We start from the raw sequence: 57671 nt of genomic DNA on the forward strand, positions 1-57671 counted from the left end.
CCCTGGAATTCGAGTCGTGACAGCATTAAACTGAATCATACTGTCCAGGCAAAAGCCTTAAAAGTGATTTATGAAGAAATCTGGCCGGAGGACTGGTTTGCCGGTGGATTTTTATGGAAATGGCACCAGGATCCGGACTCCGGAGGTCTGGATAACAACCGCTTCACCCCGCAGAACAAACCTGCGCAGAAAGTGGTACAGGAATATTACAGGAAATTCACGAATTGATACGTTTATAATAATGAGAAGCAAGCTCCTCTGCGCCTGCACCAAATCTCCGTTTCCAGTAGATCTCCGCAAACAGCTTCTGGGTTTTCCAAATTCCCATCCTTTCGTATAACCTGGCAGAAGTGACAATAGGACTTTTGATCACGACAAACATCTTTTGATCATAAAGCCTTTTAATGATCTCGTTATCCTCATAGACCTGGTATCTTTCATCATAACCCCCTATTTTGAAGAACAGGTCCCTTTCCACAAATAACGACTGGTCTCCACCCCTGCAGGAAATATGGTTAAGCCTGGTGAACCAACCCATCAGATTGAGCCACCAGTGGTCCTTATCGAATTTCATTCGGAAACAACCGGCCTTATTGCCTTTTTTAAATTCCTGTATAATTAGCTGATCGAAATTTTCAGGAGGCAGGCTATCTGCATGTAAAAAATACAGCAACTCAGAAGTAGCCGTATCTGCCCCGGCATTTAATTGTACAGCGCGGCCTTTTTTTGATCGGATATAAGTAACTCCTGGAAAATTCTTGGCGACCTGTACGGTGCCATCTGTACTTCCTCCGTCAACAATGATGACCTGTGAAACTAGCCCTGCTGATTTTTTTTGCAGGTGATCAAGCAGCACCGGCAGCTGGTCTTCTTCGTTATATACCGGAATAATGATGCTGATCATATACTTTTTAATTCACCTCGTTCAGGTTCCAGTTATATTCCTTGAATTCGATACGCGCATCTGGAGCCAGCTTGACCTTGGAATATTGGTTCACATAGTCAATCAAACTTCCATTTTCGGTAAAATCTCCTTTATACCAGTCGAAGATAGCAGACAGTTGAGCTGAATCCTCACTGATCTCATTCTTACCGGAATTGATGAATTCTGAAGTCGCTTTCTCCAATTGTTGTTCGATCTTCCCTGCGGTAAATGCTTCGTTCATAAGCTTAGGACAGGAGATCGAAGCGCAATTGATGGCGAAATGTATCCTTGGCTCGTTCATCTTTCTAAGAATGCTATTTTCTAGGGCACCCAAAGAAATTTCGGTATCGCCTACCTGGATGAATTCTTTGGTCCATGGGCCACTGATATCCTTGATGCTTTTAAGCGGATAATTTCTAAGGATCAGGTCTACGGTATATGCATTATAGAGATTGATGTAATAACCCAGCAGTTCTGCGTTGGACCAGTTGTCATCAGGCTCCTGGGCAGAAAGCATTTGCAGGTATTTATCCAGTTCCTCGCGATCCTTCTGAAACCCCTTGTAATTGACCATACCATCCTCCTGCACGTGTTTTTTCAACAGTGCATCCCAGGCCGAATGATCCAGTTGAACACCGGAATTCGTATTTGCCGAAACCTCATCCTTCATATCGGGAGTTGGCAGGCCCTTGCTGTTAAAACCGGCGCTGGATATCAGGTTACAGGAAGCGAACGAAAAGCAGCCTGTGACCAGGATCAGGGAAATTAGAATGTACTTTTTCATAGGTTTTGTTTTGAATAGTTTAGCTCTCGACTCCGCTCAAATTGACAAAAATTAGGCTTCGACTCCGCTCAGCCTGAGAGATGCTGGTTCGTTTTAGCTTTTCAGCTACAGACGAATAATCCAGACAGCCGTAGCTTTCGACTCCGCTCAAGATGACACCGGAAGGCTTCGACTTCGCTCAGGCTGACAGATTCTCATTACTGCATTAAAGCCGTAGCTTTCGACTCCGCTCAAGCTGGCAATTGTTTTAGCAGCCGCGCACAACATCAAATGAGTCACTTCGAGTAAAGTCGGGAAGTGCTAACAGCAACCACCCCCATCATAATGCCAGGTAGATTCGCTGATGAAAATATCATCCCTTTCCAGACTGGCCAGTGCCCCGGCCGTCTTATCACAGATCGCCAAAGGCTGATTCTTTACCAGAATATGCCCCTTCCCATCATCAAAATGATCCTGGTCGCCGTAGTAGATAGCCGCTTTCCCGGTAAAGATACAGGGACCATCTTCAGGCATTGGATCTTTGATCGCCGCAACTTCAATGGATTCAATATAAATGAGTTCATCTGTTGGATAATTCTTTGGATCCAGGATACGATAAGGTTTCCTGGCCCTGATCTCGATAGTTCCAAAACCAGCATCGGTTAACGCCTTTACATATTCCGAAATAGGTAAACTTCCGCTCAAACACAGGGCACGAAGTCTTTCGTCATTACGCAACTCCTCGTTCATCTCCTGCTCGCAGGTAGGATCGCTCATCACCAGCCTGCCGTGAGGTTTCAGCACCCGGTACATTTCCTTTAAGGCCTGTGTAAGCTCATCGGTTTTGAAAATATTGAACAAACAATTCTGTGCGGCCACATCTATGGAGTTATCCTCAACCGGCAGATTAGTAGCATCTCCCTTTTTTAGATCCACAAAATCGGAACTAAACCATGGATTGAGTTCCTCGGCTTCCTTAAAATTCTTTCGCGAAGCTTCCAGCATTTCGTCTACCACGTCCACCCCGATCACTCCAGATCTCTGCCTGGAGAAATAAGCGAATTGCAGCAATTCCATTCCGCCGCCCACTCCAACATACAGCGTTCTTGGATTATTCACCAGATCGCGAGCATGAACCGTTGACCCACAACCATAATTCATTTCCTGCATGATCCTTGGGATCTTAAGGCCAGGCAGTTCCCAAACAGGATTGGTAGTGCAGCAAAGTCCCACATCGGGTGTCAGGGCTGCTTCGCGATATACATCTTTGGTAGTTTCTAGATAGCTCATTTAATTTCTATAATTTCTGAAGGAGGTTCTTAAATAATTTTACCATATCTGGCTCAGCCTTGGCAGCCATCGCCAGGATATCCTGGATATCTACCTTTTCAAGATTATCCGGGTCTCCCTGGTCGGTAATCACAGAAATAGCTGAAACAGGTATTCCCAAATGCCTGGCAACGATCACTTCGGGAACCGTGCTCATCCCAACCGCATCGGCGCCAATGATCTTCAGGTACCGGTATTCTGCGCGGGTTTCCAGTTGAGGTCCAAGTACCGAAGCATAGACTCCCTTGTGCAGTTTGATCCCGAGATCGGATGCTGCTTCCTGGAAAAGTTGATTCATTTCAGCATCATAGGGTTCGCTCATGTCCACAAAGCGTTCTCCCAGCCGTTCCACCCCATGCATGGCTAGCGGTGAACCTCCCAAAAGATTAATATGATCATCGATCAACATCAACTCTCCTTTCTTGAAATCGAGGTTTATGGCGCCGGAGGCATTGGAAACCAGCAGTCGCTCGATTCCGAGTCGTTTCATGACCCGCACCGGGTAGGTCACATCAAAAAGATTGTAACCCTCATATAGGTGAAATCTTCCCTGCATGACCACTACTTTCTTTCCTTCGAGTTTTCCGAAGATCAGTTTCCCTTTATGGAACTCTACGGTGGCTGTAGGAAAATATGGAATATGATTATAGCTGGTTTCTATCTCGATCTCTATGTGATCCAGCAACTGACCCAGGCCTGTCCCCAGAATGATTCCTACTTCTGGCTTTCCAAAACCTTTTGCTTTTAAAAAGTCTACAGATTCGTTAATTCTGTCTGTCATGATTCTATTAATCTTTTTAAGGCCGAATGATCATTAAGATCATCCAGCACGTCAATATCATTTTGTGTTCTTAAAATTTTTAATTTGAAATTTAGCAGGTCTTCCAGCGTATCATCCAGGACCGTGGAAGTACTCCAGTTTTTTTTCCTGAAAACCTTCGAATTTAGGGAATTCATTCCAAAAAGGTAATACCCCCCGTCTTTGGCAGGCCCAATCACGTAATCATGATCGTCTAAAGCAGAAAAGGCCATTTCTAAATCAGATGTTTTAAGGTCGAAAAGATCTGTTCCAATGATCACAATTTGTTTATATCCTTCAGCAAATCCCTTCTTAAAAGCTAATTCCATTCGCTCTCCCAGATCTGATCCCTCCTGAAGTCGTTTCGAAAAAAGCTCATTATCCCAAATATCATTTTCACTGATCTTATTGGAATACCATACCTGTTTATCAACAGCTAATTTTGAAGTGACCTTCCTGGAATGCTCGAGCAAAAATTTATAGATCTCCAGAGCCTTTTGATCCCCAATATCCTTTGCAAGTCGGGTTTTGACCTTCCCCCGTTCAGGGTTCTTTGTAAAAATGATCAATAATCTATTCTGCACCTAGTATATCTTTTCGCCCTGGTTTAACCACTGGGACCAGTTTTCGGAATACACATGCACCTTTTCGGTTTGCTCACCTTCATCATTCACAACCTCGTAGCCTTTATTTTTCCATTCAAAGATCCCTCCATACAGGTTCCTGACATTCCTGAAACCGGCTTTTTTCAATTTCCTGGCCGCTTTTTCTGAACGGATACCAAGGGAACAATAAACTATGATTTCAGTATCCTTATCTACATTGGAAAGACTATGGCTTTCATTCGATTCTTCGAATAGGCTAGCCTGCCTGATATGGCTAACCTCAAATTCTTCTGCTTTTCTTGCGTCCAACAGAACAAGCTTCTCCTTCTCTAATTTCATCTTTAATTCTTCAACCGAGATATAAGGAATATCCCCTCTATTATACCTGTCCAGAAGATGATCCAGGGTTTTCTGGGAATTTGCCGAAAATCCTATAAATATAAAGATGAAGCCAAAAATTACCTTTTTCAATACCATAGGATTTAAGCTACGCTACCCTGGCAACTGCTACCGGCACCAGCGGTACAACCGTAACAATGCTGGGAGATCACAATCTCACGATCGTTCAGCAGGTCCTCATTATATTCGCTTATATGCTTTACCTTGCTTTTTACTTTAAGCTCCAGCATCTGGTTGAAATCACAATCATATAACCAGCCATCCCAACTCACAGAGATCGTATTGGTACACATTAAATTATCTACCGCCGCAGGATTATAGGCCTCTACAAGGGCATACATATAATCCTCGTAATTTTCGGAGGCTATCAGGTATTCCAGAAACCTACTGATAGGAAGATTAGTGATCGCAAACAGGTTATTGAAATCGATGTCGAAATCTTCCTTTAAGGCAAGTTTAAAATCATTTTCCATAGCCGCCTGGTCGGTTGGTAAAAAGGCTCCGGAAGGATTGTAGACCAGGTCCAGCTTCAAATTAGAACCTTCCTGGGCATACCCGACTTTGTTAAGCATTTGAAGGGCTTTAATGGATTTATCAAAAACCCCGCTGCCTCTTTGTTTATCGGTCTTTTCCCTTTTATAAAAAGGCAGGGAGGAAACCACGTGAACATTATGCTTCTTAAAGAATTCCGGCAAATCATGGTATTTCTTATTTGCAAGGATAATGGTAAGATTTGACCTTACGATAAAATCCCTGATCCCGGCTTTAGATGCTTCTTCAACAAACCAACGGAAATCAGGATTCATTTCTGGTGCACCACCTGTAAGATCAAGGGTATGTGCTCCAGTGGTTTTAATTACATCCAGGCACTGATGCATGGTTTCCCTGGTCATGATTTCTTTCCTGTCTGGACCCGCATCAACATGACAATGCCCACAAACCTGGTTACACATATAACCCAGGTTGATCTGGAGAATCTCCAGTTTCTTAGGTTTTAGGGGGAAATGGCCAGTTTGGGCAATTTTGTCTTTAAAATAAGGTAATTCTTTCTCCTTAAAGATCCCGTTGCTTAAATATTCCAGCTGATTTGCCGGACTGGAAAGATCATCTTTCCGATACTTCAGGGATTTTAATTTCATACACGATTATTTGCATAGTTGGTCGAAAATAGACCTAACTACATACTTAATTTTTTGTACTTGTTCATCATTTGCACACCATGAACCAGGGTGGCCCCGCTCTCGATCGCTGCCCCGGCATGAACGGCTTCCATCATTTCTTCCTTGGTTATGCCTCGTTGAAGCCCGTCCTTGGTATAGGCATCAATACAATAGGGACATTTAACCACGTGCGATACCGCCAGTGCAATTAGGGATTTTTCCCTTGCGGAAAGTGCTCCTTCTTCAAAGACCTTCCCGTAATAGTCAAAGAATTTTTTTCCTAATTCTTCACTCCATTCGGTTATTTCGCCAAATTTCCTGAGATCTGAAGGATCGTAATAGGATTTAGACATAAAATTTCATGCTTTTAAAAATGTACGTAAAAAAGGAGCAGTTGGATTTACAATGTCACCACTCCCGTTATCGATAGAATAATAAGTAAAAATACAATAACGATAAGGATAACCACCCATAATTTTGAACCGGAATTCCCGGTGCGCGTTTCGGTAGATTGATTCCTGCTTTTTTCTGACTCTTTGTGATCGGTTGGTACAGGAGACGATCTGTCTTTTTTCGAATCCATAATTTTAAATTTTTATAGAAAATAAAGGAAAATCGGGCCTTTTAAAAGTATCTTTTGAGAATTAACAGAAGTTTTAGGATTGAGATTTTCCGCCATATCCCACACAGGGAGGCAATCGATAAGAGTCAAATAACGTTTTTCGCATTACAATTATCTCAAACAATGATAATATTGACAGGGATTCTTAATTTTTTCACACAAATTATAATTTTACCCGCCGCGATTTTTCGAATTATTTGTTAAAAAACCTGTAACTTTAAAAGACGCTTCGTCGCATGATCTTATGCATATGAGAATAGATGTAAAAACCTTACCGGTAAATGAGATTCTAGAAGACATGGCCAAAAGCCTGAATACCGAACTAATTAATAGGAGCGGTGAACTGAGTATTGAAATTCCGGAAGAATTTGGTGAAGGTTATATTAGAGGTTGCAGTTTTGATTCAGGTGTTGGCTATGTTACTTATTATTGCAAGTTTTACCGCGATGTAGAGATACATTTTTCAATAAGCACCGTGCATCCGCTCAAGTTCATTTTTTGTTCGGAAGGCAGTGTTGGGCATAGTTTTCAAAAGAGCGATAAGGTACATAAGATAGATACCTACCAGAACATCGTTGTAAGCAGCCATGGCTACGATGGGCATGTACTGTATTTTAAAAAGGACATTTTAACTCATGTAAGCAGCCTGGAGATCATTCGGTCTATATTCGCACACCGCTCCAACTACGACTTCAAAGACCTGGACCCTAATCTGAAGGAAGTCTTTATGGATGCGATTTCCAAGAAACAGTTCTTTTACCAGGGAAACTATAGCATCAAGGCGGCGGACCTGATGGAGGATATCAATAATAAGGATTATACAGGTTTTCTTAGAAACCTGTACCTGGAAGGAAAGGCTTTCGAGATGCTGGTCATACAGATCGCCCAATACCAGGATGATGCAAATGGTGATCATCTTCCGCAGATCCTGCGAAAATCAGATATCGAGAAAGTTGATTATATCGCCAAGAGGCTGCAGTCAGACATCAGCACCAATCCCACCGTTGAGTCGCTGGCCAAGGAAGCGGGTACCAACGTCAATAAATTACAGGAAGGCTTTAAACATGTTTACAATCTTACGGTTAACAAGTATATGCAGCACGTAAAACTTGAGGCCGCTAAAGAAATGCTTTCGCATTCAGAAAAGAATATCTCTGAAATTGTTACTTCTATAGGCCTTAATAACCGGAGTTATTTTTCGAAGATCTTCAAGGAAAAATACGGTGTGAGTCCTAAATACTTTCTAAAAGCCAGGACTAATAATAAGGAAGAAAAGGTCGAAGATTAACCAGTCTTCGTGCTCTTAATTTTCAGATAAATTGAATCTTTCCGGGATCACTTTAGGATCAAAATCCCATAAGACCGGCAGAGCGAAATAAACGATAAGGCTCAGGAGGATGATGGAAATGATATTCATCCAGATCCCCGTTCGAATCATATCAGGAATTCTCAAATGCCCCGAACCAAAAACCACGGCGTTGGGTGGAGTTGCAACCGGAAGCATAAAAGCACAGGAGGCGGCAAGCGTTGCTCCAACCATCAAATAATAAGGATGCAGGTTTAAAGCAACGGCCATGGAGGCCAGGATTGGTAGCAGCATGGCGGTGGTAGCCAGATTCGAGGTCACTTCGGTTAAGAAATTAACAGCCGCTATAAGGACCAGGACCAGCAGAAACAATGGCAGGTTTTCAAGATTCACCAATTGTTCACCAATCCAGATAGCCAATCCGGAATCGCTGAAACCTTTGGCCAGGGCCATTCCTCCACCAAATAACAGGATGATCCCCCATGGGATCTTAACCGCTTCATCCCAGGTGATCAAATTCCGTTTGGGTTTGCCCGATGGGATCACGAACAATAAGACGGCTGCCGTGATGGCGATTATGGTATCATCTATGAATGGCAGGAATGGCTGAATCAAATAGCTGCGGCTTATCCAGCAAAATGCCGTGAACCCAAAAACGATCAAAACTCTTTTTTCCTGCAAGCTCATTCTGCCTAATTCCAGCAACAAGCGACTGATCTCTTTTCGGCCACCCGGGAATTTGCTGTTTTCAAAATTGAAGGCCTTCCTGGTCAAATAATTCCAGCAAATAAATAAAAGACAAACCGAAATGGGTAATCCTAGCATTAACCATTTCAAAAAACTGATCTCGATGCCGTAAAGCTCCTGCACGATCCCGGCCAGGACCAGGTTGGGCGGCGTCCCTATAAGAGTAGCAATACCACCAACAGATGCGCTGTAAGCGATGGCAAGCATAAGAGCTTTCCCGAAAAGCGCATTTTCATCTTTTGCCGTTTCCGGGTTATCCTTTAACTGACTAATGATCGCGGTTCCAATAGGAAGCATCATCACAGAGGTGGCCGTATTGGAAATCCACATAGACAGGAATGCCGTCGCGATCATAAAACCCAGGATAATATACTTAATATCGGTTCCAATTAGGTTTATGATATTGAGCGCAATTCGCCGATGCAGATCCCATTTTTCGATGGCTACGGCGAGTATAAATCCGCCCAGATATAAGAACACATATTTATGCCCATAGGCCGCGGTGGTTGTTTCAATATCTATCGCGCCGGTGAGTGGAAACAGGATGATGGGAAGCAAGGCTGTTACGGCGATGGGGATAACTTCAAAAACCCACCAGATCGCCATCCAAATGGTTACTCCCAGTACATCGAAAGCCGCTTCGGGCATGGATTCCGGACTTTCTAGTAATTGTAAACTGAAGAATATGAACGGACCCAGGATCAAGGCTAGCGGCTTTATATATGCTTTCATAGGATGCACTAATTTTCGGGTAGAAGTTATAAAATTGCTGATTCAACAGGAAAAATGAATTTCACCTGTTTTTATAGTTAAATAACTATTTTTATAGTTTTTCCTTGTGAAGGCCTGTTTTTTTCTGCAAATTGCAGGAAATCATTCATCAATCTTTTAAATCCTCCCATTCAATGACAAAGCATTTTCTACTCATTAGCCTTTTATTCATCTATTTCTTTCCAACTTACAGCCAGGAAAATAAATTGGAATACAGAATTACTTATGAACTCAGGTACCAGCCAGATTCAACCGATTCCGGAAAAATTCGAACGGAGCCTATGTGGTTATTTGCCGGTTCCCAGGCTTCGCTATTCCTAAGCAAAGGGCAGGCCCTGAAAGATTCGCTCTCCTCGTCTGCCAATATCGCGATGCTGGGTACGGAACACTGGAAGCAAAAAGCAAGCGCCACTAAATCGGCTTTCAGCTTCAGAATATTTAAGGACGTTTCCGAAAACAAAATCTATCACGGTGAAAAGATCTTCCAGGACAAACTATTTTATACCGAACCGAAAGGACAGATTTCCTGGAATATACTGCCAGAATCCCAGGAAATTTTTGGATATTCGGCTCAAAAGGCCTCTACCTCATTCGCCGGAAGAGATTATACAGCCTGGTTCACTACAGAAATTCCTATCCCTGACGGACCTTATAAATTCTCGGGATTACCAGGTTTGATCCTCAAACTGGAAGATTCTGAACAGGAATATGTTTTCAGCTTTGTTGGTCTTGAAAAACTATATGAGCCTATGCAACTGAACATTCCGCCGGCAGATTACCAGGAAGCCGACAAGGTGGAAATTTTTGAACTGAAGCAACGCTTTGAAGAAGATCCTATCAAATACGTTAACAATTACGTTGGACCTGGCGGTAAACGTATCACCATCAAGGCAGACAGGTCTCAAAAAAAGAATCTGAAAGACCGCAGGGAAGCTGATAAGAACCAAAATCCCATCGAACTAAAATAAAACCATGACCAAGCTATTAAGCTCGATTTTTATCCTCCTGTGCCTTACTGTTCATTCACAAAAAATGACAGGTACATTCAACTATAAAGCATCCTATGAGCTAGGTCACCAGGTTGATTCTACCGATATTGATTCCAAAAAATCAGAAACCATGGTTCTATACCTGGGTGACCAGTATTCCATGTTCAGCAGCCTGGGGCACGCGGTAGAAGACTCCCTGATGCATTATCGAGATAGGAGCAATAAAAGCATGGCTGCATTTTCCAGAATCAGGGCACAAATCCCAAATACAGAATTTAATTATAAAATTTTTAAAGATCATACGAATCAGGAAATCTGGTTCGTAGAAAAGTTTTTTAAAGATAAGATCAAATATCAGGAGGAATTGAAACCTCAAAACTGGCAGATCCACCCAGAAACCGATACCATCGCCGGATACCGGGCACAGAAGGCCACTACTCGTTTCAGGGGAAGGAATTATACAGCCTGGTTTACACCGGAAATACCAGTTCCGGAAGGTCCCTACAAGTTCTCAGGCTTGCCCGGCCTGATAGTTGAGGTCTTTGATGATCAAAAACATTACCATTTCAAACTAAAAGGCTTCCAGGAACTTAAGCCTGGAGTTAGTCAGATCATAAAGGAGAAAGATTATCTGGAAATGGATAAAAGCGAATTTTCAAAGATCAGGGATAACTTTAAAAGAGACCCTCTAAGCGTCATGCGAAGTGGAGGTCTTAAAATTCACTGGAGCGATGAGCGGGAGATGGAAGCTAAAAAAGAATTTCGGGAACGATTTAAAAAAGAGAATAACCCCATCGAACTGGAAAATTAAGCATTATGAAAAAAATGATCCTTCTTATCCTCTTTGCTCCCCTCCTTTGCTTTTCTCAGGAAGATCTAAAAGACAGGTTTAATTACCAGGTCATCTATAAACTAAGCTTCCAGTTGGATTCTACCAACATAGACTCAAGAAAATCTGAATACATGAGGCTCTATCTGGGTGATGATTATTCCCAGTATATAAGCCGGGCAAAAACACTGGCAAACAAAGTGGTTGTAAAGGGTAATTCCGGGCATACTGCAAAATCTGCCTTAACCAATTTTCACTACCAGATCGTAAAGAATTATAAGCAGGAGGAACTTTATTATCTGCTTAAAATCCCTAAAACTATTGATCGATTCTACTATCCCCAGGATTCAAATCTATTCGACTGGAGCATTGAAAATGAAACAAAAAAAATTAAGGATTATCAGGTTCAGAAAGCAACAACTTCTTTTGCCGGCAGAGATTATATCGCCTGGTTTACACCAGAAATTCCCATCGCAGACGGGCCTTACAAATTTAATGGCCTGCCGCGGCTAATTCTTGAAATTCATGATACCAAAAATTACTGGAACTTTGAATTTTTTGGATTTAAGAAATTGTCTCCCAGGGAGGACCTGGAAATAGAATTGAATAAATTCAAAAAAATCACCCAGGAAGAGCTGGAAGAACTTTGGTACCGGTATCGCCGTGATCCAATGGGTTATGACCCCAATCCAAACGTAAAAATGGACCCGGAAGTGCATCAAAAGTACATTGAAGCTTTTACCGACATGCTGAAAAAAGAAAACAACCCTCTTGAACTTGACTGATATTAAGCCATTTCGTATTTCTATTTTTTTGCTCCTGATCTTAGTTTCATTGAAAGTTCAATCTCAATCGGTCATTTCAGGAAATGTGAAGGACGAAAACAACAAGAATCTGAACGGGGCCACTCTTATCATTCAAAAGGATAGTCTCTCGGGAATTCTCGCCTACGCAATTTCTGATAAAAATGGAAATTTCAGCCTTCAGGTAAATTCGCCTGCCGATTCCCTGTTTCTAAAGACCTCTTATATGGGATATGCTACCAAAAGACAGGTGATTAAGAATCAGGATCAGCAGGTGGAGGTTATATTGAATTCATCTTCCGAAGAGCTCAAGCAAGTGATCGTAGAAGCCAATATGCTTGAGCAACGAGGTGATACACTTAGTTTTTCGGTAGCAGCCTTTAAAGGCAAGGAAGACCGGGTGATCGCCGATGTACTGAAAAAGATCCCAGGAATCGAGATACTGCCAAGTGGCCAAATTCGGTATAAGGGAGAGCCCATTCAAAAATATTATATCGAAGGCCTGGACCTTCTGGAAGGCAGGTATAACCTCGCCAATGAGAACCTTAATGCCAATGCCGTCTCCAAAGTTGAGATCCTGGAAAACCATCAGCCAATTAAAGTGCTGGATTCGCTTGAATTTTCAGAAAGGGCTTCCCTGAACATCAAACTTAAAAAAGAAGTGACACTCACGGGAACCGCAGAAATTGGCAGCGGTCTCTCCCCTTTTCTCTGGCAGGTCAAACTAACCCCTATGATCTTTACCAAAGAGAGACAGGCACTTATTACTTACCAGAGCAACAATACGGGAAGAGATGTATCCAGGGAGATCAGGGATTTTTCATTTAATCTTTTCTCAAGTGAATTCAGCCTGGACAATAGCGAGATCCTTTCTTTATCTGAATTGACCGAACCTTCTTTTGACACCGAAAGATGGCTGGATAACAATGCCCATTTAGCATCGGTTAATTTCCTGGAAAGACTGGATAATGACCTGGATCTTAAAGCGAATATTTCCTATTTGAACGACAACCAGTTGCAGCAGGGTTCAAACACCACCCGGTTTTTTACTCCAACCGATACCGTTGACCTGCTCGAAGTCACCTCGAACCGCTTCTACACCAATAGCCTTCAGCCTAAATTCACCCTGGAACGCAATACCGACAAAAGATTTCTTAAAAACCAGCTGGAAATGAGGGCCTACTGGGATTCATCCAGGGGTGTGATCTCCAGAACAGATGACAGGATCGAGCAGGATTTGAATTCCCCGTTCAGGGCAATTCGCAATAATTTCCAGCTGTTAAGCCCGGTTGGAAAGCAATTGATAGAATTCAGGTCGGTGATTGGATATTCAGATTCCCGGCAGGAACTGGAGGTTAAGCCGGGACAGTTCGAAGACCTGGTCAACGAAGGAAATACTTATGCGAATAGCAGGCAGCAAGTGAACGAAACTCAATTCTTTGCAGATAATTCAGCAGGTTTCACCAAAGGCCTGGGAAATTTTAGTCTTTCGCCCAAACTGGGAATTCAGTTCAGCAATACCAATCTCGAGTCAGCCCTGGATGGTGGTTTAAACGCCGATAATGACCAGTTTCGAAATGACCTTCAGTACTTCAGCAATAGTCTTTACCTGGAAAATTCCATTCGGTATAAAAGCGATGACGAAAGCTGGAACCTGCGACTGGGCACCGATCTTTCCTATAGAGATCTAAAGGCCGAAATGAGCTACGAAAGAGATAACCAGGAACTTCAGAAACTTGTTTTTGAGCCCCAGTTATTTGTAAGGAAAAAGCTTTCAGCTTTTTGGGAAACCACGCTTTTTGCAGGTCTTAATTACGACTTCGGGAATGTTCAACGCCTGTATAGAGGCTTCATCCTTACTAATTATCGCCGGTTACAAAACTATGATTCTCCCATTTCAGAAAACCAACGCCAGAATTATCGCCTGGGTCTTAATTACAGGAATCCGCTTAAACAGTTCTTCGTAAATGGGTCTTATTCTTATATCCACAATAAATCGAATTTGCTGTATTCGTCTTTCATCACTGAGAATGGTGCAAGTTTGAACCAGGCTTTAGAAACGGACAACTATTCAAGGACACACTCTTATGATCTGGGCCTAAGCCAATATTTTACAAGCCTCCATACCACGCTGAAGTTAAATGGCAATTATCGCCTAACAGATCGGGAACAGCTGCTTAATGAAGCCCTTTCAGAAATTCAGAATAAAAGCTATTCTGCCGGACTTAGTTTAGATTCAGAGATCACCGAATGGCTCAGTGTCAATTACGACGGAACCCTTGCCTTCTTTGACACCTATATCAATGACCAGAAAGTACAACATATCAGGACCGGAAGTCATTTTCTGAAACTATTTTTCTTTCCGGCAGACAACCAGTATCTCAATATTAGCGGAGAGCTCTACGATAACTCGGTTAACCAGAATACCGAGAATTATTTTATGAATCTTAATTATACGTACAATTTTGAAGAATCTGGAATTGACCTCAGCCTGAGCTGGAACAATATTTTGAATACAGATTCCTTCTCGAACGTATATTCGTCTGAGTTTTCCTATGTAGAGTCTACCTATCGCCTGCGGCCGTCACAGGTATTGCTGAGCCTGAAATTTTCCCTGTAAGTATTCTGAAAAAAATTTCAGAACTTGAACTCGCATTAAAACATTTGAAGCATGGACAACCTAGAGATCAATACCGCTTTACAGATTTCCCGATCCCGGGAGGATGTGTTCGAAGCCATCGTGGAACCGGAAAAAATGTCGAATTATTTTATTTCTGAAAGTACCGGAAGAATGGAAACCGGGAAAAAACTGAAATGGCGTTTCCCGGAGTTCAAGGCCTGGTTCGATATTGAGGTTTTAGAGACCAGTAAGCCTGAAAGCATCAGGTACATCTGGGAAGGAGCTGAAGGCAAAGATTTGACCGTTGAAATAAAAATCGAAGAAATTTCGGAAAATAAAAGCCTGGTAAGTATCACCGAAGGTAAAATGAAGAATGATGACGCTGGGATCAAATGGCTGGGTCAGAACACAGCGGGATGGGCCAATTTCCTGGCTTGTTTAAAGGCCTATTTAGAATATGACATCAACCTCAGGAAAGGTGGTTTCGATTTTATGAAGGAGCAGGCATAAAGTTCATTCAGCCATAAAAAAAGAAAAACCTGCTTCCAGAAAGAAGCAGGTTTTTTTATCTAATGGGTCAGATCTAAAATCTTAAATCTAAGGTCTCAAATCTAACATCTGGAATCTATCTTACATCATTCCTGGCATTCCGCCGCCCATTCCTTGTGGCATTCCACCACCTCCGGCGTTCTCTTCTGGGATATCCATTAAAGCACACTCGGTAGTAAGGATCATTCCGGCAACTGAAGCTGCGTTCTCAAGAGCAACCCTGGTCACTTTCTTAGGATCGATGATACCAGCCTTCATCATATCTACATACTGATCTGTCTTCGCATCGTATCCAAAGTCTTTCTTACCTTCAAGAACCTTGTTGATCACCACAGAACCTTCTCCTCCGGCATTTTCCACGATGGTTCTCAATGGAGCTTCAATAGCTCTGGCAACGATCTGAACACCGGTAGACTCATCGTCATTTTCGGCCTTGATCTTGGCAAGAACGGCTTTAGCTCTTACAAGTGCTACACCACCACCGGCAACGATACCTTCTTCCACAGCAGCTCTGGTAGCGTGAAGCGCATCATCTACACGGTCTTTCTTCTCTTTCATCTCAACTTCTGAAGCAGCACCTACGTATAGTACGGCAACTCCTCCTGCAAGCTTGGCAAGACGCTCCTGAAGTTTTTCCTTATCGTAATCTGAAGTGGTAGACTCGATCTGAGCTTTTATCTGGTTCACACGGTTTTCGATCTCGGCATTGTCTCCAGCACCATTTACGATCGTAGTGTTATCCTTATCGATCGCAACTTTTTCTGCAGTACCTAACATATCGATAGTCGCGTTCTCAAGAGTGAATCCTCTTTCTTCAGAGATCACAGTTCCACCGGTTAGGATAGCGATATCTTCTAACATTGCTTTTCTACGGTCACCAAAACCTGGAGCTTTAACAGCAGCGATCTTAAGCGATCCACGAAGTTTGTTAACTACAAGAGTAGCAAGAGCCTCCCCGTCTACATCTTCAGCAATGATCAATAGTGGTTTTCCAGACTGAGCTACTGGCTCCAGTACTGGAAGCAGGTCTTTCATTGAAGATATCTTCTTATCGAAAAGAAGGATGTATGGATCTTCAAGATCTGCAGTCATTTTTTCTGAATTGGTCACAAAGTATGGAGAAAGGTAACCTCTGTCAAACTGCATACCTTCAACCACGTCTACATGAGTTTCAGTCCCTTTAGCCTCTTCTACAGTGATCACACCTTCTTTTCCAACTTTTTCGAAAGCCTGGGCGATCAGGTCACCGATCTTATCATCATTGTTAGCCGAAATTGCAGCTACCTGCTTGATCTTTTCGGTAGAATCTCCAACCTCTTTAGTTTGCTTGGCAAGGTCTGCGGTTAGAGCTTCAACTGCCTTATCGATACCTCTTTTAAGGTCCATTGGGTTAGCACCTGCAGCTACGTTCTTTAATCCTTCCTGAACGATTGCCTGGGCAAGTACGGTAGCAGTAGTTGTACCATCACCAGCAAGATCGTTGGTTTTAGAAGCAACTTCCTTTACCATTTGAGCTCCCATATTCTCAAGAGCGTCTTCCAGTTCAATCTCTTTTGCAACGGTTACACCATCTTTGGTTACAGTTGGTGCACCAAATGATTTACTGATGATCACGTTACGACCTTTTGGTCCTAAAGTTACTTTTACGGCGTTAGCCAATGCATCTACTCCACGTTTGATCCCGTTACGGGCCTGGATATCGAATTTTATATCTTTTGCCATTTTATTAAATTTTAATTTTCAGTGTTATTTAACCTGAAAATATATGGTTAATTAATTATTATTGATTTTTTCCTGCGGCTGCAGGTGAGTTATTGAAGTGAAACTTATACTATAGCAAGTATATCATCTTCCCGCATGATCAGGTAATCTGTACCTTCCAGTTTAAGCTCGGTTCCGGCGTATTTTCCGTAAAGCACCATATCACCTTCCTTAACGGTCATTTTATGGTCTTTGGTTCCGGCACCAACGGCTACTACCTTTCCTCTCTGTGGTTTCTCCTTTGCAGTATCAGGAATGATAATACCAGAAGCAGTTTTGTTCTCTGCAGCTACAGGCTCAATAACAACCCTGTCTGAAAGCGGTTTAATGTTTAGTCCCATTTTTTATAAAATTTTATTTAGGTTAATTAATTTTTTAAAGTCGGTTAGGGATATTTCTAAAATTATGCCAGCCCTATTTTTCTGCCAGCTACCAATAAAAAATGCCAGCTTGTCAGAAGCTGGCATTTTTAAATTGTAATGTTTTCTTAAAACCTACTGAGCACTGTCAGTATCAACAGGTTGCTGAGCTGGAGTTTGAGTGGCTGGCACTTCAGTGTTCACCGGTTCATCACTTTCAAATACCCTGGTTCCCGCAGAAGGGGCATCCATGATAGTAACATTAGAAAGAAGGATCAAAACCAACAAAAGCGTTGCAAGAGTCCAGGTAGATTTGTCAAGAAAATCGGTTGTTTTCTTAACTCCTCCCATTTGCTGACCTCCGCCACCAAAAGAAGAAGAAAGCCCTCCACCTTTAGGATTCTGTACCATGATCACAACTACCAGCAAAAATGCCACGATAATTATTAAAGCTAAAAAAATAGTGAATGTGCTCATTCTTATTCGTTATTAGTGTCTTGTAATTTCTCTATTGCCCGAATTTGGTCTGCAAAGAAACCACTTTTTTCGGGATTTTTCAAAATTAATATTTTATATGCCTGTATGGCCTTTTTATAGTTCTTTTGTTCCAGGTAAACCTTCGCCAGGGTTTCGGTCATCAGGGATTCCTGGGAAGAAATGCTCTGCTCTGCAAGGTTGCCTTTGCGGGTGGTTTCTCCTGGTTTGATCTTCGGGTTCTTGGAAATAAATTCTTCGATCAGTTCAAATTTACGCAGCCTGGATTCGTTAGATTCATCATACTTCTTTTCTTCTCTCTCTATAGGTTGTGCCGAGGTGAGCTTTAACCATTCTGAAAAGGAATGCGCTTCCTTATTATTAAACTCAAGTGGTTTCCCAATTCCCAGGCTATCTTCAGAAGCTGTTTTTGTTTCCTTTTCTGAAGCAACATCCTCTGGCCTTTCAACCCGCTCGAACAAGGCAGGATCCATGACCCTATCAGACTCCCATTGCTTCATCCGAATTGCCTCGTTGATATCGATACTGGCATTCCCGTGAACCACTTCAGGCTCATAGACCGTAATATCCATGACCTTTACTTCCTGCTCTTTGATCTGCTGAGCGATCTGGTTTTGATTAAATTCCCGGGAAGTGATAAATTCAAAAAGAATGCTTCGGTCTGTGGTATAGGCCGCGGTTTTCTTTAAAGCCGAATTATAACTGAATTCCTGAAATTCCTTCAAACCTTTTAACCTAACCGCTCTCAATGCCTGAAAATATGGAGCTTTAACCAGTATCTTTTCGATCTCCCTGGTTTGCTCGGCAGTGATCTCTGCCGGATTCTCAAGCAAATATGTAAGCGTTTGTAAATCCATTTACCAGTCGGTTAAGGCTGCATTAAAAATATCCTGAGTTAGCCTGGTATAAATTTCATCCAGGGCTGTTTCCAGAGCTGCGCCCACAAGTTGGGTTTGAGCCGGATAATCATAAAAGAACGAAAAGCGTCTTTCAAAATCCTTTTCAGGTTCCAGCACATTGTAATATCGCACATTCACCGCGATGGTCAACCGGTTTTGTGCGGCGGTATTTTGCGAGGTAGCAGACATTGGAGAAATATAATATTCAACGATCTCACCTTCAAAGATCAGGTCTCCATTAGTATTCACCAGGCTCAAGGAGGTCTGGTTCTGTATAAGGTCCTGCAAAGAAATGGTAAAGGCACGATCTATACCAGGCTCAACCAGGTCGGCATTATTCTGAAAGAAGTTCACCTGGAAGGTTTCGGCGTTCCCGGTATCGGCTCCGGTAAAAGAATATATTCCACACGACTGCAAGGTTGAAATGAGTAGGATGGAGCAAAAAATTAATAGAAGTTTCTTCATGTTAAAAAGCTGTAAGCTTTAAGTGTTTAACGATAAGCGGTTCAAAACATTATAATCTACCTGAGCTAATTAGCGCTTATCACCGAATGCTTATTTTAAATGCTCTAAGCTTTAAGTACTAAGCCATAAGCGGCTCAAAATACTGAATTTGACCTAATCTGCTTAGCGCTTAAGACTGATTGCTTATTGCTATAAATTATACTGTTTGATCTTTCGGTACAGGGTTCGTTCGCTAATTCCCAACTCTTCGGCTGCAGCTTTTCGTTTCCCGTTGTGTCGTTCCAGCGATTTTTTGATCAGCTCCAGTTCCTTGTCCTGCAGGGAAAGCGTTTCTTCCTCCTCGATCTCTTCCGCAAAATAATATTTATCTTTTTCTTCCTGTTTCTGAGGCGCATTTTGCTGCGGAATTTGAAGTACTTCCAGCTTTTCCTCGTCAATATCGGCTTCATCGATATCATCACCACTGTTCCCGTATATTTTCTGGATCAAACTCTCATTTTCATCCTGTACCTGTTTGGAATCACCTTCCTGCATCAGTTTAAGAGTAAGCTTTTTAAGGTCGTTCAGGTCGCTCTTCATATCAAACAGCACCTTATAAAGGATCTCGCGTTCATTGCTGAAATCGCTTTCCTTTTTTCCTTCTGAAATGACCGCCGGCAAGTTGCTGCCCACATCGGGAAGATATTGTCTTAGTTCATCTGCACTGATACTTCGGTCCTGCTCAAGAACAGAAATTTGCTCCGCAATATTCCGAAGCTGACGAATATTCCCGCCCCATCTATATTTCAGCAATAATTCTACGGCTTCATCTTCCAGTTTGATGGTTGGCATTTTATACTTCATCCCGAAGTCTGAAGCGAACTTCCTGAACAATAAATGTATGTCTCCCTTTCGTTCCCGCAACGGAGGCAGATTGATCTCTACTGTACTCAACCTGTAATAAAGATCTTCACGAAATTTCTCCTTTTTGATTGACTCAAACATATTGATGTTGGTCGCCGCTACGATACGAACATTGGTTTTCTGAACCTTGGAAGATCCAACCTTTATGAATTCACCATTCTCGAGCACTCTTAAAAGCCGAACCTGGGTTGGAAGGGGAAGTTCTCCCACCTCATCCAGGAAAATAGTTCCACCATCGGCCACCTCAAAATAACCGCTTCGGGTTTGGGTCGCTCCGGTAAAGGCTCCCTTTTCATGACCAAAAAGTTCACTATCTATGGTACCTTCAGGAATTGCACCACAGTTTACAGCAATATACTTTCCATGCTTTCTATGGGACAGTGCATGAATGATCTTGGGCACGCTTTCTTTCCCAACCCCGCTTTCACCTGTCACCAGCACCGAAATATCCGTTGGTGCTACCTGAATGGCTTTTTCGATGGCGCGGTTCAGTTTTGGGTCATCTCCAATAATCCCGAAACGCTGTTTTATTGCCTGGACTGATTCCATTTATAGTATTCAGTAATTAGTATTGAGTATTAAGATCTAACACCTATTAATTATTATCGCTATAGCCTACTGGCGTACCAATTAGGGTTGCACTGGTGCAGTCTTCGACCTTCACATTAACAAAATCTCCTACCTTGTAATTTTCCTTCGGAAATACCACCACGGTGTTTTGAGAATTTCGCCCGCTCCAGTGAGCATCCGATTTTTTAGATTCCTTTTCGATCAAAACCTCAACGGTTTTTCCAAGGAACTTTTCGGTATTATACCTGCTGTGTTTTTGTTGCAGGTCCACGATCTCCTGCAGTCTTCTTTTCTTGTCAGCCTCAGGCACGTCATCTTCGAACTTTCTGGCAGCCATGGTACCCGGTCTTTCAGAATAGGCAAACATAAAACCGAAATCGTATTTCACGTATTCCATCAGGGATAAAGTATCCTTGTGATCTTCTTCAGTCTCTGTTGGAAAACCGGTGATGATATCGTGAGAAATTCCGCAATCGGGGATCAACTTTTTGATATTATCGATCAGCTCGAAATATTCTTCACGGGTATGTAAACGATTCATCTTCTGAAGGATCCTGTCACTCCCACTCTGCACCGGAAGGTGTATATAATTACAAATATTAGGATATTTTGCCATCGCCTCGATCACATCCATCGTCATATCCTGAGGATTGGAGGTCGAAAACCGAATTCTCATTTTCGGCTGGGCTTCGGCTACCAGTTTAAGCAAACCGGCAAAATTAGTCGCCGTAGCCTTTTGCATTTCGGTTGCGTTCTTGAAATCCTTTTTCAGCCCGCCGCCATACCACAGGTAACTATCCACATTCTGTCCAAGAAGGGTGATCTCCTTATAGCCTTTTGCCGCCAGGTCGTTCACTTCTTCCACGATGCTCTGCGGATCACGGCTGCGTTCCCTTCCGCGGGTAAAAGGTACCACGCAAAACGTACACATATTATCGCAACCCCTGGTTATGGAAACAAAAGCCGAAACGCCATTGGATTGTAACCTAACCGGTGAAATATCACCGTAAGTTTCTTCCTTGCTTAGGATGACGTTCATCGCATTCCTGCCTTCTTCCACCTCGTTGATAAGGTTGGGAAGATCTTTATAGGCATCTGGCCCCACAACGAGGTCCACGATCTTTTCTTCTTCGAGGAATTTACTTTTCAAACGCTCGGCCATACAGCCAAGCACACCTACCTTCATTCCAGGGTTGATCCTTTTTACCGCGTTGTATTTCTCAAGGCGTTTACGAACCGTTTGTTCGGCTTTTTCCCTGATGGAACAGGTATTTACCAGAACAAGATCGGCCTCCTCAAGGTTTTGAGTGGTATTAAAGCCCTCTTTTGAAAGTATGGAAGCAACGATCTCTGAATCGCTAAAGTTCATCTGGCAGCCATAACTTTCAATAAAAAGCTTGCGGCCATTCTCCTTTTTTGGCTCCAATACTAAAGAGTTACCCTGTTTCGTTTCGTCTATTATCTTCTCCATATTTCTATTCGAACCTTACGGTTTTTAGATTGGCAAAGATAGGGTTAAACTAAGTTCTGACAAAGTGACAGAAAAAAATTTATCACCCGCACGCAACCATTTCATTTACATCGCATCTTTAAAACAACTAACCAGTTAGAATCATGAAAAATCTGTATCTAATAACTGCCGTTTTAAGCCTCCTTTTTTTTACTTCCTGTGAAGAGGAAGATAACGAAGACCTTTACCAGGTAGCCATTCCGGTCACACAAAGCATAGCCGACTTCAGAGCTTCTGTCGCTATTGAAGAACCCAGGAACATTGGAGAATCGGGCAAAATTTACGCCTGGAACGACTTCATATTTATTAATGAAAAAAATAAAGGGGTTCATATTATAGACAATTCCGATCCCTTTAATCCTCAAAATATTCAGTTCTTAAAGATTCCCCGAAACATGGATATTGCCATAAGGAATAACAGGCTTTATGCCGACAGCGGGATGGACCTCGTGGTCTTTGACATTAGCGACTTTACTAATATCACCGAAACCACCCGAATTGAAGATGTTTTTCCAAATTACCACTGGGCAGCTCCAGCAGGAGCACGTTATGTAGATTTTGAAAATTTCGATTCATCTTCTGAAGTTATCGTGGGCTACATCATGGAAACCAGGAAGATCGAACAGGTGATGATACAGGAGTCCTGGTTCGATACAGCCAATGCTGCTGAAGGCGGAAGTACAGGTGTTGGAGGAAGTATGGCGAGATTCAGTATCAGGAACGATTACCTGTATGTTGCAGACCAGCAAAACCTTTCAGCCTTTGATATCTCCAGTCCGGGCAATCCTAACCTGGTAAGCCAGGAATATGCCGGCTGGGATATCGAAACCATCTTTAATTACGAGGACTACTTATATCTTGGCAGTAGCACCGGGATGTATATTTACTCTATTGAAGAGCCAACTACACCAAAACAGGTTTCATTTTTAAGGCATGTACAGGGCTGCGATCCAGTGGTGGTTAAAGACAATTATGCTTATGTGACCATAAGAGGTGGTAATGCCTGCGGCCAGAACTTCAATCAACTGGACGTGGTTGATATTTCAGACAAGCAAAATCCGTTCATCGAAGCCACCTATGAAATGAACAACCCATACGGGCTTGGTGTTAAGGATGACTGGTTATTCGTTTGTGATGGCAACGCCGGATTAAAAGTTTTCGATATTCAAGAAACCCCCGACCTAAGGTTAATAGATCAATTCAGCAACATTAACACCTACGATGTTATCCCTCTTGAGGATAAGCTGCTTATGGTCGGGGATAATACACTCACCCAGTATTCGTATAAGGGCGGTGAGATTAATTTGATAAGTTCATTTAATCTGAACTAAAAAAGTCTTTATTTTAAATTGTTTGATTAGAAAAATTTCCCCGACTAGCCCCGGGGATTTTTTTTAATCGTTTCCGTAATACTGGTCGTGGAATCTATATCTATTTTCGTTATCCGGTTTTATAACCTGAAATTTCTCGTCCATGACCATTACAGAATTTGTTTGTTTTTCCTTTAGGGAAGGCCAGTATTCCAGACCTTCGGAATTTGGATTCCCGGTTTTTATAAAGTTTACCAGGTATTGCTGAATAGTATTCGATATTTTGAAATCCTTTTCCTTTAAAAACGGAAAGTACTCCTTTGAAAGATTTCCCAGGAAATATTCAATTTCTGAAGCATGAGCAGCTCCAGAAGGCTTATATTCTGAAGCAGGATCTGCAGGTCTAATCCTGGAAAAGAGATACCGGTAAACCGGATTTTCAGAATTAGTGCTATGCAACTCGGCCCACTTCCAGGTACTGTAGGAAATAAATCTATCTGAAGCCAGGTTGGTAGCCGCCTCTTTCACCTTAGCTTCGGTTTGTACTGGATAAAGGTCCAGAACCCGTTCGCGATCTTCAGGATAGGCTTCACCAACTTTGTTTCTGAAATTTTCCAGGGAAAAATCATTGCCCTGCAAAAAAGCTTCAGGAGACATTTCAGCTGAGTTCCATCCAACCAGTAAAGGGATCTGCGCCTGCTCTCCCTCCTTAAATATTTCCGGAAGGCTTTTCGGCAAAAAGTGATTGTCGATCACTACGGGAAATCCAAACCTGCCTGAAGTATTATAAATTTTAAAGATGGAATCGGTTGGTAATTTTCTGAATTCCTCAAAAGTATATCCGGATTTTTCAACCACTTCCTCCCCGATCTTCTCGGCTTCAGATAGCGGAACTGGTGGAAGCGTAGGTTTAATCATGCCGCCGCTTTCACCAATCGCTCCGCTTAAAAGTTCCCTTGACAGCGGAGATGCCATTTGGGCGCTCACCGATATGGAACCAGCCGACTCCCCAGCTATAGTGATCTTTGAAGGATCTCCTCCAAACCCGCTGATATTTTCGGCTACCCATCTTAAGGCGGCATTCTGGTCCAGCAAACCGTAATTCCCGGAGGCTGCGTAATCGCTCTCGGCTGATAACTGGGGATGGGCGAAAAAACCAAAAATATTAAGCCTGTAATTTACAGTAATGACCACTATCCCCTGCTGGGCCAGCGAAGCACCATCATATCTTGGTTCAGAACCATCTCCGGCCACGAATCCGCCACCATAGAAATAGACTAGGACAGGCAGTTTCTTATTCGGCTGGGTTTCGGGCGTCCAGATATTCAGGTAAAGACAATCTTCACTAAATCCATCTCCACGATACACCATATCACCAAAAACATTGGTCTGAACTGCAGCTGGAGCAAAACTTTTGGTTTCCCTTACTCCCTTCCATGAAGCAGGTGTTTGCGGCGCCTTCCATCTAAGATTACCCACCGGTGGCTGTGCAAATGGAATTCCTTTAAAGATATCCAGGTTGAGTTGCGCATCTTTTTCGCCCTGAACAATTCCGTATTTAGTTTGCACCTCGACCGTTCCCTGGTAAAAACCAGTGCAGATAACAAATAAAACAGCAATAAATAGTAGAAATTTAAGTCTCATGATTATTTAATTATCCATTAAATATAAGACTAGTATTTCTTTTTGGAGATTCGGTTTCCGGTGATCTGTCGCTGACTCTTACTTTTGAATCGATTTACAGAATCGTCCCTAAGCTTTTCATGCTTTGTCTTTCTTCCCTGCACTCTTGCCCGCCACTTACGCCAGTTTCGGGGATGCATCTGCTCTTTCATGAATTTGATCACCTCTTTTTCTGTAAGTCCAAACTGGTATTCGATGGCTTCAAAGGTGGTTCGATCTTCCCATGCCATGGAGATGATACGGTCTATCTCCCTTTCACTAAAATCATATTCAGTAGCTACGCTCATTTTTGTTTAGTTATTTAGATATAAAATTAAACATTTTTAAGCAAAGCATGAAAAAACCCTTTCCCGGATAACCTGGAAAGGGGTCTTGAACTATTTATCTTGTTCTAATTAAGCCTGGTATGGCTCAATAGAAACATAAGACTTATCGTCTTTTTTCTTAGTGAATTTTACAACACCATCTATCCTGGCGTGTAACGTATGGTCTTTACCAGCATACACATTATCACCTGGGTGATGAGTGAAGCCACGTTGTCTTACCAGAATGTTACCAGCTGTAGCAGCCTGTCCACCAAAGATCTTCACCCCTAGTCGTTTCGATTCTGATTCTCTACCGTTCTTGGAACTACCAACTCCTTTTTTGTGTGCCATTTTATTTCGTTTTTAGTAGTTTAAAATTAACTTAAAGCAGCGATCAATTCTGCCTTCTTCATAGAAGAGTAACCTTCAAGACCTCTTTCCTTAGCCATTTCCTTAAGCTCGGCAACGGTGTGCTGACTTAGGTCTTCAGACTTTTTATCGGTTTTAGTCTCTTTCTTAGGCTCTTCTTTTTTAGGAGTTTCTTTCTTAGCAGTAGTTGCTTTTTTCCCTCCTTTAAGATCGATACCTTCGATAAGGATCTCGGTTAAAGACTGACGGTGACCATTCTTAACACGGTAACCTTTACGTCTTTTCTTTTTGAAAACGATCACTTTATCACCTTTAAGATGACGGGTAATCTTTGCTCCTACCAGAGCTCCATCTATAGCCGGGGCGCCAACGGTTACATTGTCTCCATCTGCAGTAAGTAGAACTTTATCGAAAGAAATGCTATCTCCTTCTTTTCCATCCAGACGGTGAACAAAAACCTTTTGGTCTTTTGCAACTTTAAACTGCTGCCCTGCTATCTCTACAATTGCGTACATAGCGTATAATTAATTAATTTTCACACGATTAAAACTCACGTTTTCACGCAAGCGGGTGCAAATATAATCCTAATTAATTAATTCACAAAGGTTTTTTATTTTTTGATCTGATTTTAAAAGGTATGCTTTTTAGCTTCCTTGGTGTTCCAGGAATCCTTGAATAGCTGCATATAAGCAAGGGCAAGAACAACACTTGTAGAGATTCCCATCATGGCGATTGTGAAAAGTACGATCCCAATATTGGTGTTATAGAAGGTTGCCCACATATTGATCATCTGGTCTAAAAAGCCGGGATTAAATTCCGTAGCATATAAACCGAAGAATATCACGAAAATTACTGTTGCATTGATTCCGGTTATAAAGATCATGGAAAAACCTTTCTGATATTTGAACTTATTCCCCTTATCTTTTCTGTAGGCCTGAAGCGCAAACCATAAACCTACAGCCATAATTACCCCGTTAAAGATACTATATACAGGATTTACGTGTAAACCAAACACTGAAAGGAGTAAGAAAAAAGCAATAAGTAAAACGGCTATAATGATTCCATATAAGATCGGAATTTTTAAGTTCTTCATAGAGTTGCAAGTTTTAAAGGTAAATTTCTTAAAAATGAACCTCTTTTTGCCTTAATAGCTTGTTAATTTTAACACATTTGCACTTTTTAAACATTTACTCGCCTGAAACTGTAACTTTTTTAGGCTTAACATTACCTATTCAAAAGGAATGAAAACTAAACTAAAAATGATGAACAAACTCAAACTGATTGCCTTTATTTTCTTTATTGGCACCACAGGTTTTGCTCAGGAAGTAGAATTTACTGAATACGACCTGGACAATGGCCTGCATGTGATCCTGCATCAGGATAACACAGCACCGGTTGTAACTGTTGGCGTTATGTACCATGTAGGATCTAAAGACGAGGCACCCGGAAGAACCGGCTTCGCACATTTCTTCGAACACCTTTTATTTGAAGGCACCAAGAATATCGAGCGAGGCGAATGGTTCAACATCGTTGCCGCTAACGGTGGTAGCAATAATGCGAACACCACTGAAGACCGTACCTACTATTACGAAACTTTCCCATCTAACAATCTTGAACTGGGACTTTGGATGGAATCTGAACGTATGCTACACCCCGTGATCAATCAGATTGGAGTGGACACCCAGAACGAAGTAGTAAAAGAAGAAAAGCGAACTCGTGTGGATAACGCGCCTTATGGCAAGATCATTTACAACACTGGCATCGTGCCTTATATGTTCAAAAAACATCCGTACCAGAACTCGGTCATCGGGACCATGGAAGATCTCGATGCAGCCAAACTGGATGAATTCGAAGCCTTTTTTGAAAAATATTACAAACCGAACAATGCGACACTTGTAGTAGCCGGTGACCTGGATATCGCTAAAACCAAAAAAATGATCAAGGATTATTTTGGACCAATACCATCCGGGCCAGAAGTAGAGAGAGTGGATATTGAAGAAGAACCAATAACCGAAACCATCGTTGCAACCGAATATGACAGCAATATTCAAATACCCGCAAAGATCTTTGTTTACAGGACTCCTTCAATGAAAGAACGGGATGCATATGTTCTAAGTATGATCTCTTCGATTCTTACCGACGGTAAAAGTTCGAGGATGTATAAGAAAATGGTAGACGAGGAAAAAGAAGCTATCCAGGTTCTTGCCTTCCCAAGAAGTATGGAAGATTACGGACTTTACCTGATGGGAGCCCTTGCAATGGGAGATACATCTCTAGACACTCTGGCCAGTTCAATGGATGAAGAAATCGAAAGACTTAAGACGGAATTGATCTCAGAAAAAGAATACCAGAAACTTCAAAACAAATTCGAAAACCGGTTCGTGAACTCCAACAGCAGCATCCAGGGCATTGCTTCTTCCCTTGCCACCTATCATATGCTTTACGGGGATACAGACCTTATTAATGAAGAGATAGAAATCTACAGGGATATCACAAGAGAGGACATCAAGGAAGTTGCGAATAAATATCTCAACGAAAACCAGAGACTAGAACTGGAATATCTTCCACAAACTGATAGCCAATAATCATAAAATTTAAAAAGAGATGAGAATTAAATATATTTCAATCCTTCTGCTATGTTTGGTATGCATCGGTGCACAGGCACAGATAGATCGCTCCAAACAACCGGAACCAGGGCCAGCCCCATCGATTCAACTTGGCAAACCAGATGCCTTTACCCTGGATAACGGGCTTAAAGTCATGGTTGTTGAAAATCATAAACTGCCAAGAGTGAGAGCCAGCCTTATCATAGATAACACGCCTCACGGGCAGGGAGACAAACAGGGTGTGAAGGCACTATACAGCAGCATGATGGGCACAGGAACTCAAACCATGAGTAAAGAACAATTCAATGAAAAAATTGATTTTCTTGGTGCCAATATCGGGTTTGGATCAGAAAGCGCTTATGCCAGTTCACTTTCCAAGTTCTTTCCCGAAGTCATGGAGCTTATGGCAGACGGACTTTTAAATCCAAAATTCAACGAACAGGAATTTAAAGATCAAAAAGACAGGGTTCTTGAAAGTCTAAAATTAAGCGAGAAAAGCGCGAGTGCTATTGCAAGCAACGTGAGTAGCGCCCTGGCATATGGAAAGGACCATCCGTATGGCGAATTCGAAACTGCAGAAACCGTGAACAGCGTAAGTCTTGCAAATGTTCAGAATTACTACAATACCTATATCTCTCCAGCGAACGCTTATCTCGTGGTAGTAGGAGATGTAAAATCAAATGAAGTGAAGAAACTTGCTGAAAAGCATCTTGGAAACTGGAAGAAACCAGCTCCAAAGGCATCAAACCTTCCCGAGGTTGAAAATATCGCAAGTACCGAAATAAACTTCATCAACGTTCCGAACGCTGTTCAAAGTGAATTAAGAGTTCAGAACACCATCGATCTTAAGATCTCTGATGAAGACTACTTCCCTGTAGTAGTAGCTAACCAGATCCTTGGTGGAAGTTTTGGAAGCTATTTGAACATGAACCTTCGTGAAGAGCATGGCTGGACCTATGGTGCAAGATCATCTACCGGGGCAGACAAGTACGCCAGCAGGTTCATCGCCAGTACGAGCGTTCGAAACGCGGTAACCGATAGCGCCGTGGTTGAGATCCTGAAGGAAATAAACCGAATCAAGGATGAAAAGGTTTCACAGGAAGACCTGAAAAATGCCAAGGCTAAATTTGCAGGTAATTTTGTTCTTAATCTTGAAGATCCTTCCACTATTGCAGACTATGCTCTTAATATTGAAACCAATGACCTGCCAGAGGATTTCTACGAAACCTACCTGAAAAAGATCAATGCGGTGACTGCAGAGGATATTCAACGTGTCGCAAATAAGTATTACAAAACAGACCAATTACAGATCGTGGTTGCTGGAAAAGGCAGTGAAGTGCTAGAAGGCCTTGAAAATATTCAGTATAAAGGAAAAACCATTCCCGTAAAATATTTCGACAAGGATGCAAATGCTGCGGAAAAACCAGGCTCCGGAAAGGAACTGGATCCTTCAGTAACCGCTGAAAAGGTATTTGCAGACTATATCGAGGCCATTGGAGGCAGAGAAGCGGTGAGCAATGTGGAAAGTATGGTAATGAAGGCCGATGCGACCGTACAGGGCATGCAACTTAATCTTACCTCAAAAAGCACAAAAGATGGAAAAATGCTTCAGGAAGTTTCGGTTGGAGGAAATGTAATGAACAAACAGGTTTTCAACGGAGACCAAGGAGTTACAATAGCCCAGGGGCAGCGTATCCCATTTACCGAAGACCAGGTTAAATCTACCAGGTTAGAGGCGCAGCCATTTCCTGAATTAAACCCTGGTGATGCCAAGGTTACCGGTATCGAAGAAGTGAATGGAAGTGATGCTTATGCAGTTCAGGTAAGCGAGAATACCACAGCTTATTATGATATGAAAACCGGTCTTAAGGTTCAGTCGGTTAAAACCATGAGCCAGGGAGGACAAACCATGAGCATTCCAACTACATACAGCAATTACCAGGAAGTAGATGGCGTGAAATTCCCATTCACTATTTCTCAATCCATGGGACCTCAGAGCTTTGAGTTCAACGTATCTGAAATAATGGTAAATGAAGGTGTATCTGAAAATGACTTCAGCATCGAATAAAACCTAAATTTTTAGTATTTAAAGAGCCTCAACTTAAATGTTGGGGCTTTTTTCATAACTGTTCCTTCTGAAAGTAGACATCAGCCGTTTAGACCTGTTCACTATAAAAACGCCAACCAGTATCACCAGGGCCGAAATGATCTGCCAGAAACCAAAGACTTCCCCGTCAAGAATTCCCCAGCCAACAGCCACCAGCGGGATGGTATAGGTTACCGAAGAGGTAAACACAGGATCTGATATCTGGACCAACCGGTTAAAAATGATCTTTGCCAGGCCGGTATTCACGACTCCCAGTATGGTAATGTATACCAGGGAAAGTTTGGTTTCAGGTGAAAACTGTTCCTCTTCAAAAAAACCGGTAGAATATAATACCAACAGGGCCGGGATAAGCAAAACTGTAAAACTCCCTGTTGTTAATCCCAGAACGGAAACATCGTTAAGATAGGTTTTAAGAATATTCACATTGAAGGCATAGCATATCGTCGCCGAAATAACCAAAAGAGCATACCAGTAGTTCTGATCGGGATTGATACTTGCTCCACTGAAAATAAGCCCTAAAGTTCCGGCCAATCCAATCAAAACCCCCAGAACTTTATTAAAATTCAACACGGCTCTGAAGAACAGAAATCCAAAGATCATGGTAAGCAAGGGTGTGGTCGCATTAAGGATCGAAGCAATGGCGCTGTCTATCTCGGTTTCAGCAAAAGCGAAAAAATATACCGGAAAGAAAGACCCCAGAAGTCCTGATACCGTCATCCATTTCCACTGCCTTAAGCTAATACCTTTCAGCTTTCCAAAACCAAAAGCGAGCAGGAAAATAGCCGAAAATATGATCCTGAAACTACCCACCTGGTATGGACCTAGTCCAACCAGAGATTTTTTAATAAGAATAAATGAGCTCCCCCAAACGATGGAAAGCACGACCAGGTAGACCCATTTTAAATTCTTGGAATTCATCAAAAACCGATTAGAATTGGCAAAAATCGGTTTTCTGGATTGAAGTCAAAGTAAAAATGCCGATTATTCTTCCTTCCACTTAAGACTTTCCATCAAATGCCTGATATCCTTTTTCAGGTAATCGGCAGCCGGGACTATGGAATCGAAATTGGGAACGCGATCAAAATATACTGAACCAGTTATAAAATGATCGGTACTATCCGTTAAATAGAACTGGGCCTGGGAAGCGGCATCACCTTCGATCTCGTAGAACATTCCGTAGGTTTGGTTGAAATCATTGGTGTAAATATCGCCTTCGATTAGATCGGCTTTAATCGTATGCTGCAAAGGCAGTTTTTGGGCATCCATAAGCAGGGAATCCAGGTTATCACGAACCGGCTGGTAGGTTATAAAGATCGAGCCTTTCATGAATTCATAATCCAGGGTAATCCAGCAGGGAATCTGGTTACGTGATGGAAGCACTTTGGCCAGCTCGTTCTTTTCAAAGACATAAGGGCAGCCAATATCGATTCGTTCATAAGATGGTTTAGGATACTCCAGGGCTAAAAAAGCTTTTGGTTTAGGCCTGGGATCATCCTTGCAGCCCGCACTTACCAAAACCATCACAAAAAGAACGAATTTCAATATCCTCATACCGGCGCAATACTTAATTTGATCTGCTTGATGCGTTTATCGTCTATCACTTCGATGGTGAACTCGTAATTAAGGAAAGTGATCACATCCTGTTTTTTAGGAAATCCACCTGAAATCTCCAGGAGGAATCCGGCAAGGGTATCGGCTTCTCCTTTTTGCTCTTCAAAAACAAGCGGATCCTCTATCCTGACGATCTTATAAAAATCCTTTAAAGGAGTTTTACCTTCAAATACGAAGTTATTTTCGTCTAATTTGGAATAAATAAGATCCTCATCATCAAATTCATCACTTATATCCCCCACGATCTCCTCGATGATATCTTCAAGGGAAATAAGCCCGCTGGTTCCTCCATACTCATCTACAACGATGGCCAGGTGATTTTTCTTGTTCTTGAATTCGTTCAAAAGGTCATCCAGCTTCTTGTTTTCGGGCACAAAATATGGCTCCCGTAAAAGGCTGGTCCATTCAAAATCCTTGCGGTCCAGGTATTGTAAAAGATCCTTGATATACAGGATTCCAATTACATTATCTATGTTCTCCTTATAGACCGGGATACGCGAATAACCGTTACTGATGATCTCCGGAATGATTTCGCCAAAACTGCTCTGCTCGTTCAGTGCGAAAATATCCATTCTGGGTCTCATCACCTGTTTGGTATCGGTATTCCCGAAACTCACGATTCCCTGAAGGATCTTCTGTTCTTCCCTTGAGGTATCTTCTTCACTTGTTAATTCCAGTGCCTGGGAAAGGTGATCTATACTTATAAAAGATCGCTGTTTTCCAAGTTTATCATGAATATATAAGGTTACTGCCCGCATAGGTGTACTAAGTGGCGAAAAAAGACTGTCCAGGAAATTAATAGGATAGGCCATAAAATTGGAGAACTGAACCTTGTTCCGACTGGCGTACACTTTTGGAAGTATCTCGCCGAACAAAAGGATCAAAAATGTGGCAACCCCTACTTCGAGGATAAATCGAAGATCTACACCAAGGATTTCAGCATTGATTCCTGCAAAAAGGTCATCGGCCAATTGATCAAAGAGCAAAACGATCGCAATATTGATGAAATTATTGGCTACAAGTATAGTGGCCAGAAGCTTCTTTGGCTTATCGAGAAGATTGATTACGATAGTCTGGGTTTTGGTTCGCTTACCGTCTTCAGTTATGAAATTAGCCGGGGTAAGGGAAAAGAATGCCACCTCCGCTCCCGAAATAAGGGCAGAACATAACAATAGCACGAACAAAAATATCAAGCTGATCAGGTGGGTGAATCCCATTGTGGCCCAAAACAAAAGCAAACTGGGAGGTTCCGAATCCAAAGGCAAAGAATTTAGTTAAACTTAGAACGGCAGGTCATCTTCCTCCTCTTCCTGGGAGTAACCTTCATTCCTATTTGCGTAATTATCACTTTTAGATCTTTCAGACCTGGCTTGAGCTCCAGAAGATGACTGGCCAGAAGGTTCAGCTCCACCAGACTCAGACTTAGGCGTTAAAAAAGTAAACTCGGTACAGTGAATTTCAGTCTGGTAACGTTCATTCCCCTGATCATCCTGCCATTTACGGGTTTTGATCCGGCCTTCGATATAGACCTTATCACCCTTTTTCAGATACTTTTCACAAATCTCTGCAGCCTTATTTCTAACCACTACATTATGCCATTCGGTACTGGTAACCCGTTCGCCGGTAGTCCTGTTGGTATAGCTTTCGTTAGTTGCCAGCGGAAAACGACCTATAGATCCTCCACCTTCAAAATAATGCATTTTTACGTCATCTCCGGTGTGTCCTATCAACATTACTTTGTTTAATGTACCTGTCATTTTGGTCTGGATTTAAGTGCTTTGATTTTTCTTAACTGAACTAAAATAATAAAAAAATCTCCCTAAAGATTAAAATACAGGCAAAGATATAAACAAGATTCATTTATAGGCCGGAGGAAGATAGTCTTTTAAAAAATTTTCTATCAATACCGGAACTGGGTATTCTTTAATGCCAGCCAGGGCAATACTATTTGAATGAGCAGCATCTGCCTGGACCACCCAGAAACGGGTAAACAGGTGCTGGTGTGAGAGTTTATGCACGACCGGTTCAGAATTATACAATTCAACCGAAAACTTCCCGCCATTCAGATGTGTTTCAAAAGCTTCGGTTTTTACTAATTGCTCCTGTTCCACCAGCGAATCAGTTTCCACCAGCGGGAATTGATATAATCCGTTCCAGATGCCTTTCCCCTTTCGTTGTTCCAGTATTGTTTTCTCCTCATCGAGATCAAAGACCAGGTAATTGAAATAACGCTTCCTTACCTTGGTTTTTTTGAGTTTTACCGGAAGTTCCTTTACCCGGTTTTCCTTTAATGCCAGGCACTGATCATTAAAAGGACAAACCTCACAGGCCGGGTTTTGAGGCTTACAATGCAGCGCGCCGAATTCCATTAAGGCCTGGTTGAAAGTTGAGGGATCTTCCTTGTCCAGCAGTTCTTCAGCCAGTGCCTTAAATTCCTTTTTCCCGGCGGTACTATTAATAGGAGTATCTATGCCAAAAACCCGGGACAATACTCGATAAACATTCCCATCTACCACCGCAACGGGTTCGTCAAAACATATAGAAGCGATCGCGCTGGCTGTATAATCCCCCACTCCTTTTAATTGAACCAAACCTTTATAAGTATCAGGAAATTTACCCCCGAGTTCTTTTACCACATATTTTGCAGTTTCGTGTAGATTTCGGGCACGGGAATAATAACCCAATCCCTGCCATAATTTCAACACCTCATCCTGGGGTGCAGCAGCCAGATCTTCAACCTCAGGATAGGCCAGAATAAAGCGCTCATAATATGGCAAACCCTGCTCAACTCGCGTTTGCTGAAGAATTATTTCACTAAGCCATATTTGGTATGGTTCGTGCGCTTTTCTCCAGGGCAGGTCACGTTTATTTTGCAAATACCAATGTTTCAGTCTATTGGAAAACCTCATATAAAAAGTGATTCTGTGCAATAATAGAAGTTTATTGCGTTATTATTAGTGAATTAGGTTTGAAATATTGCAGATTTAATTCTTATATTTGCCCCCTTGAAAATCGGAAACCCCAATTTATTTTAATTTAAACCATACGAAAATGACTAAAGCAGATATCGTAGCGAACATTTCAGAAAAATTAGGAATGGAAAAAGGAGACGTACAGGCTACCATCGAATCTTTCATGGACGAAGTTAAAAATTCTTTAGAAAGTGGAGATAATGTATACCTACGTGGATTTGGAAGTTTTGTAGTTAAAACAAGAGCCGAAAAAACAGGTAGAAACATATCTAAGAACACTACAATTAAGATCCCTGCTCACAACATTCCTGCATTTAAACCTGCGAAAATATTCGTTGAAGGAGTTAAGACCAATGTTGAGGTAAAATAATTCAATTCCCCCTGCCCTCAGGGGGCGTTTATAAAATAATTACTAATTTAAATGACCGTACACTATGCCAAGTGGTAAAAAAAGAAAAAGACATAAGGTGGCTACGCACAAGCGTAAAAAGCGTAGAAGAGCTAACCGCCACAAGAAAAAGTAGTGTGACAACTACTTTTTTTATTTAAATCGTTCTTTGAAATCGAAACCCCCGACAGATTTTTCATGTCGCTGAGGTTTCTTCAGGATTAAAAAACCTGTGAAAAAATAATGTTTAATCCATCTGTGTCTGTTTATAAGCAGATATGGATATAAAATCTGGAAGTGTGGACAAAGAATTAATTATCAGGTCCGAACCTTCTGCTGTAGATTTTGCCTTATTAAAAGATGGAAAACTTATTGAACTTAACAAAGAAGAAGACAGTAACCAGTTTAATGTTGGGGATATTTATATCGCCAAAATTAGAAAAGCTGTTCCCGGGTTAAATGCCGCGTTCGTAAACGTAGGATACGAGAAAGACGGATTCCTGCATTACCACGATCTGGGCCCCCAGGTATCTTCATTATTAAAGTTCATAAAACGTGTAAGCACAGGTAAACTCAAAGATTATTCTTTAAAGAATTTTCCTTTTGAAAAGGATATAGACAAAAACGGCGCAATTGCCGATGTCTTAAAATCAAATCAGTCGCTACTGGTTCAAATCGTTAAAGAACCAATCTCAACCAAAGGCCCCAGGATAAGCTCCGAGCTTTCACTGCCGGGCAGGTACATCGTTCTGGTACCCTTCTCCAATCGCATTTCGGTCTCACAAAAGATCGAAAGCAAGGAAGAAAAGGAACGTTTGAAGAGACTGGTAAAAAGCATTAGACCCAAAGGTTTTGGGATTATTGTAAGAACCGTAGCCGAAGGCAAAAAAGTAGCAGAACTGGACAGAGATCTCCAAAATTTAGTAGGTCGCTGGACAGCCATGTGTAAAAAACTGTATAAACCGCATCACCCATCAAAAGTACTGGGAGAATTGAACAGGGCATCGTCCCTGTTAAGAGACATTTTCAATGACTCGTTTACTTCTATTTGCGTTGATGACGAAACGCTTTATACTCAAATCAAAGATTACGTGAGCGAGATCGCTCCAGAAAAAGAATCAATCGTAAAACTGCATCAATCCAACCAACCCATTTTCGAGAAGAACGGTATCGAAAGACAGATAAAAACTTCCTTTGGGCGCACCGTATCCATGAGTAAAGGCGCCTACCTGGTCATAGAGCATACAGAAGCCATGCACGTCATAGACGTGAACAGCGGGAACCGCTCGAATAAATCCAAAAACCAGGAAGATACCGCACTGGAGGTGAATATGATTAGTGCTACCGAAATTGCCCGCCAGTTACGACTACGTGACATGGGAGGCATTATCGTGATAGACTTCATTGACATGAATAGAGCCGAAAACCGTAAGAAGCTCTACGATCACCTTAGAAAGGAAATGAGTGATGACCGCGCAAAACACAAGATTTTGCCACCAAGTAAATTTGGATTAGTTCAGATAACGAGACAGCGCGTAAGGCCAGAGATGAACATCAAAACCCGGGAGGAAAACCCAAACGGAAATGGTGAAATTGAAGCACCCATTAGTGTGGTGAACAAGATCAAGGCTGACCTTGAAAAACTGATCAAAAAAGACCATAAAAAGATCACGCTTAGCGCGCATCCATTTATTGCCGCCTTTTTAACTAAAGGCTTTCCATCGCCCCGATCAAAGTGGTTTGTAGACCACAAACGTTGGGTGAAAATTTTACCTAGAGATGCTTACACGTATTTAGAGTACCACTTTCACGATAAAGACGGGAAAGTGATCAAATAGAAAAAACGCCTTTCAAGCAATTGTAAGGCGTTTTTTTATGGAATAAAGTCAATAAAACTTCTATCCCTGGGAATCAAAGACAGTCCTGCTTTTTCCCTGCAACCATTAAGGCTGTATCTTCTTTACATAATTATTATGCCTTTTTAACCGGACAACCTTTCCATTATCATCCCTTTCAAATTCCACATATTCACCCAGTTCCTCATCATCCCTCAGCCTTCTAAACCTATCTCCCTCAACATGTTTAAAAATGCTCATTCCTGTGGAAGCATTATCAGTTGGCAAATTAATACTAACCAGCTTATCGCCCCATGTACCAATATACATCTCATGGCTCCAGGGTCTCAGGTCATAATATCCTGTATAATCTTCCAGATTCACTTTGGTAGTAGCAGTGGAATCTTTTTTTGGTTTTTTCGATAATAACGCATGCATCCCGCGAATATATTTCCCAGGATTTTCACCCCCGGCATTGATCATCACAACATAAGCCATTTTGGTTTTCGGGTTTAACAGAATAGAAGTTCGATACCCAGGACAGCTTCCCCCATGGCCTACCCATTTACTTCCATCAGGACCTTTGGATACCGAAAATCCAAGCCCCCAGGTATGGTCGAAATCGGGGTCGGTCCAGTGTACGTTTTGCATATATTCTAAAGTTGAAGACTTCAGTATCTCTGTTTTTGTGGTGTCCAAAAGTCGGAACTGCCACATGGCAAATTTCGCCAGGTCCTCAACGGTAGAAGAATAACCGGCAGCCGGCTTTATTCCCCGGGCCTGGAAAAAATTAACCCGATCCCGTTCGCCGGAACGGCCTTCAGGAGTATAGCCAATAGCCAGTTGTTTTCCATAAAGTTCTTCAGGAAGTTCAGTTCTTGTATCATTCAGCTTAAGCGGATTGATGATATTTTCCATCACGTATTCGTCATAAGACATGCCTGAAACCTCTGCAACCACCTCTCCCAGCAGCGTAAGCCCAAGATTACTGTACTGAAAGTATTTAGAAGAAGGATATAGTGTTTCCTGGCTTTTCAGATTTTCATCAATTTCCTGTTGTTGCGGAAATGGAAAGTCCGGCGCCGTCCAGTAAGGAAAGTTGGCTTCCCTGGGCAGGCCCGATGAATGGGTTAACAAAGATCTAATCGTGATTGGCCAGCTGTCTTCAAATTGCTGTTGCAGATCATAATTGGGAAGTATATCCTCGATCTTATCGTCCAGCCTTAATTTCCCTTCCTCTACCAGCTTCATGACTGCCACAGAAGTAAAGAGCTTGGAAATAGAACAAATACTGCAGATCGTTTCGGGTTTGGCTTCTACACCTTCTTCTATATTTGCCATACCATAGGCCCCCTTCCAGATGATCTCCTGGTCTTTGACAATGGCAGCGGTAATGGCAGGCAGATTTTCATAATCCTGTTGAGCACTCAGCCAGGCTTCTATAAGCTGAATGGCCTCTTTATTTTCAGACTGGGCATGTACGAGTAAACCTGTAAACAGGAATACGGTCACTAAAATTCTTTTCATATTATATGGTTTTTGACTAGGGATTTCCTCTAAAAATAATACTTTTCCGAAGTTCGCAAATAAAGCTGGATTTTAAATTAGCATGAGAGCACCCGAAAAAAGATCCTATACCGTTGAAGAGGCCATGCAAAAGCTGATGCACTTTTGTGCTTACAGGGATCGATCTCAGAAGGAAGTTGAAGATAAACTTATACAGATGAATATGATCCCGGCTGCCAGGGAAAAGATCATCATCAAACTCATGGAAGATAAATTCCTGAATGAAGAGCGATTCGCCAGGAGCTTCGTACGAGGTAAGTTCAGGATGAAAAAATGGGGAAAGATCAAGATCACCCAGGAATTAAGAAAACGGGAAATTTCTGCCCCACTTATTAAAACAGGCCTTTCCGAGATCGATCAAAAAGTTTACCTGGAAACTTTATATGAACTTGCTGAAAGAAAGCTGGAAAAGATCAAGGAACCAAACGATTTTAAGCGAAAAAAGAAACTAGCCGATCACTTATTAAGAAAAGGCTACGAAAGTCAATTGGTTTTCGACTGTGTGAACGACCTCATCACAGACTGATATCGTGCTTTTTATGGGTTCTCTTTACGGCCTGCTCGTTCTTATAATCTATCCACTTCTGACCTCTAATTTTTCGCATATAATTATCAAAATGACGCATAAAAATAAGGTTATAAACGGCCTTTGAAAAATTAGTGAGCGTTCGTGGAGTTGCCCTTAGGCTCATCGAAAACCCTGGACTTAGATAGGTCATCTGGTGCCAGTATCCTTCAGGCATGTAGAGACATTCGCCATGATTCAATTCAGTAATATATCCCCTGGCTTTTTTCAGAACAGGAAATTTCTCATAATCAGGCTCATTGAAATCGATATCCTCCCGCGAGATCAGTGCATGCGGAACCTTATAAAGATTCTCGCTCTGGCCTGGCGGAAATAATATACACTGCTTCTTTCCGTGGAAATGGAAGTGAAGAATATTTGCATAATCGATGTCGTAATGCATAAAAACCCTGGAATTCTCACCTCCAAAGAATAGCATTGGTAATTGTTTTAGGAATCGCAGGCCAATATCCGGAAACTGGAAATCATCCTGGAAAGCCGGCACCTCCTTCATTAAATTATACAGAAAAATGCGGTAGTTCGTAGGTCCTTTTTTAAGAAGCTCGATATAATCGGCCATTTTCATCTCGGCATGAGCCTGATTGAATTTATATTCTGAAGAAATTGGCCTGTCATCATAAAGTGGAACTTTCCTATCCCCGGCGATCCTGGAGACATAGTTGAGATCCCATTTATGATAAGCCGGCCAGTCCTCGATAAGCCTTTCGATAACTACCGGCTTTTGAGGTTGTACAAAATCTCTCTTAAAAGCCTCTTTCGAAATATTCCTGATTCTTGGTATGGGTTCCAGTTTCATGACAACATTATTCTATTCCTGCATTCCTGTGTGTTCGCCTGATAGCGAGTTCATTTTTATAATCTATCCATTCCTGTCCCTTCATCTTTCGCATAAGGTTATCATAATTCCTTACGAACAAAAGGTTATTTAGAACCTCGGCGATCTTGCCAGGTGAACGTGGCAGCGATCTTAGGGTCAAGGACAAACTAGGAGTCTCGTATTTTATAAAATGCCACCATTCGCTTGGAATATATAAACACTCTCCATGCTTCAAACGGGTTTCAAAACCTTTTGCCTGCGCAAGCGCCGGATATTTTTCCAGGTCTGGATCATCCATATCGATGATTTCCATGCTCACGATGGAATAAGGCACTTTATATAACAAACCTGTTTCACTGGGAGGATATAAAATTATCCGCTTTTCACCAACAAAATTGAAATGGAAATTATTGGCCAGGTCCATGTCATAATGCATCACTACCCTGGACCCCTCACCACCTACAAACAGAACAGGTAATTTTTTGAAGAATTTAACCCCCAGGTCTGGATACTTAAAGTCTGAAACCAGCTCAGGACAATTTTGCAGGAGGTTAAAGAAGAACATTCTCAGGTCGGTAGGACCTTTCTGAAGGATATCGATATATTCCCTGAAAGGCCGCTTCATAGCCGGGCCATGGGAATTTTCCCTCCCTTTTGCCGGTTTCCCATCGTAAAGCGGCACCACTATCCCGCCAGCCTTCTTGCGGAAATAATCAAAATCCCACTTTTCCAAAGCCGGCCACTCACTGGTGAGATCCTCAATGATCACCGGCTTTTTGGGATGGAAATACTCCCTGAGGAAATCTTCTTTTGAAAGATCTCTCCTTCTGGGAATATTTTGAAGATCCAGTTTCAATATTTTTAAGGATTACGAACTATGCCTTTGTTTTTGCCTTTTGCTGGGCTTCCAGGTTCCTGTCTATCTTATGTCCAGGCCTGCTCCATTTTGGTTTTTCTCCCTGAGCCTGGAATTTAGAATTTTGGGCATCCACACTTTCCGGTTGTGATTTCTTCACAAAAGGTTTCTGCGGATTTAGCCCCAGCATTTTGAACATTTCCATGTCCTCACTAACATCAGGGTTTGGAGTGGTTAAAAGTTTGTCCCCGGCGAAGATCGAATTGGCCCCGGCGAAAAAGCACATGGCCTGTCCTTCCCTGCTCATTTGGGTACGTCCTGCTGAAAGTCTTACCTGGGTTTCCGGCATTACGATTCGGGTTGTCGCAACCATTCTAATCATGTCCCAGATAGGAACTGGTTTTTGCTCTTCAAGAGGAGTTCCTTCAACGGGCACCAGGGCATTGATCGGTACAGATTCCGGCTGTGGATTCAAGGTGGAAAGCGCTACCAGCATTCCTGCACGATCGGCTTCGCTCTCACCCATTCCAATAATTCCACCGCTGCAAACGGTAACATTGGTCTTTCTTACATTTCCAATGGTGTCCAGCCTGTCCTGGTAACCGCGTGTCGAGATTACTTCCTTATAATATTCTTCTGAAGAATCCAGGTTATGGTTATAGGCATAAAGGCCGGCTTCAGCCAGTCTTTGAGCCTGGTTCTCGGTAAGCATTCCAAGGGTACAGCAAACTTCCATATCCAGTTTGTTGATGGTTCTTACCATCTCTAGTACATTATCGAATTCCTCACCGTCCTTTACATTTCTCCATGCAGCACCCATACATACACGTGAACTCCCGGAAGCCTTGGCACGTAATGCCTGCGCTTTTACCTGGTTAATGCTCATCAGGTCGTTTCCTTCAAGGTCGGTATGGTATCTTGCCGCCTGTGGGCAATAGCCGCAGTCTTCAGGACAACCTCCTGTTTTTATGGATAACAGGGTAGAAACCTGTACGGTATTAGGATCGTGATGTTGACGGTGAATAGTAGCTGCTTCGTAAAGCAACTCCATGAACGGTTTATTATAAATCTCCAGGATCTCTTCTTTGGTCCAGTCGTGTCTAAGTGCCATAAAATTGATTTGTATTCAAAAATAAAGAAAACTGGGCTTTCTAGGGCCCGGCAATGCAATATTTATAAACTTGAAAATTAACAATTAGTTTCTTCTTACCAGGATGGAAACTGCATTTCCTCCAAACCCAACAGAATTCACGAGAATCCTGTTAAACTTTTCAGGTATTTTTTGAAATTCAGAAAACGGAACGGGCAGAAATTGCTGGTGCTCCAGCATCATCATAGCCATTTGCAGGCTCCAGATCCCAGAAGCGGCAAAACTATGACCTACCTTCCATTTATTGCTGGTCATTGCAGGCAAATTGTTTCCGAACACTTTCTTTATGGCATTCACTTCGGCCTGGTCCCCGCCAATAGTACCGGGAGCATGCATAACCACCGCATCTACTTCCTCCACTCGTGCCGAACTCATTGCCATTTTCATGGATTTCTGCAGACATTTTCCATTTTTGGAAAGCGACGCGCCATGTTTCAGTTTTTCATTGGCATAGCCAATCCCTTCAATTAAAACACGGGCATTTTCCTGAATCCCTTCTTCCAGCAACACCAATCCGGCACCCTCACCTAAAAGCATGGTATTCCTGTCCTTTTTCATATCCAGGGAACGACATGGAAAATCCAGCTTTTCGTTTGCATAGATCTTCATTGCCCGCATCTGAGCGAGGGTAAAACCGGTAAGCGGAGCTTCGCTTCCACCGGCGATAAATGAATTCGCCATTCCGCTCTGCAACCAGGCAACCGCGTTAAGGATTGAATGCATGCCGGTAGAACAGGTGACCGAATGTGAAAATTCTGGTCCGTTTACCTGAAGATCCTGGGCTACCCAGGATGAAATATTTCCAAGAGTGGTTGTTGGTGAAGAATAGGTTGAAGTCTTCCCGGTTTTGATATATTCTGAATGGTATTTTTCGAACAGACCGGTAGCTCCACGGCTGCTTCCCAGGTTGATCCCGGTTGAGTTATCTTCCAGTTTCAGCTTGGAAGCCAGCTTGCGACCAGCGATGATGCCGAATAATACAGAATCGTCCAGATTCCGGTACTTGGAATTGTCATCCCTTAGTTTCAATGCTTCCTTTTTGAGTTTTTCAGGAAGGGAACCAACAAGACTTTTATCCCCTTCCACCTCAACTTCAGAAATGAAATGCTTTTCTGAATGATACTTTTCCCAAATTTCGGTGTCTGAACTTCCCAGGGGAGAGATCGTAGCGATCGATTTAATGGATACCGGATTCTTCAAGCCTCGAATTTTTCAGCAAAAATAAGATTGAAAAAGCTTCTGCCTAAATTTCAGGGTTTAAATTCTGTTTTTTCAGGCTCAAAATAGAGATGCCTGGTAGAAAGCATCTTTTGCTTTCCATTTGCGATTCGACCTATTTCCTGCTGCAGGCTCCTGCTTATAAGCTCCATAAGAGGCTGGGGAACTTCAGTAATTAACGGGAAAACCTGGCTCAAGGTTCTATCCCAGTCTTTATAACATCGTAAAATGTCATCTGGTTCTACTGTTTTTCTATCTACTCCCTCGTCTTCCGGAACAAAAGATTCAGACAGGTTCAAATATCCATAATCATCGGTAAGCTCTTCCCCGGGATGGATATCCCGAACGGCAACTTCGAAATTATAAGCGGTGGAAAGGCAACTGGATTTGAAGCTATGGTTCACATATTTCGCGATATCCCAGCAAAGAATATATTCACCTTTCTGGTTTCTGAAGCTGTATTTTTCAAAATGCTCCCTGCTTAGCGGTTTGAAATGTTGGATCTGCTCTTCCCTGAAGACGCCATCCATCTCATCCTGAACCCAGGTTATACTACCCTTGGGGATCAGTTTTGTGGCTACAACGCCAAATCCCTTTTTATCATTTATCCATTCCAGCCTCGTATCAGGATGTATCATATGTATCGAATTAACCGATCTAAATTAGCTAAAAATCAGATTCGATTTTGATAAATTCCTGCTTACCTGAACTTTTTTAGAATTCTGAAATACAGGTCTCTATAGTGTTGTATACTATATTCAATTCGGCATCTGAGATCACATAAGGCGGCAGGATATAAATGGTATTTCCAAGTGGTCTAAGAAAGACGCCCTTATCCATAAAGAATTTGAACAATTGATTTCGCAGGCTGCCATATCTATCGGTTTCTACGTTCAGCTCAAAAGCCATGATCACTCCCATAGAACGTACATTGCTCACTTTTGAATTCTCCTTCAGCTTTTCACAGAAATCTTTGTTCCTTCTTGAAATGTGACCGATGTTTTGCTGAATCTCTTCTGAAATGAGCAACTCCAATCCGGCTAGGGCAGCAGCACAGGCCAGCGGATTGGCTGTATAAGTATGCCCGTGAAACAGTCCCTTTGCAAGCTCATCGGAATAAAAAGCATCATAGATCTTCTGGCTGCAGGAGGTAAGCCCCATGGGTAATAATCCTGCAGTAAGCGCTTTGGACATACAGATGATATCGGGCTTTTCCTCGATATGATCTGAAGCGAAAAATTTTCCGGTTTTTCCGAAGCCGGTCATCACCTCATCAGCCACCAGGATAATATCATGCTCCCGGCAAGTTTTCAGGATGGAATTCAGGCCATCAATATCATGAAATTTCATTGCAGCAGCACCCTGGATAAGGGGCTCGTAAATAAACCCGGCAATGGAATGATCTGCGATTCTTTTTTTCAGGATCTGTAAAACTTCATCATTGTTCTCCCCATTGGGCACCGGGATTCGTTCAACCCTTATAAAATGATCTTCGAAAGCTCCATTATAAACCGACAATCCTGAAACCGACATGGCTCCAAAAGTATCACCGTGAAATCCTTCTTCAAAAGCCAGCATCACCTTGCGATCATTTCCCAGGTTATGATGATACTGCAGCGCCATTTTGATCCCGATCTCGGTAGCCGTGGAACCATTGTCGTTAAAGAATAATTTTTGCTGATTTTCGGGTAACACTTTCATCAAGGCTTCTGAAAGCTCTATGGCAGGTTGATGCGTAAACCCACTAAAGACCACCTGGTCCAGTTGTGTCATTTGTGCTGCTACCTTTTCTGTGATATATGGGTTGCAATGACCATACACAGCCGTATACCAGGAAGAAATCGCGTCTATATATTCCTTTCCCTGGTCATCGGTAAGCGTACAGCCTTTTGCCTGGATTATTGGTAACATATCAGCACTGGTCTTGTGCTGGGTAAGCGGGTGCCACAAATGTTTTTTATCTCTTTCTGTTAAATCGCTCTTTTCAACTATATCTCGCATAATCTTTCTCTAAACTTTTCAGCGTATTCCCTAACCACCATCTCATCGATATAGGGCTCTTCATCGATCCTGCCAATCACTTCCACTTTAGCATGATTTCTAATAGCGGCTTCCGTGGTGTGATGCTCAGCGCCGCTGAAAATGATCCCGATTTTACTGATCCCTCGGTTTTTCAGCGCTTCAATACTCAACAAGGTATGATTGATACTCCCCAGGTAATGTCTTGAAACCAGGATCACCACGTCATCTTTCCCGATAAGATCGGCAATGCTTTGAGTATCATTAAGCGGAACCAGTAACCCGCCGGCACCTTCTATTACCAGGTCATTTTTGGTTTCTGGGCGCTTTATATTTTTTAAATCGATGGTGATGCCGTCAATTTCAGCAGCGGCATGCGGACTCATAGGTGTCTTCAACGCATAGGCATTATCATGAAACCGGGTTTTTTTATTGGAGACCAGCCTTTTTACTTTATGAGAATCTGAATTATCCAGGTCACCCGCCTGTACAGGTTTCCAGTAATCGGCTTGCAGGGCTTCGATCACGATCGCCGAAACCACTGTTTTTCCTACTTCGGTTCCAATCCCGGTTATAAAAAATGTCTTGGGCATATTAGTGTTTCAAAATGATTTTAGATAAAATATTGATAGCTTCTGAAATCTCTTCTTCTGAATTATAAGAATGAATACAGAACCTGAGCCGCTCCCCACCTTCGGGCACCGTTGGCGAAAGTATGGCTTTTACATTGAATCCGCCTGCTTCCAAACCCGAAGCTACTTTTTTTGCCATGGAATTCCCCTTTATCAGGCAAACCTGAATAGCCGAATCACTTTCGATGAAATGTTGAGCCATATCATGGTTTTCAATTTCAGCCTTGAAAAAATCGATGTTCTTTCTCAAATTAAGGAGTTCAGACTGGGTATTTTCCAAACTCCTATATGCAGCGATAATACTAGCTACACTATGTGGCGGCAGGGCGGTGGTGTAAATAAAACTTCTGCAGTAATTCACCAGGTAATCTTTTAGCAGCTTGCTGCCGAGAATCGCTGCGCCATGAGCACCAATGGCCTTCCCAAAAGTGTAGATCCTTGCAAAGACCTTTTTCTCCAACTCCATATGCTGCACCAGGCCTTCGCCCTTTTCTCCAAAAACACCTGTAGCATGCGCCTCGTCTATCACCAGCCTTGTATTATAATTATCGGAAATCTTTATCAGCTCTTCCAGGTTTGGAGAATCACCATCCATGGAGAAGATCGATTCTGTCACGATGTAAACCTCCGAATTTTCATCAAACTCGATCCTTTCCAGTTTTTTCTGAAGATCCTCAAGATCATTATGCCTGAATTTGAATTTACGGGCATGGCTCATCTGTATCCCATCCCTTATCGAGGCATGCGAAAGCTCATCATAAACTATAAAATCATCCTTTTGAGGTACTGCTGAAAAAAAACCAATATTGGCATCGTAGCCAGAATTAAAGACTAAAGCCGACTGCGCATTATGAAAACTGGCCAGCTGATTCTCCAGGTTTTTGAACAACGGATAATTTCCCGATAAAAGCCTTGAACCAGTTGCCCCGTTTAAAGGAAAATGTTCCTTAACCAGCTTGGAAGCCGACTCAAAGATTTCCCTAGAACGAGAGAAACCCAGATAATCATTTGAAAAAAAATCCACACCCGAGTTCTGTGACCGGAGTTCACGAAAGGAATTCTCTTCTTTTCTTTTCTGAAGTCTTTTCTCTAACTTTAATGGAAGTTTTCGCATAGAACAAAAATAATCATTCATTAGGATTTATGGACTGGAGTTTATTTGCTTTACGAGTTAGCCTTGCAACTATTGCCGGATTGATCATAGGCCTGGAAAGAGAGATACAGGGTAAAGGCGCCGGACTTAAAACCAACGCACTGGTAGCATTGGGCGCTTCGATTTTTATATTGATGTCACTAGATTTTGAAGGAGATAAATATGTAGACATCACCCGTGTTTTAGGCCAGGTCGTGGTGGGAATTGGCTTTATAGGCGCCGGAACCATTCTTGAAAAGAAAGACAAGGTAAAAGGTCTTACCACTGCTGCAACGGTTTGGTGCAGCGCTGCTTCAGGTTGTCTTGCCGGCTATGGGCTTTATACCGAACTCGCGATCGTAAGTTCTATAATCCTGATCATCAACCTCGTTTTCGGATACATAGAACATAAAATGATCAAAAAGAAGAAAAAGGAAAGCGATGACTAAAATTATTTATCACCGTTCATTTTAGAGTGGTCTACGTTATCTTCAGGAGTATTATCAACCACACTCTTTAATTCATGTGTGTTCTTCTGATATTTCCCGCTAAGATCATCCATCACCGATTTATCCCAAAGCTTGACCCCTATAAAATAAGAAGCCCTGCCAATAAGATGCGCACTTACCGGGGCGGTAAGAAAGATGAATAATATAATCACAAAGGCCTGGGAAGTAACATCAGAATCACTGAAATACACCATACTGGCCATAAGCAAAAGCCCAACCCCGAGGGTCGCGGCTTTGGTAGTCACCGAAATGCGAAGATAGGTATCCGGCATACGTATCATTCCAACAGCAGCCAGGAGTACAAATAAGGCTCCGAAAGTAGCAAGAGTTCCTATGATAATATCTATGATCATTTTCTTCTTCTTTTTTCCAGGTAATAAGATAAAGCTACGGTACTCAAAAAGGCGATTAGGGCCAGGATTAGCGCTACATCCATTAATGTTGAATGATCGTAGACGATACTATAAATGGCAATAACCCCTATACCTGTGGTTATGATAAGGTCCAGTGAAATGATCTTATCAGCAATACTTGGACCCTTGATGAACCTCCAGAATATCAGTACGGCAGAGATCACCAGTACAGGTAGAATTATATAATATAAATAGTCTTCTAACGTCATGATTTAAATACTTCCAATATTCTACGTTCAAATCCGTCCTTAATACTTCTGATGAACTTCTCTTTATCGTCTATGTACATGGCATGCACAAAAAGCACTTTTTTATCGTTGGAAACATCAATACTTAAAGTTCCCGGAGTAAGTGAGATCATATTCGCCAGGACCGTAATAGCAAGATCTGACTTCACTTCCAGTGGTACCATGATGATACCCGGAGTCATATTAAGTCTTGGTGTGATCACTTCATAAGCTACCTGCAGATTTGCCTTTACCAGCTCATATAAAAAGAACAAAAGCAATAAAATCGTCTTCGGAACAATTAAAAAATATCTTGTTTTTCCCCTTCCGGCAGTGATCAGCCACAGGATATGAAAATTAAGAAAGAACCCAAATAAATAATTCTCAAAAGAAAAATCTCCTGTAAGGGCAACCCAGACAAAAGTGAGTAATATGTTAGATAAGAATTTATTCTTCATCATCCTACTTCGACGTTTTTAAAACCGTGTTGATATACCCTTCGGTATTTACCAGTTCACTGGCAATCCTTGCCGACACCTCCTGAATATGCTCTGCGCCAAACCCGATGTACAAAGATACAATACTCAATAAAGCCACCGGAAATATGAACTGCCACCTTTTAAAGGTGGTCATATTTTCAAAATAACCAAAATGTTTTCTAAACGGAAGTTCTTCGCCTTTTTTCCAGAAAACTTCTGCCCACAATCTTGCAATGATCACAAGGGTAATAAAACTCGCAAAAATGATCGCTGCCACGGTTATGTAAGAACCCTGGCTAAAGCCTGCCTTGATCAGGTTGATCTTTGGCCAAAATCCAGATAATGGAGGGATACCCACCAGTGAAAACAACGGGATAAACAAGAGCAAACTTATTTTTGGCCATTTCGCATAAATATCACCTAACTGGCGCATGCTGTTAGTTCCCTTGATTCGGTAAACCACTCCACTTAACATGAACAGGTTGGTCTTTACAACAATATCGTGTATAAGGTAAAAGATAGCCCCTGCAATGGCAATTTCGGTTAACATTCCCAAACCAGCGATCATATAACCTATGTGGCAAATAATAAGATAGGAAAACACCTTTCTCATATTATTCTGAACCAGGGCACCAATTCCTCCACTTATTAGGGTGAGAATTGCAATAATGATAAGGATCTTATTCAGGAAGACGTCACCTGTAAAAATAAGTGTGAACACCCTCAATAAAGCATAAACCCCTACTTTGGTCAATAGTCCCCCAAATATCGCTGAAACGGCGAAAGGCGGTGTATGGTACGATGCCGGCAGCCAGAAATACAAGGGAAAAACACCCGCCTTGATCCCGAAACCAATAAGGAAAAGTATACCTGTAATTTCTACCAGCCCGCGATTTTCAACTTCTGCGACCTTCCCGGCCAGATCGGCCATATTAAGACTTCCGGTAAGTCCGTAAAGAACCGCGATAGCCGTTAAAAAGATCATGGATGCAAGGATATTAAGCGTAAAGTATTTTACTGCTCCCTCTAACTGGGCCTTTTCTCCTCCAATGGTGATCAATACAAATGAGCTAATAATGATAATTTCAAACCATACATATAAGTTGAAGATATCTCCTGTTAGGAAAGCTCCATTAAGCCCCAGCAATAAAAAGTGAAGGATGGGAAAATACCCGAATCTAAGCCGGTCTCTCAATACAGACCCCGCCGAAAATATGGAAACGGCAAGCCCGGCTATGGCGGTTAAAAGCACCAGTGTTACTGCCAGTGTATCTGCCACAAAAGTGATCCCAAATGGCGCCTCCCAGTTACCCGACTGTATGGTCATGGTCCCGTTCACCCATACTTCGTAGAAAAGCCATCCTGCAAGGCCAACACTAATAAAGCTTCCAATTACGCTAAAAACCTTCTGAAAACTGATCTTAAACCAGGCAAACATAAGTATCACACTTATGGCTATTTGAAGGAAAAGAGGATATAAAATTATCTGTTGTGTCATGAATCTTCGTCGGTTGCGTTCATTTCATCAAGATCGTCTGTTCGTACCACGGTGTGCGCTCGTTTTACCAGTACAATGGCAAAAGACTGCAGACCGAAACTAATCACGATCGCTGTAAGGATCAATGCCTGAGGCACCGGATCGGCAAAAGCTTCAGAAAAGACCTTTGCATCCCCGGGAATTATAGGCGGCGCTCCCTTGGTGATACGCCCAAGAAAAAATATGAGCAGGTTCGCACCATTACCAAGCAAAATAATTCCAATGATCAGTTTTACCAGACTTCGCCTTAACATCATATAGATGCCGGTCGCATATAAAATTCCGATCATTATTGCTAAAAGGATCTCCATATCAGGCCGATTCTGAAATTGTGAAAATTATTGTAAGGGTTACTCCTACTACCACCAGGTAAACCCCAATATCAAAAAACAAGGCTGAGCCCACAGAGCCCAGAATTGCCACCGGGTCATGCGACCATAATCCAGTCATAAAAGGCAAATCTGTAAACAGGACTGGTGCGAGCCCGCTCAAAAAAGAGATGGATAGTCCTAAAGGTATTAGAAATCCAGGGTGAATCACCAGTAGTTCCTTGGTGTTGGGCAAGCCATTCGCAAAGGCATGTAAGATAAAAGCGATTGCCGCAATTAGTCCGCCAACAAAACCTCCACCAGGCAAATAGTGCCCTCGAAGTAGGATGAACACCGAAAAAACCAGCAATACTGGTAACAGGTAATTCGATGCCGTTTTTAATATGATCGTTGTTCGCATAATTTCCAGATTCTATTTATCCTGATAGCGTTTTCTATCTGCCATTTTCAACCTCAATTTCATAAGCCCGAATACACCTACTGCTGCGATCGAGAGAACAGAAATCTCGATTAGCGTATCTGCACCCCTGAAGTCTACCAGGATCACGTTCACCACATTCTTTCCGTGAGCCTCGAGGTAGGCATTTTGAGCATAAAATTCACTAACATTCTTATTTACCGGCTCTGCCAGGACTTCCAGTGCAAGGGTAGTGATCAGGATTCCAAAAATCGATGATAATATTCCGTCCCTAACCCGGGTCTTGTAATCTGACAATTTTAAATACTTAGGAAGTTTATACAGCACCAGCACAAAAAGGATCACCGTAAGGGTATCTATAGAAAACTGGGTCATGGCAAGATCGGGCGCACTGTAGATCACAAAGATCAAACAGATGGCCAGACCCACGACTCCCATCCCAACAACGGCCGAAAGCCTTGACTGGGTAAAAACAGTATAAAATATTCCGCCAATCAATATAAGCGTAGTACCAATTTCATAAATAGTGAGCCTGGACAGCGAGTGATAATCGATCACGAAATTCGTATTTCCGAACAGAATATATCCTACCAGCACTACCAGGAAAAGAATGATTATCGAAATATAATTCCTCAGATATCCGTTCTGAAAAAATCCAGTCCAGAAATAGGAGATATCTATAAAAACCTTATTGAACCTGACCAGGAGGCTTTCAGGAGAAATATTATCGAATCTTGCTGCCTTTGATTCGAGCTTCGCTGAAGGCTTTACAAAGAAATAAAGAGCAATTCCTGTAGCAATGGTTATAAGGCTGAGAATGAATACCAGGTTAAATCCATGCCACAAAGCAAGGTGAATTTCGGAAGCATCTGCACCCATGGCCTCTACTACCGGCTTTACCAGAGAGGACTCAATAATGAAAGGTGCCACCCCGAATACGATTCCCAGTATTGCCAGAAGCACTGGTGGAAACCATAAGATAAAGCCAGGTTTTTTTACATTTTCATGTTCCTGAGGCAACTTTCCTGTAAAAGGTTTGATCCCGGCGACAAAGCCGGCATAAAGCAATAATATTTTAGTGATCACGATAGCGATGATCAAAATGATCGCCAGCATTTCTGAATGAAGCGTCGCTTCGTAGGTCAATTCTTTTCCAAGGAAACCAATTGTAGGCGGAATACCTGCACTCGAGATCGCTGCAAGGATTCCCGCGATCCCAACCGGTAGCATGATCTTATTGAGACCGGCAAGCCTGGTAACATCCCGGGTATGAGTTTGATGATCTATAATTCCGGTAACCAGGAATAAAGTAGCTTTATATAATGCGTGAACTATGATGAATACTGCCGCCGCAAGAAATGCCTCCTGCGTTCCAAGCCCTGTTAAGAACACGAGGATACCAAGGGCCGAAATCGTTGAATAGGCAAGTATTCCTTTAAGGTCGGTTCTAAAGAGCGTATGAATTGCAGAATATAGCATTGTGACTCCACCCACAGCTATTAAACTGATATTCCAAAGGTCTTCTCCTCCTAAAACGGGCGTAAAACGCATTAACAAATACACACCGGCCTTAACCATCGTTGCCGAATGCAGATAAGTAGAAACAGGAGTAGGAGCCTTCATCGCGCCCGGTAACCAGAAATGGAATGGAAACTGTGCCGACTTTGTAAATGCTGCTCCAAAGATGAATAATACAGCAAGAAAATAGAATTCGTGGCCGGTGATCGCATCTTGCATGCTTAGCATTTCAGAAATGCTGTAAGTCCCGGTCATGGTGTTCAGTAAGAGCGCACCTGCAAGTAGAAACAAACCACCAATTCCTGTTATCCCCAGGGCGGTTAGCGCCGATTTTCTTGAAGCCGGATTGGTATTATTAAAACCTATCAGGAAAAAGGAAGAGATACTCGTTAACTCCCAGAACACGAACAAGGTGATCATATTATCTGAAAGTACCAGCCCCAGCATGGCTCCCATAAAGGAGGCCAAATATCCATAAAAGCGATCTAAATACTCATGCCCTTTCAAATAGGAAGAAGTATAGAAAAATACCAGAAATCCTATTCCTGTGATCAGCAAGGAGAATAGCAGTGATAGGCCGTCCAGTTTAAAGCCAAGATCCACGCCAAATGATGGTATCCACTGGTAAGTCTTTAGGAAAACTTCGCCATTAGACACAGGTAATATAAATTGAGTGAAATATAAAAACAGGCCTAATGGGATTATTGAAGCGAGTAAAGAAAGCTTACCCTTAAAAAATTTTCCCGCGAAAACGAGAAAAATAGAGAATAAAAAACCTGTAAGAATTGCGGTAAGCATACTTATTAAAAATCTGTTCCTCGCAAATATAATAGTTATTATTGAAGAATACTGAGCAGAAGAAGGCAGAGATGAACTTCGATCCTGTTAAGTAATTGTTATGAAGATAATTATGCCCAACAGCATTTTTTCAATCTATGCATAAGTAAAATCGATTGCACACCAGAAGTTTTTAAAGCAAAAATTATTGTTTATCAATAATTTTTATAGTTTTACGCTGTATCAAGCTTTAAAATATGAAACCTCACCCCTATCTAAAATTGATCATCTCCATTTCATTCTACCTGCTTTTACTAAAATTTATCCTCTCGATTGGCTTATATCTCTGGATCTTATTTGGCGGAAGAATTAAATTACGATCAATAAATTTTCTGGATCAAAAACTGGTCGAAGAGTCATTCGGCGCCACTATGATTATTTCGACTTTTGAATTGGTTTTAACAGGGCTTTTTGCTTACTCTTTATATGTACTGAAAAAACTTGTTGAAGAATTTGAAAAAGAAAAACTGTACACCCCTAAACAAATTGCGGGATTGAAACTTGCAGGCTCAATGATTATAAGCATTACCATCCTGGAATGGTTTATAGATTTTTTCACAAGAGCAGTTGCCGAGAGCCGTTTAAGCCTGGGGATCTATTTCGACAATCCTGGTAACCCCTGGCTTCTTATCGCTACCGGATTATTCTTCATTTATCTTAGTAAGGTATTTAAAAACAGTGCTGAATTAAAACGGGATAAAGACCTAACTATTTAAAAAATGGCAATTCAGATCAATCTCGATAAGATCCTGGAAGAAAGAGGCATGAAGAGCAATGAACTGGCAGATATCATTGGGATCACCACGGCTAATCTTTCCATTCTGAAAACCGGAAAAGCAAAAGCCATTCGATTTTCTACGCTGGAAGCCATCTGCAAAGCGCTGGATTGCCAGCCCGGAGACATACTCAGTCACAATCCGGAAAGCGAATAGTTCTTTCACTCCAATAAAAATTTTACTTTAGAGCAAATTTCAAAAATCTATGATGCGTTTACTTATAATTGCCATTTTTCTGATTGGTTTCTTCGGAAATGCCCAGACGAACTCCTATTCCATTTCTTTTGAAAATGCGGTTCATCACGAGGCCAAAGTACTTATTAATTTTCCGCAGGTTAAATCCAAAAGCCTGGAAATTAGAATGAGCCGAACTTCTCCTGGCAGATACGCCCTGCATGAATTCGTGAAGAACGTATACGGTTTTAAAGCGACCAACAGCAAGGGAGAAGCCCTGGAGGTTACTCGCAAGGATCCTTACTCCTGGGAAGTGAGTGAACATGACGGAACGATCAATATTGAATATACCCTTTTTGCGAACCGGGGTGATGGTACTTATTCGCAAATTGATGAGACCCACGCCCACCTCAATATGCCAGCCACTTTTATGTATGCTGCAGAACTCGAACATAGATCTATAAAGGTTCATTTCGCGGTGCGTAAAGACCTGGACTGGAAAGTGGCAACACAATTGAAACTGGAAGGCAATACGACCTATTCTGCTCCTGACCTTTATTATTTTATGGACAGCCCAACCGAGATCAGTGATTTTGATCTGAAGGAATTCGAACTGGATGGACAACAGATCCAGTTCGCCCTTCATCATAAAGGTACTGAAGAGGAATTTGCCGAATATTTCGACCAGGTTAAGCGAATCGTGATCCAGGAAAAAGAAGTATTTGGAGAGTTACCAGATTTCGATTATGATAAATACACGTTCCTGGCCTGTTATATGCCCAATGTTTCGGGTGACGGAATGGAGCATCGAAACAGCACCATTTTAACCGATAGGGAAAGCCTTGCCGAAGGCGGAATGAAAGGAAACATCGGGACAGTAGCCCATGAATTCTTCCACGCCTGGAATGTGGAACGAATTCGCCCGGAAGACCTGGAGCCTTTCGATTTTACTGAAGCCAACATGTCTGCTTCCTTATGGTTCGCTGAAGGATTTACCAGCTACTACACCGGACTGATGCTTCGCAGGGCTCAGATAATCACTTCAGAAGAATATATCAACGGATTGAATGGTACCTTTAATTATGTATGGAATTCACCTGCACTTGAGTATTTCAACCCTATTGAAATGAGCTACCAGGCGCCCTTTGTAGACGCTGCGACTTCCGTTGATCCGGTAAACCGGGAAAATACCTTTGTTTCCTATTATTCCTACGGAAGTGTTCTTGGCCTTGCGTTGGATCTGGCTTTAAGGGGAAAAGAATTGAATCTGGACGATTTTATAAAACTCATGTGGGAAAAACACGGCAATTCTGAAGTTTCCTACTCTGTAGAAGACATCGAAGAGACTCTGGCAGAATATGCCGGGAAGGAATTTGCTTCAGAATTCTTTCAGAAACACATCTACAACAGCCAGATGCCGGACTATAAAGAGCTTTTTGAACCAGTAGGAGTAAAGATCAGCCAGGATGATGAGAAAAACCATTTTGGAGCTTCCTTGAGAGAAACAGAAGGCGGCCTTGAAATCGCCAGGAACACTTATAAAACCAGCCCGGCTTATAAGGCAGGTTTAACAGAAGGTGACCTTATTATTAGCATTGACGGAACTGAAGTGAATTCGAACGAGGATTTCAAAAAGTTGATCAGCGAAAAGAAGAATGGCCAAGTAAAGATCGCTTTTAAACGCTTCGGTGAGGAGAGAACTACCGAAGTAGAGCTTTCAGAAGATCCTACCTATAAGATCGAGATGAGGGAAAACCCTTCAAAGGAGCAGCTTGAAAACAGGAAAAACTGGTTGAATTCAAAATAAAAAATAATAAAATAGACTTCACAGGTTTTTTTCAAAACAGAGACCTCAAAGGTTTTAGAAACCTGTGAGGTCTGAATGAAACTATGAATCCTGGAAATAAAAAAAGGCCTTCAAATGAAGGCCTTTATATTTTAAAGTTCTGAAAGTTAATCGGCCAATACGATCGCCTTATTATCTTTCATTTCAAGAACTCCTCCTTTTATTGCATAGTAAACAACGTTAGAACCTTCAGTTCTGAAACCAGACTGATCCTTTCTTTTTACCTCGTTGGAACTTCCGGCAGCAAGATTGATCTTTACTTCACCTTCGGTTAAGGTAGAAACGATAGGAGCGTGATTATTCAGCATCTGGAATTCCCCATCGTGACCTGGTACTTTTACCGCGTCTACCTGAGCTCTGAATACTACTGCTTCGGGAGTTACTATCTCTAAATACATCTAACTTATTTTAGTTTTCAGCAAGCATTTTTTCTCCAGCTTCGATCGCCTCTTCGATGGTACCTTTAAGGTTGAAGGCAGCTTCCGGATACTTATCAAGTTCTCCATCCATGATCATGTTGAATCCTTTGATGGTATCCTTAATATCAACCAGCACTCCTTTAAGACCGGTAAACTGCTCGGCTACGTGGAATGGCTGTGAAAGGAAACGCTGAACACGTCTTGCACGTGATACTGCCAGTTTATCTTCTTCAGAAAGTTCTTCCATACCAAGGATGGCAATAATATCCTGAAGTTCCTTATATCTCTGAAGTAATTCTTTAACTCTCTGGGCACAATCATAATGTTCCTTTCCAAGAATATCCGGAGTAAGGATTCTTGAAGTTGAATCAAGAGGATCTACTGCAGGATAAATACCAAGCTCAGCGATCTTACGAGACAATACGGTTGTAGCATCAAGGTGAGCGAAAGTAGTTGCCGGTGCCGGGTCAGTAAGGTCATCCGCAGGTACATAAACCGCCTGTACAGAAGTAATGGATCCATGCTTGGTAGAAGTAATACGCTCCTGCATCGCACCCATCTCGGTTGCTAGCGTTGGCTGGTACCCTACCGCTGAAGGCATACGACCAAGTAGTGCAGACACCTCTGAACCTGCCTGGGTAAATCGGAAGATATTATCTACGAAGAAAAGAACGTCTTTCCCCTGCCCTTCTCCAGCTCCGTCACGAAAATATTCCGCAATGGTAAGACCAGAAAGAGCCACACGTGCACGTGCTCCAGGAGGTTCGTTCATCTGCCCGAATACGAAGGTAGCTTTAGACTCCTTCATCACGTTCTTGTCTACTTTCTTAAGATCCCATCCACCATTTT

Annotated in this window: 62 protein-coding genes (2 of these 62 only partly in view); 17 read left to right on the plus strand and 45 right to left on the minus strand. The window is 42.1% G+C overall.

What is annotated here, in order from left to right; genetic code table 11:
* Positions 1–228, plus strand: the 3' portion of a protein-coding gene (locus tag MKO06_RS03165; RefSeq protein WP_241550892.1) for a glycoside hydrolase family 113. 798 nt of this gene lie to the left of the window's left edge; 228 of the gene's 1026 nt are visible here — the last part of the coding sequence; its start codon lies off the left edge, out of view; the stop codon is at positions 226–228.
* Here the strand turns inward: MKO06_RS03165 and MKO06_RS03170 are convergent.
* The 9 genes from MKO06_RS03170 to MKO06_RS03210 form a co-directional block, all read right to left on the minus strand.
* On the minus strand, positions 218–904 hold the full coding sequence (locus MKO06_RS03170) for a TIGR04283 family arsenosugar biosynthesis glycosyltransferase (RefSeq protein WP_241550893.1): 687 nt from the start codon (positions 902–904) through the stop codon (positions 218–220). The genes MKO06_RS03165 and MKO06_RS03170 overlap by 11 nt on opposite strands.
* Before the next feature lie 7 nt (positions 905–911).
* On the minus strand, positions 912–1709 hold the full coding sequence (locus tag MKO06_RS03175) for a DUF547 domain-containing protein (protein WP_241550894.1): 798 nt from the start codon (positions 1707–1709) through the stop codon (positions 912–914).
* 300 nt (positions 1710–2009) lie between these two features.
* On the minus strand, positions 2010–2978 hold the full coding sequence (gene arsM / locus MKO06_RS03180; protein WP_241550895.1) for an arsenosugar biosynthesis arsenite methyltransferase ArsM: 969 nt from the start codon (positions 2976–2978) through the stop codon (positions 2010–2012).
* Positions 2979–2985: 7 nt separating this feature from the next.
* Positions 2986–3798, minus strand: a complete 813-nt coding sequence (locus MKO06_RS03185; protein ID WP_241550896.1) for a purine-nucleoside phosphorylase — start codon at positions 3796–3798, stop codon at positions 2986–2988.
* The gene (locus MKO06_RS03190) at positions 3795–4400 is read right to left on the minus strand and encodes a TIGR04282 family arsenosugar biosynthesis glycosyltransferase (protein WP_241550897.1); all 606 of its coding nucleotides are present in this window, start codon (positions 4398–4400) and stop codon (positions 3795–3797) included. The genes MKO06_RS03185 and MKO06_RS03190 overlap by 4 nt, the downstream gene beginning before the upstream one ends.
* Complete coding sequence (locus MKO06_RS03195; protein ID WP_425248403.1) at positions 4401–4892, minus strand: rhodanese-like domain-containing protein; 492 nt, start codon at positions 4890–4892, stop codon at positions 4401–4403. It abuts the gene before it with no gap.
* A gap of 11 nt (positions 4893–4903) precedes the next feature.
* On the minus strand, positions 4904–5959 hold the full coding sequence (arsS, locus tag MKO06_RS03200; protein ID WP_241550899.1) for an arsenosugar biosynthesis radical SAM (seleno)protein ArsS: 1056 nt from the start codon (positions 5957–5959) through the stop codon (positions 4904–4906).
* Between the two features lie 38 nt (positions 5960–5997).
* Positions 5998–6333, minus strand: a complete 336-nt coding sequence (locus MKO06_RS03205; protein WP_241550900.1) for an arsenosugar biosynthesis-associated peroxidase-like protein — start codon at positions 6331–6333, stop codon at positions 5998–6000.
* Positions 6334–6380: 47 nt separating this feature from the next.
* The gene (locus MKO06_RS03210) at positions 6381–6563 is read right to left on the minus strand and encodes a hypothetical protein (protein ID WP_241550901.1); all 183 of its coding nucleotides are present in this window, start codon (positions 6561–6563) and stop codon (positions 6381–6383) included.
* A gap of 289 nt (positions 6564–6852) precedes the next feature.
* On the opposite strand from MKO06_RS03210, the gene MKO06_RS03215 reads away from it, so the two are divergent.
* Complete coding sequence (locus tag MKO06_RS03215) at positions 6853–7890, plus strand: helix-turn-helix domain-containing protein (RefSeq protein ID WP_241550902.1); 1038 nt, start codon at positions 6853–6855, stop codon at positions 7888–7890.
* A 15-nt stretch (positions 7891–7905) separates the two neighbouring features.
* Here the strand turns inward: MKO06_RS03215 and MKO06_RS03220 are convergent, their stop codons facing one another.
* On the minus strand, positions 7906–9387 hold the full coding sequence (locus tag MKO06_RS03220; protein ID WP_241550903.1) for an SLC13 family permease: 1482 nt from the start codon (positions 9385–9387) through the stop codon (positions 7906–7908).
* A gap of 173 nt (positions 9388–9560) precedes the next feature.
* Here MKO06_RS03220 and MKO06_RS03225 point away from each other — a divergent pair, with 173 nt between their 5' ends.
* Genes MKO06_RS03225 through MKO06_RS03245 form a run of 5 tightly spaced genes read left to right on the plus strand, consistent with a single transcriptional unit; the run spans position 9561 to position 15177 of the window.
* Positions 9561–10394 (plus strand): GLPGLI family protein, encoded by an 834-nt coding sequence (locus MKO06_RS03225; protein WP_241550904.1) that lies wholly within the window; start codon positions 9561–9563, stop codon positions 10392–10394.
* A gap of 4 nt (positions 10395–10398) precedes the next feature.
* The gene (locus MKO06_RS03230) at positions 10399–11226 is read left to right on the plus strand and encodes a GLPGLI family protein (protein WP_241550905.1); all 828 of its coding nucleotides are present in this window, start codon (positions 10399–10401) and stop codon (positions 11224–11226) included.
* 5 nt (positions 11227–11231) lie between these two features.
* Positions 11232–12029: a GLPGLI family protein gene (locus MKO06_RS03235; RefSeq protein WP_241550906.1), complete on the plus strand. Its 798-nt coding sequence runs from the start codon at positions 11232–11234 to the stop codon at positions 12027–12029.
* A 49-nt stretch (positions 12030–12078) separates the two neighbouring features.
* Complete coding sequence (locus MKO06_RS03240) at positions 12079–14667, plus strand: carboxypeptidase-like regulatory domain-containing protein (protein ID WP_241550907.1); 2589 nt, start codon at positions 12079–12081, stop codon at positions 14665–14667.
* A 51-nt stretch (positions 14668–14718) separates the two neighbouring features.
* Complete coding sequence (locus tag MKO06_RS03245; RefSeq protein WP_241550908.1) at positions 14719–15177, plus strand: SRPBCC domain-containing protein; 459 nt, start codon at positions 14719–14721, stop codon at positions 15175–15177.
* Between the two features lie 120 nt (positions 15178–15297).
* Here MKO06_RS03245 and groL read toward each other — a convergent pair whose 3' ends face one another.
* The 7 genes from groL to miaB form a co-directional block, all read right to left on the minus strand.
* The gene (gene groL, locus MKO06_RS03250; protein ID WP_241550909.1) at positions 15298–16938 is read right to left on the minus strand and encodes a chaperonin GroEL; all 1641 of its coding nucleotides are present in this window, start codon (positions 16936–16938) and stop codon (positions 15298–15300) included.
* A gap of 104 nt (positions 16939–17042) precedes the next feature.
* Complete coding sequence (locus tag MKO06_RS03255; protein WP_241550910.1) at positions 17043–17318, minus strand: co-chaperone GroES; 276 nt, start codon at positions 17316–17318, stop codon at positions 17043–17045.
* A gap of 153 nt (positions 17319–17471) precedes the next feature.
* On the minus strand, positions 17472–17813 hold the full coding sequence (gene secG / locus MKO06_RS03260; protein ID WP_241550911.1) for a preprotein translocase subunit SecG: 342 nt from the start codon (positions 17811–17813) through the stop codon (positions 17472–17474).
* Between the two features lie 2 nt (positions 17814–17815).
* Positions 17816–18688: a hypothetical protein gene (locus MKO06_RS03265; protein ID WP_241550912.1), complete on the minus strand. Its 873-nt coding sequence runs from the start codon at positions 18686–18688 to the stop codon at positions 17816–17818.
* Positions 18689–19195, minus strand: a complete 507-nt coding sequence (locus MKO06_RS03270; protein ID WP_241550913.1) for an LptE family protein — start codon at positions 19193–19195, stop codon at positions 18689–18691.
* 189 nt (positions 19196–19384) lie between these two features.
* Entirely contained in the window at positions 19385–20647 is a 1263-nt protein-coding gene (locus tag MKO06_RS03275; protein WP_241550914.1) for a sigma-54 interaction domain-containing protein, read from the minus strand.
* Between the two features lie 46 nt (positions 20648–20693).
* On the minus strand, positions 20694–22139 hold the full coding sequence (gene miaB, locus MKO06_RS03280) for a tRNA (N6-isopentenyl adenosine(37)-C2)-methylthiotransferase MiaB (RefSeq protein WP_241550915.1): 1446 nt from the start codon (positions 22137–22139) through the stop codon (positions 20694–20696).
* Between the two features lie 143 nt (positions 22140–22282).
* Here miaB and MKO06_RS03285 point away from each other — a divergent pair, with 143 nt between their 5' ends.
* Complete coding sequence (locus tag MKO06_RS03285; RefSeq protein WP_241550916.1) at positions 22283–23509, plus strand: LVIVD repeat-containing protein; 1227 nt, start codon at positions 22283–22285, stop codon at positions 23507–23509.
* 63 nt (positions 23510–23572) lie between these two features.
* Here MKO06_RS03285 and MKO06_RS03290 read toward each other — a convergent pair whose 3' ends face one another.
* From MKO06_RS03290 to MKO06_RS03310, 5 genes are all read right to left on the minus strand, one after another.
* Positions 23573–25132, minus strand: coding sequence for a carboxylesterase/lipase family protein (locus tag MKO06_RS03290; protein ID WP_241550917.1), 1560 nt, complete (start codon positions 25130–25132; stop codon positions 23573–23575).
* A 29-nt stretch (positions 25133–25161) separates the two neighbouring features.
* On the minus strand, positions 25162–25458 hold the full coding sequence (locus MKO06_RS03295; RefSeq protein ID WP_241550918.1) for a TIGR03643 family protein: 297 nt from the start codon (positions 25456–25458) through the stop codon (positions 25162–25164).
* A 108-nt stretch (positions 25459–25566) separates the two neighbouring features.
* Positions 25567–25827, minus strand: a complete 261-nt coding sequence (gene rpmA / locus MKO06_RS03300) for a 50S ribosomal protein L27 (RefSeq protein ID WP_241550919.1) — start codon at positions 25825–25827, stop codon at positions 25567–25569.
* Positions 25828–25853: 26 nt separating this feature from the next.
* Complete coding sequence (gene rplU, locus MKO06_RS03305) at positions 25854–26360, minus strand: 50S ribosomal protein L21 (protein ID WP_241550920.1); 507 nt, start codon at positions 26358–26360, stop codon at positions 25854–25856.
* A 113-nt stretch (positions 26361–26473) separates the two neighbouring features.
* A complete protein-coding gene (locus MKO06_RS03310) occupies positions 26474–26938 on the minus strand; it encodes a DUF4199 domain-containing protein (protein WP_241550921.1) in 465 nt (154 codons plus the stop codon).
* 166 nt (positions 26939–27104) lie between these two features.
* Here MKO06_RS03310 and MKO06_RS03315 point away from each other — a divergent pair, with 166 nt between their 5' ends.
* Both MKO06_RS03315 and MKO06_RS03320 read left to right on the plus strand, forming a co-directional pair.
* Positions 27105–28430, plus strand: coding sequence for a M16 family metallopeptidase (locus MKO06_RS03315; protein ID WP_241551016.1), 1326 nt, complete (start codon positions 27105–27107; stop codon positions 28428–28430).
* Between the two features lie 19 nt (positions 28431–28449).
* Complete coding sequence (locus MKO06_RS03320; RefSeq protein ID WP_241550922.1) at positions 28450–30519, plus strand: M16 family metallopeptidase; 2070 nt, start codon at positions 28450–28452, stop codon at positions 30517–30519.
* 33 nt (positions 30520–30552) lie between these two features.
* Here the strand turns inward: MKO06_RS03320 and MKO06_RS03325 are convergent, their stop codons facing one another.
* The 5 genes from MKO06_RS03325 to mutY form a co-directional block, all read right to left on the minus strand.
* Entirely contained in the window at positions 30553–31476 is a 924-nt protein-coding gene (locus MKO06_RS03325) for a DMT family transporter (RefSeq protein ID WP_241550923.1), read from the minus strand.
* Positions 31477–31539: 63 nt separating this feature from the next.
* On the minus strand, positions 31540–32109 hold the full coding sequence (gene gldD / locus MKO06_RS03330) for a gliding motility lipoprotein GldD (RefSeq protein WP_241550924.1): 570 nt from the start codon (positions 32107–32109) through the stop codon (positions 31540–31542).
* Positions 32106–33428, minus strand: coding sequence for a gliding motility-associated protein GldE (locus tag MKO06_RS03335; RefSeq protein ID WP_241550925.1), 1323 nt, complete (start codon positions 33426–33428; stop codon positions 32106–32108). The genes gldD and MKO06_RS03335 overlap by 4 nt, the downstream gene beginning before the upstream one ends.
* Before the next feature lie 21 nt (positions 33429–33449).
* The gene (locus MKO06_RS03340) at positions 33450–33926 is read right to left on the minus strand and encodes a single-stranded DNA-binding protein (protein ID WP_241550926.1); all 477 of its coding nucleotides are present in this window, start codon (positions 33924–33926) and stop codon (positions 33450–33452) included.
* Positions 33927–34025: 99 nt separating this feature from the next.
* Entirely contained in the window at positions 34026–35078 is a 1053-nt protein-coding gene (mutY, locus tag MKO06_RS03345) for an A/G-specific adenine glycosylase (protein WP_241550927.1), read from the minus strand.
* A 142-nt stretch (positions 35079–35220) separates the two neighbouring features.
* Between mutY and MKO06_RS03350 the strand changes: the two genes are divergently transcribed.
* The gene (locus MKO06_RS03350) at positions 35221–35511 is read left to right on the plus strand and encodes an HU family DNA-binding protein (RefSeq protein ID WP_156279992.1); all 291 of its coding nucleotides are present in this window, start codon (positions 35221–35223) and stop codon (positions 35509–35511) included.
* A 317-nt stretch (positions 35512–35828) separates the two neighbouring features.
* On the plus strand, positions 35829–37367 hold the full coding sequence (locus MKO06_RS03355; RefSeq protein ID WP_241550928.1) for an Rne/Rng family ribonuclease: 1539 nt from the start codon (positions 35829–35831) through the stop codon (positions 37365–37367).
* 105 nt (positions 37368–37472) lie between these two features.
* Here the strand turns inward: MKO06_RS03355 and MKO06_RS03360 are convergent, their stop codons facing one another.
* A complete protein-coding gene (locus tag MKO06_RS03360; RefSeq protein WP_241550929.1) occupies positions 37473–38891 on the minus strand; it encodes a serine hydrolase in 1419 nt (472 codons plus the stop codon).
* An 82-nt stretch (positions 38892–38973) separates the two neighbouring features.
* On the opposite strand from MKO06_RS03360, the gene MKO06_RS03365 reads away from it, so the two are divergent.
* The gene (locus MKO06_RS03365; protein ID WP_241550930.1) at positions 38974–39456 is read left to right on the plus strand and encodes a regulatory protein RecX; all 483 of its coding nucleotides are present in this window, start codon (positions 38974–38976) and stop codon (positions 39454–39456) included.
* Here the strand turns inward: MKO06_RS03365 and MKO06_RS03370 are convergent.
* From MKO06_RS03370 to MKO06_RS03405, 8 genes are all read right to left on the minus strand, one after another.
* Positions 39446–40312 (minus strand): cupin-like domain-containing protein, encoded by an 867-nt coding sequence (locus MKO06_RS03370; protein ID WP_241550931.1) that lies wholly within the window; start codon positions 40310–40312, stop codon positions 39446–39448. The two genes, MKO06_RS03365 and MKO06_RS03370, sit on opposite strands and share 11 nt — an antisense overlap.
* Positions 40313–40319: 7 nt before the next feature.
* The gene (locus MKO06_RS03375) at positions 40320–41189 is read right to left on the minus strand and encodes a cupin-like domain-containing protein (RefSeq protein ID WP_241550932.1); all 870 of its coding nucleotides are present in this window, start codon (positions 41187–41189) and stop codon (positions 40320–40322) included.
* Between the two features lie 19 nt (positions 41190–41208).
* Positions 41209–42300 (minus strand): biotin synthase BioB, encoded by a 1092-nt coding sequence (gene bioB, locus MKO06_RS03380; RefSeq protein ID WP_241550933.1) that lies wholly within the window; start codon positions 42298–42300, stop codon positions 41209–41211.
* 84 nt (positions 42301–42384) lie between these two features.
* Positions 42385–43539 (minus strand): beta-ketoacyl synthase N-terminal-like domain-containing protein, encoded by a 1155-nt coding sequence (locus tag MKO06_RS03385; RefSeq protein WP_241550934.1) that lies wholly within the window; start codon positions 43537–43539, stop codon positions 42385–42387.
* A gap of 50 nt (positions 43540–43589) precedes the next feature.
* Positions 43590–44195, minus strand: coding sequence for an SET domain-containing protein (locus MKO06_RS03390; RefSeq protein WP_241550935.1), 606 nt, complete (start codon positions 44193–44195; stop codon positions 43590–43592).
* Positions 44196–44271: 76 nt separating this feature from the next.
* Positions 44272–45558 carry an adenosylmethionine--8-amino-7-oxononanoate transaminase gene (gene bioA / locus MKO06_RS03395; RefSeq protein ID WP_241550936.1) on the minus strand — a complete coding sequence of 429 codons (1287 nt, stop codon included), beginning with the start codon at positions 45556–45558 and terminating at the stop codon, positions 44272–44274.
* Positions 45546–46169 (minus strand): dethiobiotin synthase, encoded by a 624-nt coding sequence (bioD, locus tag MKO06_RS03400; protein ID WP_241550937.1) that lies wholly within the window; start codon positions 46167–46169, stop codon positions 45546–45548. The genes bioA and bioD overlap by 13 nt, the downstream gene beginning before the upstream one ends.
* Position 46170: 1 nt before the next feature.
* The gene (locus MKO06_RS03405) at positions 46171–47343 is read right to left on the minus strand and encodes an aminotransferase class I/II-fold pyridoxal phosphate-dependent enzyme (protein ID WP_241550938.1); all 1173 of its coding nucleotides are present in this window, start codon (positions 47341–47343) and stop codon (positions 46171–46173) included.
* 8 nt (positions 47344–47351) lie between these two features.
* On the opposite strand from MKO06_RS03405, the gene MKO06_RS03410 reads away from it, so the two are divergent.
* Positions 47352–47789: an MgtC/SapB family protein gene (locus MKO06_RS03410; RefSeq protein WP_241550939.1), complete on the plus strand. Its 438-nt coding sequence runs from the start codon at positions 47352–47354 to the stop codon at positions 47787–47789.
* A 2-nt stretch (positions 47790–47791) separates the two neighbouring features.
* Here the strand turns inward: MKO06_RS03410 and mnhG are convergent, their stop codons facing one another.
* The 7 genes from mnhG to MKO06_RS03445 are packed head-to-tail and all read right to left on the minus strand — an operon-like array spanning position 47792 to position 53568.
* On the minus strand, positions 47792–48199 hold the full coding sequence (gene mnhG / locus MKO06_RS03415) for a monovalent cation/H(+) antiporter subunit G (RefSeq protein ID WP_241551017.1): 408 nt from the start codon (positions 48197–48199) through the stop codon (positions 47792–47794).
* Entirely contained in the window at positions 48199–48471 is a 273-nt protein-coding gene (locus MKO06_RS03420; RefSeq protein ID WP_241550940.1) for a cation:proton antiporter, read from the minus strand. Before MKO06_RS03420 ends, mnhG begins: the two co-directional genes overlap by 1 nt.
* Positions 48468–48947 (minus strand): Na+/H+ antiporter subunit E, encoded by a 480-nt coding sequence (locus MKO06_RS03425; protein ID WP_241551018.1) that lies wholly within the window; start codon positions 48945–48947, stop codon positions 48468–48470. Before MKO06_RS03425 ends, MKO06_RS03420 begins: the two co-directional genes overlap by 4 nt.
* 4 nt (positions 48948–48951) lie before the next feature.
* The gene (locus MKO06_RS03430) at positions 48952–50466 is read right to left on the minus strand and encodes a proton-conducting transporter transmembrane domain-containing protein (RefSeq protein ID WP_241550941.1); all 1515 of its coding nucleotides are present in this window, start codon (positions 50464–50466) and stop codon (positions 48952–48954) included.
* Complete coding sequence (locus MKO06_RS03435) at positions 50463–50816, minus strand: Na+/H+ antiporter subunit C (RefSeq protein ID WP_241550942.1); 354 nt, start codon at positions 50814–50816, stop codon at positions 50463–50465. The genes MKO06_RS03430 and MKO06_RS03435 overlap by 4 nt, the downstream gene beginning before the upstream one ends.
* 1 nt (position 50817) lies before the next feature.
* The gene (locus MKO06_RS03440) at positions 50818–51234 is read right to left on the minus strand and encodes a Na+/H+ antiporter subunit B (RefSeq protein WP_241550943.1); all 417 of its coding nucleotides are present in this window, start codon (positions 51232–51234) and stop codon (positions 50818–50820) included.
* Positions 51235–51246: 12 nt separating this feature from the next.
* Positions 51247–53568, minus strand: a complete 2322-nt coding sequence (locus MKO06_RS03445) for a putative monovalent cation/H+ antiporter subunit A (protein ID WP_241550944.1) — start codon at positions 53566–53568, stop codon at positions 51247–51249.
* Positions 53569–53804: 236 nt separating this feature from the next.
* On the opposite strand from MKO06_RS03445, the gene MKO06_RS03450 reads away from it, so the two are divergent.
* Genes MKO06_RS03450 through MKO06_RS03460 form a run of 3 tightly spaced genes read left to right on the plus strand, consistent with a single transcriptional unit; the run spans position 53805 to position 56364 of the window.
* Entirely contained in the window at positions 53805–54323 is a 519-nt protein-coding gene (locus MKO06_RS03450; RefSeq protein ID WP_241550945.1) for a DUF2975 domain-containing protein, read from the plus strand.
* A 3-nt stretch (positions 54324–54326) separates the two neighbouring features.
* Entirely contained in the window at positions 54327–54539 is a 213-nt protein-coding gene (locus MKO06_RS03455; protein ID WP_241550946.1) for a helix-turn-helix domain-containing protein, read from the plus strand.
* Between the two features lie 52 nt (positions 54540–54591).
* The gene (locus MKO06_RS03460) at positions 54592–56364 is read left to right on the plus strand and encodes a M61 family metallopeptidase (RefSeq protein ID WP_241551020.1); all 1773 of its coding nucleotides are present in this window, start codon (positions 54592–54594) and stop codon (positions 56362–56364) included.
* A gap of 146 nt (positions 56365–56510) precedes the next feature.
* On the opposite strand, the gene MKO06_RS03465 is transcribed toward MKO06_RS03460, so the two are convergent.
* A complete protein-coding gene (locus MKO06_RS03465; protein ID WP_156280027.1) occupies positions 56511–56801 on the minus strand; it encodes a FoF1 ATP synthase subunit delta/epsilon in 291 nt (96 codons plus the stop codon).
* Between the two features lie 10 nt (positions 56802–56811).
* Positions 56812–57671, minus strand: partial view of a F0F1 ATP synthase subunit beta gene (atpD, locus tag MKO06_RS03470; RefSeq protein ID WP_241550947.1) — the 3' portion only. 652 nt of this gene lie beyond the right edge of the window; only the last 860 of its 1512 coding nucleotides appear in the window; its start codon lies beyond the right edge, outside the window; the stop codon is at positions 56812–56814.

It is taken from the genome of Christiangramia oceanisediminis, from assembly GCF_022570735.2.
Lineage (GTDB): Bacteria > Bacteroidota > Bacteroidia > Flavobacteriales > Flavobacteriaceae > Christiangramia > Christiangramia oceanisediminis.

What these genes read in the sequence shown, in the direction of transcription:
- MKO06_RS03340 (WP_241550926.1), bottom strand. Translation starts at nt 33,926, where the DNA reads ATGACAGGTACATTAAACAAAGTAATGTTGATAGGACACACCGGAGAT.
- MKO06_RS03170 (WP_241550893.1), bottom strand. Translation starts at nt 904, where the DNA reads ATGATCAGCATCATTATTCCGGTATATAACGAAGAAGACCAGCTGCCG.
- MKO06_RS03370 (WP_241550931.1), bottom strand. Translation starts at nt 40,312, where the DNA reads ATGAAACTGGAACCCATACCAAGAATCAGGAATATTTCGAAAGAGGCT.
- groL (WP_241550909.1), bottom strand. Translation starts at nt 16,938, where the DNA reads ATGGCAAAAGATATAAAATTCGATATCCAGGCCCGTAACGGGATCAAA.
- MKO06_RS03460 (WP_241551020.1), top strand. Translation starts at nt 54,592, where the DNA reads ATGCGTTTACTTATAATTGCCATTTTTCTGATTGGTTTCTTCGGAAAT.
- rplU (WP_241550920.1), bottom strand. Translation starts at nt 26,360, where the DNA reads ATGTACGCAATTGTAGAGATAGCAGGGCAGCAGTTTAAAGTTGCAAAA.
- bioB (WP_241550933.1), bottom strand. Translation starts at nt 42,300, where the DNA reads ATGGCACTTAGACACGACTGGACCAAAGAAGAGATCCTGGAGATTTAT.
- MKO06_RS03455 (WP_241550946.1), top strand. Translation starts at nt 54,327, where the DNA reads ATGGCAATTCAGATCAATCTCGATAAGATCCTGGAAGAAAGAGGCATG.
- MKO06_RS03255 (WP_241550910.1), bottom strand. Translation starts at nt 17,318, where the DNA reads ATGGGACTAAACATTAAACCGCTTTCAGACAGGGTTGTTATTGAGCCT.
- bioA (WP_241550936.1), bottom strand. Translation starts at nt 45,558, where the DNA reads ATGCGAGATATAGTTGAAAAGAGCGATTTAACAGAAAGAGATAAAAAA.
- MKO06_RS03210 (WP_241550901.1), bottom strand. Translation starts at nt 6,563, where the DNA reads ATGGATTCGAAAAAAGACAGATCGTCTCCTGTACCAACCGATCACAAA.
- MKO06_RS03465 (WP_156280027.1), bottom strand. Translation starts at nt 56,801, where the DNA reads ATGTATTTAGAGATAGTAACTCCCGAAGCAGTAGTATTCAGAGCTCAG.
- MKO06_RS03360 (WP_241550929.1), bottom strand. Translation starts at nt 38,891, where the DNA reads ATGAAAAGAATTTTAGTGACCGTATTCCTGTTTACAGGTTTACTCGTA.
- mutY (WP_241550927.1), bottom strand. Translation starts at nt 35,078, where the DNA reads ATGAGGTTTTCCAATAGACTGAAACATTGGTATTTGCAAAATAAACGT.
- MKO06_RS03315 (WP_241551016.1), top strand. Translation starts at nt 27,105, where the DNA reads ATGATGAACAAACTCAAACTGATTGCCTTTATTTTCTTTATTGGCACC.
- MKO06_RS03320 (WP_241550922.1), top strand. Translation starts at nt 28,450, where the DNA reads ATGAGAATTAAATATATTTCAATCCTTCTGCTATGTTTGGTATGCATC.
- MKO06_RS03350 (WP_156279992.1), top strand. Translation starts at nt 35,221, where the DNA reads ATGACTAAAGCAGATATCGTAGCGAACATTTCAGAAAAATTAGGAATG.
- MKO06_RS03425 (WP_241551018.1), bottom strand. Translation starts at nt 48,947, where the DNA reads ATGAAGAATAAATTCTTATCTAACATATTACTCACTTTTGTCTGGGTT.
- MKO06_RS03445 (WP_241550944.1), bottom strand. Translation starts at nt 53,568, where the DNA reads ATGCTTACCGCAATTCTTACAGGTTTTTTATTCTCTATTTTTCTCGTT.
- MKO06_RS03450 (WP_241550945.1), top strand. Translation starts at nt 53,805, where the DNA reads ATGAAACCTCACCCCTATCTAAAATTGATCATCTCCATTTCATTCTAC.
- arsS (WP_241550899.1), bottom strand. Translation starts at nt 5,959, where the DNA reads ATGAAATTAAAATCCCTGAAGTATCGGAAAGATGATCTTTCCAGTCCG.
- MKO06_RS03410 (WP_241550939.1), top strand. Translation starts at nt 47,352, where the DNA reads ATGGACTGGAGTTTATTTGCTTTACGAGTTAGCCTTGCAACTATTGCC.
- MKO06_RS03205 (WP_241550900.1), bottom strand. Translation starts at nt 6,333, where the DNA reads ATGTCTAAATCCTATTACGATCCTTCAGATCTCAGGAAATTTGGCGAA.
- MKO06_RS03365 (WP_241550930.1), top strand. Translation starts at nt 38,974, where the DNA reads ATGAGAGCACCCGAAAAAAGATCCTATACCGTTGAAGAGGCCATGCAA.
- MKO06_RS03215 (WP_241550902.1), top strand. Translation starts at nt 6,853, where the DNA reads ATGAGAATAGATGTAAAAACCTTACCGGTAAATGAGATTCTAGAAGAC.
- bioD (WP_241550937.1), bottom strand. Translation starts at nt 46,169, where the DNA reads ATGCCCAAGACATTTTTTATAACCGGGATTGGAACCGAAGTAGGAAAA.
- MKO06_RS03220 (WP_241550903.1), bottom strand. Translation starts at nt 9,387, where the DNA reads ATGAAAGCATATATAAAGCCGCTAGCCTTGATCCTGGGTCCGTTCATA.
- MKO06_RS03420 (WP_241550940.1), bottom strand. Translation starts at nt 48,471, where the DNA reads ATGACGTTAGAAGACTATTTATATTATATAATTCTACCTGTACTGGTG.
- MKO06_RS03285 (WP_241550916.1), top strand. Translation starts at nt 22,283, where the DNA reads ATGAAAAATCTGTATCTAATAACTGCCGTTTTAAGCCTCCTTTTTTTT.
- MKO06_RS03235 (WP_241550906.1), top strand. Translation starts at nt 11,232, where the DNA reads ATGAAAAAAATGATCCTTCTTATCCTCTTTGCTCCCCTCCTTTGCTTT.
- MKO06_RS03325 (WP_241550923.1), bottom strand. Translation starts at nt 31,476, where the DNA reads ATGAATTCCAAGAATTTAAAATGGGTCTACCTGGTCGTGCTTTCCATC.
- MKO06_RS03440 (WP_241550943.1), bottom strand. Translation starts at nt 51,234, where the DNA reads ATGCGAACAACGATCATATTAAAAACGGCATCGAATTACCTGTTACCA.
- MKO06_RS03405 (WP_241550938.1), bottom strand. Translation starts at nt 47,343, where the DNA reads ATGAATGATTATTTTTGTTCTATGCGAAAACTTCCATTAAAGTTAGAG.
- miaB (WP_241550915.1), bottom strand. Translation starts at nt 22,139, where the DNA reads ATGGAGAAGATAATAGACGAAACGAAACAGGGTAACTCTTTAGTATTG.
- MKO06_RS03225 (WP_241550904.1), top strand. Translation starts at nt 9,561, where the DNA reads ATGACAAAGCATTTTCTACTCATTAGCCTTTTATTCATCTATTTCTTT.
- MKO06_RS03230 (WP_241550905.1), top strand. Translation starts at nt 10,399, where the DNA reads ATGACCAAGCTATTAAGCTCGATTTTTATCCTCCTGTGCCTTACTGTT.
- MKO06_RS03435 (WP_241550942.1), bottom strand. Translation starts at nt 50,816, where the DNA reads ATGGAGATCCTTTTAGCAATAATGATCGGAATTTTATATGCGACCGGC.
- gldD (WP_241550924.1), bottom strand. Translation starts at nt 32,109, where the DNA reads ATGAGGATATTGAAATTCGTTCTTTTTGTGATGGTTTTGGTAAGTGCG.
- MKO06_RS03185 (WP_241550896.1), bottom strand. Translation starts at nt 3,798, where the DNA reads ATGACAGACAGAATTAACGAATCTGTAGACTTTTTAAAAGCAAAAGGT.
- MKO06_RS03290 (WP_241550917.1), bottom strand. Translation starts at nt 25,132, where the DNA reads ATGAGACTTAAATTTCTACTATTTATTGCTGTTTTATTTGTTATCTGC.
- MKO06_RS03265 (WP_241550912.1), bottom strand. Translation starts at nt 18,688, where the DNA reads ATGGATTTACAAACGCTTACATATTTGCTTGAGAATCCGGCAGAGATC.
- rpmA (WP_241550919.1), bottom strand. Translation starts at nt 25,827, where the DNA reads ATGGCACACAAAAAAGGAGTTGGTAGTTCCAAGAACGGTAGAGAATCA.
- MKO06_RS03275 (WP_241550914.1), bottom strand. Translation starts at nt 20,647, where the DNA reads ATGGAATCAGTCCAGGCAATAAAACAGCGTTTCGGGATTATTGGAGAT.
- MKO06_RS03245 (WP_241550908.1), top strand. Translation starts at nt 14,719, where the DNA reads ATGGACAACCTAGAGATCAATACCGCTTTACAGATTTCCCGATCCCGG.
- MKO06_RS03175 (WP_241550894.1), bottom strand. Translation starts at nt 1,709, where the DNA reads ATGAAAAAGTACATTCTAATTTCCCTGATCCTGGTCACAGGCTGCTTT.
- MKO06_RS03270 (WP_241550913.1), bottom strand. Translation starts at nt 19,195, where the DNA reads ATGAAGAAACTTCTATTAATTTTTTGCTCCATCCTACTCATTTCAACC.
- MKO06_RS03390 (WP_241550935.1), bottom strand. Translation starts at nt 44,195, where the DNA reads ATGATACATCCTGATACGAGGCTGGAATGGATAAATGATAAAAAGGGA.
- MKO06_RS03310 (WP_241550921.1), bottom strand. Translation starts at nt 26,938, where the DNA reads ATGAAGAACTTAAAAATTCCGATCTTATATGGAATCATTATAGCCGTT.
- secG (WP_241550911.1), bottom strand. Translation starts at nt 17,813, where the DNA reads ATGAGCACATTCACTATTTTTTTAGCTTTAATAATTATCGTGGCATTT.
- MKO06_RS03430 (WP_241550941.1), bottom strand. Translation starts at nt 50,466, where the DNA reads ATGACACAACAGATAATTTTATATCCTCTTTTCCTTCAAATAGCCATA.
- MKO06_RS03295 (WP_241550918.1), bottom strand. Translation starts at nt 25,458, where the DNA reads ATGAGCGTAGCTACTGAATATGATTTTAGTGAAAGGGAGATAGACCGT.
- arsM (WP_241550895.1), bottom strand. Translation starts at nt 2,978, where the DNA reads ATGAGCTATCTAGAAACTACCAAAGATGTATATCGCGAAGCAGCCCTG.